At 64.4% G+C, this 55,695-nt stretch carries 41 protein-coding genes, 2 tRNA genes and 3 pseudogenes (1 of these 46 cut by a window edge); 33 read left to right on the forward strand and 13 right to left on the reverse strand.

The features are described 5' to 3' along the window. From ntrC to EIP75_RS17395, 17 genes and pseudogenes are all read left to right on the forward strand, one after another. Nucleotides 1-1,463, forward strand: partial view of a nitrogen regulation protein NR(I) gene (ntrC, locus tag EIP75_RS17320; RefSeq protein WP_125244544.1) — the 3' portion only. Its footprint begins 136 nt before the window's first position; 1,463 of the gene's 1,599 nt are visible here — the last part of the coding sequence; the start codon falls outside the window, past its left edge; its stop codon occupies nucleotides 1,461-1,463. 486 nt (nucleotides 1,464-1,949) lie between these two features. Beyond that, on the forward strand, nucleotides 1,950-3,188 hold the full coding sequence (locus EIP75_RS17325) for a PilN domain-containing protein (RefSeq protein ID WP_125244545.1): 1,239 nt from the start codon (nucleotides 1,950-1,952) through the stop codon (nucleotides 3,186-3,188). Further along, on the forward strand, nucleotides 3,185-3,895 hold the full coding sequence (locus tag EIP75_RS17330) for a type 4a pilus biogenesis protein PilO (RefSeq protein WP_125244546.1): 711 nt from the start codon (nucleotides 3,185-3,187) through the stop codon (nucleotides 3,893-3,895). Before EIP75_RS17325 ends, EIP75_RS17330 begins: the two co-directional genes overlap by 4 nt. After that, on the forward strand, nucleotides 3,892-4,362 hold the full coding sequence (locus EIP75_RS17335; protein WP_125244547.1) for a hypothetical protein: 471 nt from the start codon (nucleotides 3,892-3,894) through the stop codon (nucleotides 4,360-4,362). The genes EIP75_RS17330 and EIP75_RS17335 overlap by 4 nt, the downstream gene beginning before the upstream one ends. Continuing rightward, nucleotides 4,359-6,137, forward strand: coding sequence for a pilus (MSHA type) biogenesis protein MshL (gene mshL, locus EIP75_RS17340; protein WP_199758631.1), 1,779 nt, complete (start codon nucleotides 4,359-4,361; stop codon nucleotides 6,135-6,137). The genes EIP75_RS17335 and mshL overlap by 4 nt, the downstream gene beginning before the upstream one ends. A gap of 1 nt (nucleotide 6,138) precedes the next feature. Further along, nucleotides 6,139-7,848 carry a GspE/PulE family protein gene (locus tag EIP75_RS17345; RefSeq protein ID WP_125244548.1) on the forward strand — a complete coding sequence of 570 codons (1,710 nt, stop codon included), beginning with the start codon at nucleotides 6,139-6,141 and terminating at the stop codon, nucleotides 7,846-7,848. Between the two features lie 10 nt (nucleotides 7,849-7,858). Continuing rightward, a complete protein-coding gene (locus tag EIP75_RS17350) occupies nucleotides 7,859-9,121 on the forward strand; it encodes a type II secretion system F family protein (RefSeq protein WP_125244549.1) in 1,263 nt (420 codons plus the stop codon). 55 nt (nucleotides 9,122-9,176) lie between these two features. Next, entirely contained in the window at nucleotides 9,177-9,584 is a 408-nt protein-coding gene (locus EIP75_RS17355; RefSeq protein WP_125244550.1) for a type II secretion system protein, read from the forward strand. A gap of 146 nt (nucleotides 9,585-9,730) precedes the next feature. After that, complete coding sequence (locus EIP75_RS17360; RefSeq protein WP_125244551.1) at nucleotides 9,731-10,150, forward strand: type II secretion system protein; 420 nt, start codon at nucleotides 9,731-9,733, stop codon at nucleotides 10,148-10,150. 135 nt (nucleotides 10,151-10,285) lie between these two features. Further along, a complete protein-coding gene (locus EIP75_RS17365; RefSeq protein WP_125244552.1) occupies nucleotides 10,286-13,084 on the forward strand; it encodes a DUF6701 domain-containing protein in 2,799 nt (932 codons plus the stop codon). Further along, entirely contained in the window at nucleotides 13,065-13,568 is a 504-nt protein-coding gene (locus EIP75_RS17370; RefSeq protein WP_125244553.1) for a pilus assembly FimT family protein, read from the forward strand. Before EIP75_RS17365 ends, EIP75_RS17370 begins: the two co-directional genes overlap by 20 nt. Further along, complete coding sequence (locus tag EIP75_RS17375) at nucleotides 13,558-14,034, forward strand: type IV pilus modification PilV family protein (RefSeq protein WP_125244554.1); 477 nt, start codon at nucleotides 13,558-13,560, stop codon at nucleotides 14,032-14,034. Before EIP75_RS17370 ends, EIP75_RS17375 begins: the two co-directional genes overlap by 11 nt. Beyond that, the gene (locus EIP75_RS17380) at nucleotides 14,031-14,936 is read left to right on the forward strand and encodes a prepilin-type N-terminal cleavage/methylation domain-containing protein (RefSeq protein WP_125244555.1); all 906 of its coding nucleotides are present in this window, start codon (nucleotides 14,031-14,033) and stop codon (nucleotides 14,934-14,936) included. The genes EIP75_RS17375 and EIP75_RS17380 overlap by 4 nt, the downstream gene beginning before the upstream one ends. Then, a complete protein-coding gene (locus EIP75_RS17385) occupies nucleotides 14,933-15,421 on the forward strand; it encodes an MSHA biogenesis protein MshP (protein WP_125244556.1) in 489 nt (162 codons plus the stop codon). Before EIP75_RS17380 ends, EIP75_RS17385 begins: the two co-directional genes overlap by 4 nt. 152 nt (nucleotides 15,422-15,573) lie before the next feature. Further along, nucleotides 15,574-16,725: pseudogene (locus EIP75_RS25060) on the forward strand (MCP four helix bundle domain-containing protein); the annotation flags it as partial. A gap of 187 nt (nucleotides 16,726-16,912) precedes the next feature. Continuing rightward, entirely contained in the window at nucleotides 16,913-17,407 is a 495-nt protein-coding gene (locus tag EIP75_RS25065; RefSeq protein ID WP_274379819.1) for a methyl-accepting chemotaxis protein, read from the forward strand. Nucleotides 17,408-17,540: 133 nt separating this feature from the next. Continuing rightward, nucleotides 17,541-20,336, forward strand: a complete 2,796-nt coding sequence (locus EIP75_RS17395) for a M16 family metallopeptidase (RefSeq protein ID WP_233584925.1) — start codon at nucleotides 17,541-17,543, stop codon at nucleotides 20,334-20,336. A gap of 101 nt (nucleotides 20,337-20,437) precedes the next feature. Here EIP75_RS17395 and EIP75_RS17400 read toward each other — a convergent pair whose 3' ends face one another. The 5 genes from EIP75_RS17400 to EIP75_RS17420 form a co-directional block, all read right to left on the reverse strand. Then, nucleotides 20,438-20,767 (reverse strand): H-NS histone family protein, encoded by a 330-nt coding sequence (locus tag EIP75_RS17400; RefSeq protein WP_125244557.1) that lies wholly within the window; start codon nucleotides 20,765-20,767, stop codon nucleotides 20,438-20,440. Nucleotides 20,768-21,081: 314 nt separating this feature from the next. Further along, on the reverse strand, nucleotides 21,082-22,098 hold the full coding sequence (mltB, locus tag EIP75_RS17405; RefSeq protein WP_233584926.1) for a lytic murein transglycosylase B: 1,017 nt from the start codon (nucleotides 22,096-22,098) through the stop codon (nucleotides 21,082-21,084). A gap of 197 nt (nucleotides 22,099-22,295) precedes the next feature. Then, entirely contained in the window at nucleotides 22,296-24,413 is a 2,118-nt protein-coding gene (locus tag EIP75_RS17410; RefSeq protein WP_158622890.1) for a transglutaminase TgpA family protein, read from the reverse strand. Continuing rightward, a complete protein-coding gene (locus tag EIP75_RS17415; protein WP_158622891.1) occupies nucleotides 24,410-25,420 on the reverse strand; it encodes a DUF58 domain-containing protein in 1,011 nt (336 codons plus the stop codon). Before EIP75_RS17415 ends, EIP75_RS17410 begins: the two co-directional genes overlap by 4 nt. Nucleotides 25,421-25,439: 19 nt before the next feature. Beyond that, complete coding sequence (locus tag EIP75_RS17420) at nucleotides 25,440-26,345, reverse strand: AAA family ATPase (RefSeq protein WP_125244561.1); 906 nt, start codon at nucleotides 26,343-26,345, stop codon at nucleotides 25,440-25,442. 49 nt (nucleotides 26,346-26,394) lie between these two features. On the opposite strand from EIP75_RS17420, the gene EIP75_RS17425 reads away from it, so the two are divergent. Then, on the forward strand, nucleotides 26,395-27,336 hold the full coding sequence (locus EIP75_RS17425; protein ID WP_125244562.1) for a histone deacetylase family protein: 942 nt from the start codon (nucleotides 26,395-26,397) through the stop codon (nucleotides 27,334-27,336). Between the two features lie 21 nt (nucleotides 27,337-27,357). Here EIP75_RS17425 and EIP75_RS17430 read toward each other — a convergent pair whose 3' ends face one another. The 3 genes from EIP75_RS17430 to EIP75_RS24640 form a co-directional block, all read right to left on the reverse strand. Next, nucleotides 27,358-29,433 (reverse strand): TonB-dependent receptor domain-containing protein, encoded by a 2,076-nt coding sequence (locus EIP75_RS17430; protein WP_158622892.1) that lies wholly within the window; start codon nucleotides 29,431-29,433, stop codon nucleotides 27,358-27,360. Nucleotides 29,434-29,754: 321 nt separating this feature from the next. Continuing rightward, nucleotides 29,755-30,501, reverse strand: a complete 747-nt coding sequence (locus tag EIP75_RS17435) for a PEP-CTERM sorting domain-containing protein (RefSeq protein WP_125244564.1) — start codon at nucleotides 30,499-30,501, stop codon at nucleotides 29,755-29,757. A gap of 13 nt (nucleotides 30,502-30,514) precedes the next feature. Then, a complete protein-coding gene (locus EIP75_RS24640) occupies nucleotides 30,515-31,534 on the reverse strand; it encodes a PEPxxWA-CTERM sorting domain-containing protein (RefSeq protein ID WP_125244565.1) in 1,020 nt (339 codons plus the stop codon). A gap of 250 nt (nucleotides 31,535-31,784) precedes the next feature. Here EIP75_RS24640 and EIP75_RS17445 point away from each other — a divergent pair, with 250 nt between their 5' ends. The 4 genes from EIP75_RS17445 to pbpG all read left to right on the forward strand — a co-directional run bounded on the left by EIP75_RS17445 (nucleotide 31,785) and on the right by pbpG (nucleotide 37,290). Beyond that, a complete protein-coding gene (locus EIP75_RS17445; RefSeq protein WP_125244566.1) occupies nucleotides 31,785-33,161 on the forward strand; it encodes a mechanosensitive ion channel family protein in 1,377 nt (458 codons plus the stop codon). A 120-nt stretch (nucleotides 33,162-33,281) separates the two neighbouring features. After that, nucleotides 33,282-34,133, forward strand: a complete 852-nt coding sequence (pssA, locus tag EIP75_RS17450) for a CDP-diacylglycerol--serine O-phosphatidyltransferase (protein ID WP_125244567.1) — start codon at nucleotides 33,282-33,284, stop codon at nucleotides 34,131-34,133. A 275-nt stretch (nucleotides 34,134-34,408) separates the two neighbouring features. Further along, nucleotides 34,409-35,950, forward strand: coding sequence for a 2-isopropylmalate synthase (locus EIP75_RS17455; protein WP_125244568.1), 1,542 nt, complete (start codon nucleotides 34,409-34,411; stop codon nucleotides 35,948-35,950). 179 nt (nucleotides 35,951-36,129) lie between these two features. Then, nucleotides 36,130-37,290, forward strand: a complete 1,161-nt coding sequence (gene pbpG / locus EIP75_RS17460) for a D-alanyl-D-alanine endopeptidase (protein WP_125244569.1) — start codon at nucleotides 36,130-36,132, stop codon at nucleotides 37,288-37,290. Between the two features lie 204 nt (nucleotides 37,291-37,494). On the opposite strand, the gene EIP75_RS17465 is transcribed toward pbpG, so the two are convergent. Continuing rightward, nucleotides 37,495-38,247, reverse strand: coding sequence for an IclR family transcriptional regulator (locus EIP75_RS17465; protein WP_158622893.1), 753 nt, complete (start codon nucleotides 38,245-38,247; stop codon nucleotides 37,495-37,497). A 437-nt stretch (nucleotides 38,248-38,684) separates the two neighbouring features. Here EIP75_RS17465 and EIP75_RS17470 point away from each other — a divergent pair, with 437 nt between their 5' ends. Beyond that, complete coding sequence (locus tag EIP75_RS17470; RefSeq protein WP_233584927.1) at nucleotides 38,685-39,719, forward strand: TIGR03790 family protein; 1,035 nt, start codon at nucleotides 38,685-38,687, stop codon at nucleotides 39,717-39,719. Between the two features lie 40 nt (nucleotides 39,720-39,759). Here the strand turns inward: EIP75_RS17470 and EIP75_RS17475 are convergent, their stop codons facing one another. Further along, nucleotides 39,760-40,608, reverse strand: a complete 849-nt coding sequence (locus tag EIP75_RS17475; RefSeq protein WP_125244572.1) for a phytoene/squalene synthase family protein — start codon at nucleotides 40,606-40,608, stop codon at nucleotides 39,760-39,762. 150 nt (nucleotides 40,609-40,758) lie between these two features. On the opposite strand from EIP75_RS17475, the gene EIP75_RS17480 reads away from it, so the two are divergent. From EIP75_RS17480 to EIP75_RS17520, 9 genes are all read left to right on the forward strand, one after another. Next, the gene (locus EIP75_RS17480) at nucleotides 40,759-41,892 is read left to right on the forward strand and encodes an efflux RND transporter periplasmic adaptor subunit (RefSeq protein ID WP_233584928.1); all 1,134 of its coding nucleotides are present in this window, start codon (nucleotides 40,759-40,761) and stop codon (nucleotides 41,890-41,892) included. A gap of 59 nt (nucleotides 41,893-41,951) precedes the next feature. Next, the gene (locus tag EIP75_RS17485; RefSeq protein ID WP_125244573.1) at nucleotides 41,952-45,125 is read left to right on the forward strand and encodes an efflux RND transporter permease subunit; all 3,174 of its coding nucleotides are present in this window, start codon (nucleotides 41,952-41,954) and stop codon (nucleotides 45,123-45,125) included. Nucleotides 45,126-45,227: 102 nt separating this feature from the next. Further along, nucleotides 45,228-45,314, forward strand: a tRNA-Leu gene (locus EIP75_RS17490). 42 nt (nucleotides 45,315-45,356) lie between these two features. Next, the gene (tig, locus tag EIP75_RS17495) at nucleotides 45,357-46,679 is read left to right on the forward strand and encodes a trigger factor (protein ID WP_125244574.1); all 1,323 of its coding nucleotides are present in this window, start codon (nucleotides 45,357-45,359) and stop codon (nucleotides 46,677-46,679) included. A gap of 228 nt (nucleotides 46,680-46,907) precedes the next feature. Next, complete coding sequence (clpP, locus tag EIP75_RS17500) at nucleotides 46,908-47,516, forward strand: ATP-dependent Clp endopeptidase proteolytic subunit ClpP (RefSeq protein ID WP_125244575.1); 609 nt, start codon at nucleotides 46,908-46,910, stop codon at nucleotides 47,514-47,516. Between the two features lie 123 nt (nucleotides 47,517-47,639). Next, the gene (gene clpX / locus EIP75_RS17505) at nucleotides 47,640-48,929 is read left to right on the forward strand and encodes an ATP-dependent Clp protease ATP-binding subunit ClpX (RefSeq protein ID WP_125244576.1); all 1,290 of its coding nucleotides are present in this window, start codon (nucleotides 47,640-47,642) and stop codon (nucleotides 48,927-48,929) included. A gap of 68 nt (nucleotides 48,930-48,997) precedes the next feature. Then, nucleotides 48,998-51,433: an endopeptidase La gene (gene lon, locus EIP75_RS17510; RefSeq protein WP_125244577.1), complete on the forward strand. Its 2,436-nt coding sequence runs from the start codon at nucleotides 48,998-49,000 to the stop codon at nucleotides 51,431-51,433. 132 nt (nucleotides 51,434-51,565) lie between these two features. Continuing rightward, nucleotides 51,566-51,641: transfer RNA gene (locus EIP75_RS17515), tRNA-Gly, on the forward strand. 228 nt (nucleotides 51,642-51,869) lie between these two features. After that, nucleotides 51,870-53,792, forward strand: coding sequence for a tyrosine-type recombinase/integrase (locus EIP75_RS17520; protein ID WP_199758634.1), 1,923 nt, complete (start codon nucleotides 51,870-51,872; stop codon nucleotides 53,790-53,792). A gap of 63 nt (nucleotides 53,793-53,855) precedes the next feature. Here EIP75_RS17520 and EIP75_RS24645 read toward each other — a convergent pair whose 3' ends face one another. Both EIP75_RS24645 and EIP75_RS24650 read right to left on the reverse strand, forming a co-directional pair. Next, the gene (locus EIP75_RS24645; protein ID WP_233584931.1) at nucleotides 53,856-54,029 is read right to left on the reverse strand and encodes a cysteine hydrolase family protein; all 174 of its coding nucleotides are present in this window, start codon (nucleotides 54,027-54,029) and stop codon (nucleotides 53,856-53,858) included. Between the two features lie 49 nt (nucleotides 54,030-54,078). Further along, a pseudogene (locus EIP75_RS24650) lies at nucleotides 54,079-54,330 on the reverse strand (isochorismatase family protein); the annotation flags it as partial. Between EIP75_RS24650 and EIP75_RS17530 the strand changes: the two are divergent. Further along, a pseudogene (locus EIP75_RS17530) lies at nucleotides 54,289-54,615 on the forward strand (integrase core domain-containing protein); the annotation flags it as partial. The pseudogenes EIP75_RS24650 and EIP75_RS17530 sit on opposite strands and share 42 nt — an antisense overlap. Before the next feature lie 355 nt (nucleotides 54,616-54,970). Here the strand turns inward: EIP75_RS17530 and EIP75_RS17535 are convergent. Further along, on the reverse strand, nucleotides 54,971-55,695 hold a 725-nt coding region (locus EIP75_RS17535), incomplete at its 5' end, for an efflux RND transporter permease subunit (RefSeq protein ID WP_148100975.1).

The following is a 55,695-nucleotide window of genomic DNA, read 5'->3' on the forward strand; positions in this document are numbered from 1 at the left end:
CCCAGGTGCTGGTGTCCGACATCCGAATGCCAGGTGGATCGGGCATCGACCTGCTGAGCAAGGTCAAAGCGCGCCTGCCGGGTCTGCCCGTCATCATCATGACGGCCTACTCCGATCTGGACAGCGCGGTGTCGGCTTTCCAGGGCGGGGCGTTCGAATACCTGCCCAAGCCTTTCGACCTGACCAAGGCGATCGAGCTCATCCGCCGTGCCGTGGATGAAAGCGTGCGGGAGGATGTGGCCGACGAGCGCCTGCAGCAGATGCCCGAGATGCTGGGCCAGGCCCCGGCCATGCAGGATGTCTTCCGCGCCATCGGCCGGCTGAGCCAGAGCAATGTCACGGTGCTGATCACCGGTGAGTCAGGTTCCGGCAAGGAGCTGGTGGCCCACGCCCTGCACAAGCACAGCCCCCGCGCCAATGGACCCTTCGTGGCCATCAACACGGCGGCCATCCCGAAGGATCTGCTCGAATCCGAGCTGTTCGGCCATGAGCGTGGCGCCTTCACGGGTGCGCAGACCATGCGGCGTGGCCGCTTCGAGCAGGCCGATGGCGGCACCTTGTTCCTCGACGAAATCGGCGACATGCCCTTCGATCTGCAGACGCGCCTGCTTCGCGTGCTGTCGGACGGGCAGTTCTACCGCGTAGGTGGCCACCACCCGCTCAAGTCGAACGTGCGCGTGATCGCGGCCACCCACCAGAACCTGGAGGACCGTGTGCGCCAGGGCGTGTTCCGCGAAGACTTGTTCCACCGCCTGAACGTGATCCGCCTGCGCCTGCCGCCGCTGCGTGAGCGGCGTGAGGATGTGCCCACGCTGGCGCGCTTCTTCATGCAGAAGAGCGCCAAGGACCTGGGGGTCGAGGCCAAGCGCATCTCCGAGAACGCGCTGGCCCGGCTGATGGCCTTTGATTTTCCGGGCAACGTGCGCCAGCTGGAGAACATCTGCCACTGGCTGACCGTGATGGCGCCGGCCCAGGTGATCGAGCCGAAGGACCTGCCACCGGAGTTGATGGGTGTGGCGCCCCTGGCGCCGATCCAGCCCGTGGCCGAACTTGCGCCAGCCGTGGCGGTGGTGGCTCCGTCCACTGCTTCCGTTGCGGTGCCGCTGGTGTCATCGCCGTCGGCCGGCCCTTATGCGCCGCCTGTGGTGCTGCCTGTCGTGTCGCCCGCTGCGGTGGACTTGCCCGCAGTGCGCGTGGACGGCTTTGGCGCGCCGCCGGTTGCGGTACTGCCGGTGGCTGCAGCGCAGAACGGCTGGATCAGCGATCTGGAGCGCGAAGCGCGCGGGCTGCTTGATGCTGGACAGACCGATGTGTGGGACCAACTGACCCGCCGTTTCGAAGCCTGCCTGATCCACACAGCGCTGGACCTGACGCGCGGTCGCCGGATCGAGGCGGCGCAGAAGCTGGGCATTGGCCGAAACACGATCACCCGCAAGATCCAGGAACTCGGCATCGACGACTGAGTTTTTGGCGGGGGAGGCCTCAGGGTCTCTCCCAGCCCCCGGCACAAAGCCGAGGAGCTTTAACGGCAATATGCCGCTAAAGACCCCTGATTCCCCGGTTTTTCTTCCGCGAGATGGAAAAGTCTTCTGTCACGATGAGAAACGAGTGGACTCGGGGGTTTTTCAATGTGGGCTCGACGCCGGCAAGCTGACAACGGATCGCACTGGGTGGCTGTCACCCAGGATGGCGCCGTGCTGCGTGCCTTGCAGGTCAGCCATGGCGCCAGCGGGCGGCCTCGGCTGGACTGGGTCCACACCCAGGACACGAACGATTTTGCCCGTGGCTTGAGGGCGCTGGGCCGGGCGCATTCCCTGCGTGGCGTGTCGCTGACCAGTGTTCTGGGCCGCACACAGTACCGACTGATTTCCACGGAGCTCGATGAGCTGCCTCGCGAGGAATGGAGCGGTGCAGTGCGCTGGCGCCTCAAGGAGCAGGTCGATTTCTCGGTGGATGACGCCATCGTGGAGGTGCTGGGTGTCCCCCAGGACACGCAGAATCGCACCACCCAGCCGGCCATTGCCTTGCTGGAATCGCAGGCTGAGGCGCAGAAGCTGAGCCTGGCTGCGGATGACGCCGGCGCCACATGGACGGCGATCGAAGTACCGGAAACCGGCTTGCGCAACATCTGCGCCCTCACCGAAACCGAGTCCCAGGCCCACGCGCTGATTGCGTTTGGCAGCGAACACGCCTTGCTGGTCATCACGTTGGGTGGCGAGCTGGTCATGACGCGCACGATTGAAGTTGCCTCGGCAGCACTCATGGGCAGCGAAGAAGCCCGCGGTGGGGCATTGGGCCGGGCGGGGCTCGAGGTGCTGCGCACGCTGGATACGTTCGAGCGCACCCACAGCAAAGTCACCTTGTCAGGCCTGACCGTGGCACTGCCCGGCGGGGCAGCGAGCATGGCCGAGGTGTTGGCCGATCTGGTCTATGTGCCAGTCAAGGCACTTGAGATGGGGCAGTTGCTCGACTGCTCTGCGCTGGGCGAAACCTCCGAGCAGATCGAAGCCCTGGCATCACTGGAAAACCTGTGCTTGCTGGGCGCGGCATTGCGGCCAGCCAGTCAGGCCAGGGGCATTCAGCAGATCAACATGCAGGATGCGGAGCGCCCGCAGGGCGGCGCCTTGACCTGGGGGGCAGTGTGGGGTGTGAGGGCGGTTGTGGCTGTGCTTGGCGTTGCCGTGGTGGCGGTGATCGGCATGTCCGTGGCCACTAAAAGCTTCGAAAGCCAGGCGGCCGGGCTGGAAGCTCAACTGGGGCCTCTCACCGCCGCCACGGTCTCCATGCCGCCGCCACCCGACATGGACAAGCTCAACGAGCTGCGAAAGGGGGAGGCCTTGCAGCGGCGTCTGAGCGAGGCGCTGTCCAGCGCCACTGCCAATGCTTCGCAAGGCTATTCCGAATATTTGATGGCCCTGGGTCGGCAGGCACAGCCGAATGTCTGGATCACGGGCTTGACGGTGCACGGTAGCGGGGGGCAACTGGAGTTGTCCGGGCGCATGACAGATCCGGGATTTCTGCCGGGGTATCTCAGCCGCTTGGAGAGAGAAACGCAGTTCAAAGGCCGTCGCTTTGCTCAGGTTGAGATCGGGGTGGTCAGCTCCGAGATGACCGGAGACCAACGCTTGACCACCTTTTCTCTGAGCACGCAGGACACTCCGCGGAGCTCCAAGGAGATCAAGCCATGAATACTGCCGTCCAAAAGAACGCCAACTGGACGGCCATGTGGCATCAGAGCCTCCTGCGTTGGCGCAGGGCTCGTCGCGCTTTTGATACCAGAGCCCTCAACGAGCGCCGGTTGGTGATCATCGCCGTGTTGGCAGGGCTGTGGTTCGTGATGGACAGTGTCTGGATTACATCGGGCTTCAAGCAGTTGTCAGCGGTCATAGCGCGCAAGAATCAGGCGCAACAGGCCCTGCAAGCATTGCAGGACAAGCAGCGCTTGCAACTCGATGAGATGGCCCGTGCCCAGGCCTCCGTGGCCAGTGAACTGCTGCAGACGCGAGAGCGCATCCGTCTTCAGAATGCCGATTTCGAAAAGGCCCGCCAAGTACTTGTGCCCGCCTTGGAAATGAGAGCCTTGCTTGAAGGTTTGTTGGCTGAACAGCGCTCACTGCGTCTCATGTCGATGAAGACATTGCCGCGTGAAGAGATCCAGTTACCGCATGTGGATGGTGCTGGGCAATCGACTTTGCTGTATCGGCATGGATTGGAAATCAAGATCGTGGGGAGCTTTCATGAACTGCTGAACTGGCTTCGCAGTGTCGAGAGCCTGCCAAGCAAGGTGCTGTGGGACGAGATGACGCTCCAGGCCGATGACCAGGGTGTGCTCACGCTGTCGCTGAAGGTGCACACATTGAGCAGGGACAGGGAACCTTTGGAGATGGCCCCATGACGGCATGCCGGTGGCTGACTTCGATCCTGGCTGCGGCGGGTGTGCTGACGGGGGCGCTTTCATGGGCTGCGGACGTGATCGTGCTGCCCGATCCGACGCGGCCACCTAACGCCGTGCTCAGGTCGATGAGTGCCAAGAGCGCGGGTGGGGTGGCGCCGGTGCCTGTGCCGGCCCAGGCCGCTTCCGATGCGGCCAGTGGGGCTTCGGCGCCCCGCGCGTCCAGGCGCGAAGGGCGGTTGACTTCCGTGAGGGTGAGCCCGGGCTATGCCAGCGTGGCCTTGCTCGATGGTCGCCTTGTGCAACTGGGCGACCGGGTGGGCGACAGCACCGTGGCTTCCATCGATGAAGACGGCGTGGTGTTGCGCGGGCCCCGAGGCCAAGAGCGCCTGTCGCTGATCCCCACGGCCGGCAAGCGCAGGCCTGGCATGGACTATCCCGCCAAGAGCGGCGGAAAGGAAACACGATGATATCCCTCCATCGCGTGGCGGCATGGACGCTGGTGGCGTCCGCGGCCTGGATGGCCTGCGAGGCTCAGGCCTTCGGTTGGCGCTATACCAAGCCCGGCTCTTTGAACCAGGCTTCCACAGAGGTCAGTGAAGAGCAGGCCCCGAGAGACACCATCATGCTGGCTTCGGCGGAAGGCCGGGCCGTCAGTGGAATGTCCGTCTCGCTGTCGATGCCTGCCCGCCACCTGACCGCGGCCGAGCCGGTTCAGTCCAGCCGGACGGCGGCCGCCCCCGTGAGTGCGGCATCACCCGATGCCGGCGGGCGCTTCGACCTGGTCGTCAACAACGCTCCCGCGTCGCAGGTGTTCCTGCAGCTGGGCGCAGGAACCTCATACAACATGCTTGTGTCGCCCGAGGTCAGCGGCACCATCTCCCTGTCGCTCAAGAGCACCACGGTGCCCGAGGCCCTCGAGGCCTTGCGGGAACTCTTTGGGTACGACTTCCGCATCGCCTCTGGCAACCGCGTCTTCGTCTATCCCAACGCCGTCCAGACCCGCCTGTTCCGCATCAACTACCTGCCCGGACGGCGCCAGGGTACATCCGACCTGCGGGTGAGCTCAAGCTCGATCACCACCGGCACCTCCGGCAGCAGCACGGCGAACTCCACCACCTCGCCATCGACCTCGACCACGGCGGTCGATACCTCGCAGGTGCGCATGACATCCGATGCCGACTTCTGGCGAGAGGTGCAGGTGTCGCTCACGACCATGGTCGGCACCCAGGGCGGGCGCAGCGTGGTGCTCAACCCGGCCGCGGGCGTGGTCGTGGTGCGGGCCACGCCGGCCGAGCAGCGGCAGGTGGAGAGCTACCTCAAGGCCATCCAGCTGAACGTGAGCCGGCAAGTCATGCTCGAGGCCAAGATCATCGAGGTGCAGTTGCAGCGTGATTCATCCGCAGGCGTGAACTGGTCTCTGTTCCGCAACGTCGGCAGCGGGAAGACCGCGACCATCGGCAACGTGGGCCCTGGGGTGACGCTCAACAACAGCGGCGCCATCAGCAACAGCAGTGCAACCATCAACCCGGGCGCAAGCATCGTGACGGGGGCCTTGGGACAAGGTTTCTATGGTCTTGCGTTTCAGTCGGGGACCTTTGCTGCACTGCTCTCCTTCCTGCAGACGCAGGGTGATGTGCAGGTACTGTCGAGCCCCCGCATCGCCACGCTCAACAACCAGAAGGCGGTGCTCAAGGTGGGCAACGACGAGCTCTTCGTCACCGGTGTATCGACCAGCACCACCTCGTCGGGCAACAGTTCCGTCACCACGCCGACGCTGACCTTGCAGCCCTTCTTCAGCGGCATCTCGCTTGACGTCACCCCACAGATCGACGAAGAGGGCAATGTGACCTTGCACGTGCATCCCGCCATCAGCGTGGTCAGTGAGAAAGACAAGAGCATTGATCTGGGCGAGATGGGCTCCTACCAACTGCCGCTGGCCTCCAGCTCGATCAATGAGACGGACAGCATTGTCAGGGTGAAGAACGGGCACATCGTGGCCATTGGCGGCTTGATGCGGCATGAGTCGTCGGCCGACCGCAGCGGCCTGCCAGGGTTCAGCGAACTGCCCGGTGTCGGGGGGCTGTTCAGGCAGAAGTCGACGTCGACGAGCAAGCGTGAACTGGTCATCTTGATCAAGCCCACGGTGATCGGGGAAGATGGCAGCGGCTGGTCCAGCGACGAGCCGGTGACCTCCATGCTGCCCGGCTCACAGCAGCCCGCACAAGTCTCCCCGGAGAACTGACATGCCCCGTCCACAGCGATTCCGCCTGGGAGACCTGCTGGTCCAGGACCAGCTGATCACCGCCGAGCAGCTCGAATTCGCGCTGGGCGAGCAAAAGCGCAGCGGCCGCAAGCTAGGACGTGTGCTGATCGAGCATGGCTGGATCACGGAGGCGCAGATCGGCAAGGCGGTGGCCCGCCAGCTGCATGCGCCCTACATCGATCTGGCGCACTACCCGCTCAGGCCGGAGCTCGCGCAACTGCTGCCCGAGGCGCATGCCCGCCGGATGCGGGCCATCGTGCTGGACGATCCGCCGTCGGGCCTCATGGTCGGCATGGCCGATCCCACCGACATCTATGCGTTCGACGAGATCGGCCGCCTGCTCAAGCGAAGCATCGACCTGGCCGTCGTGGCCGAGAGCCACTTGCTGGCCGCGCTGGACCGGGTCTACCACAGCACCCAAGAGATCGAAGGGCTGGCCCGTGAGCTGACCAGCGAGCTGGCCGGCGTTGAAAGCGACCTGGGCGACTTGCTGGGGCTGGACACCTCCAGCAACGAGGATGCGCCCGTCGTCCGGCTGCTGTACTCGGTGTTCGAGCAGGCGCTGCGCCAGCGCGCCTCGGACATCCACATCGAACCCCAGGAGAAGCAACTGCGCATCCGCTACCGCATCGACGGTGTCCTGCATGTGCAGACCGAGGCCGATGCCAAGATTGCCAGCGCAGTGGCCCTGCGCCTGAAGCTCATGTCGGGCCTGGACATCTCCGAGAAGCGCCTGCCGCAGGACGGGCGCTTCGCCGTGCGCTTGAAGGACGGCACGGTGGACGTCCGGATCTCGACCATGCCGGCGCAGTACGGTGAATCGGTGGTGATGCGCCTGCTGAGCCAGAGCGCGGGCATCCTCGACCTGGACCGCCTGCGGATGCCGCCACCCATGCTGGACTCCCTGCGCGATGCGCTGGCCAAGCCCAGCGGCATGATCCTGGTGACCGGCCCTACCGGTAGCGGCAAGACCACGACCCTGTATGCCTCCCTGAACGCGCTCAACAGCCCGGAGCGCAAGATCATCACGGTGGAAGATCCGGTGGAATATCGGCTGCCCGGCCTCAACCAGGTGCAGGTGATGGAGAAGATCGAGCTCGACTTCGAGCGTGTGCTGCGGTCGGCCCTTCGGCAGGATCCCGACGTGATCCTGGTCGGCGAGATGCGCGACAAGAACACCGCCGAGATCGGCCTGCGCGCCGCGATGACGGGCCACCTTGTGCTCTCGACCCTGCACACCAACGACGCGGCGTCCACCCCAGCGCGTCTGATCGACATGGGCGTCCCGCGCTGGATGGTGGCCCTGTCGCTCCAACTGGTGGTGGCCCAACGCCTCATCCGCACGCTGTGCAACAACTGCGCCGAACCGACGGCGCCATCGCCCCAGGAGGAGGCCTGGCTGAGGGGGGTGATGGGCACCGAGGTGGACCTGTCGGCCTTGCGCCGTGGTCGTGGCTGCCCCGAGTGCAACCAGACGGGCTATCGCGGGCGCAGCGGTGTCTACGAGTTCTTGCAGATGACGCTACCGCTGATCGAGGCCCTGGGTACCGATGATCACGGAACGTTTGCTCAAGCTGCCCGCAATCAGATGAATGGCAATACCCTTCGCCGTGATGCTGCGCGAATGGTCCTGCAGGGTCGCACCACGGTTGACGAGGCCATGGGCGTGAGCGTGCAGATCGACGAATGAGCGCTATGCCATGAGCCGTTTCGTCTACACCGCACGATCGCCCCTGGGCGTTGTCAACGGGGTGCAGGATGCCGCATCGGCTTCGGCTGTGGCGGACATCCTCTCCTCCAAGGGCCTGACGCCATTGAGCATAAAGCAGGAGGGTGGGGCGGCTGCCTCGCCATCGGGTGCGGCCGGTGCGGCGGCCGCAGGGAGCGGGCAGCTCAGCCTGCCGGCTTTCCTGGCGCCCAAGGTCACGAGCATGGACCTCATGATCTTCACGCGCCAGATACACACCCTGCTCAAGGCAGGCGTGCCGATCCTTCGCGCCCTGGCCGGCCTGCACGACACAGCCAGCAACCCGGCGATGAAGCAGATGGTCTCCGACTTGCGGCGTAGCCTGGAATCCGGCGTCGAGCTGTCATCCTCCATGGCGCTCAACCCCAAGGTGTTCGACAACTTCTACGTGTCGATGATCAAGGTGGGTGAATCGTCCGGCCGACTGGACGAGGTATTCCTGCGGCTGTTCCAGCATCTGGAGTTCGAACTCTTCATGCGGCAGCAGGTCAAATCGGCCCTGCGTTACCCTACTTTCGTGGTCATCGCGATGGTGGCGGCCATCGGCGTGATCAACGTGATGGTGATCCCTGCTTTCGCCGGTGTGTTCAAGAGCTTGGGTGCGGCCCTGCCGCTGCCGACCAAAATCCTGATGGCGACTTCGAGCTTCACCATCAACCATGGCTGGTTGCTGCTGATCGGTGCCGTGGCGGCCTTCTGGGGCTTCAGGATGTGGATCAAGACCCCGCAAGGGCGCATGACCTGGCACCGCTGGCTTCTGAAGATGCCGCTCGTGGGCAACATCGTCAGCAAGGCCGCGCTAGCCCGGTTCGCGCGGGCCTTCGCCCTGTCACTGCGCAGCGGGGTGCCGCTCGAAAGGGCCCTGACCGGGGTGGCCTACACGGCGGACAACGTCTACATGAGCTCCCGCATCGAGGCGCTGCGCGATTTCGTCACCCGGGGCGAATCGCTTGCCCATGCGGCGGCGGTTTCGGGAATCTTCACGCCGATCGTGCTCCAGATGATCGCCATCGGTGAAGAAACCGGCATGGTGGACGATCTGCTGGAGGAAGTGGGCGAGCTGTATGGCAATGAAGTCGAGTACGCGCTCAAGACGCTGTCCCAGCAGGTGGAGCCCATCCTGATCATCTTCCTGGGGGCGGTGGTGCTGGTGCTGGCGCTGGGCGTGTTCCTTCCGATGTGGGATCTGGGCAGTGCGACCATGCACAAGTCGTGAGTTAGGTGTCGAGATGCAGAGAACTTTTGGCGAATTGCGAGGGGCAGAGGCAGGGATGCTGCGCCAGCATGGCTTCACGATGATCGAGCTGATCGTCGTGATCGTGATACTGGGCATCCTGGCCGCCACGGCCCTGCCCAAGTTCGTCGAGATGAGCGACAACGCCAAGGACAGTGCCCTCAAGGGCATGGTGGGCACCGCCACCAATGCCATGATGATCAATTACGGCGGATGCGCAGCCACCTCGCATTCCACCGCCGGGGCCAATGCCGACAAGTGCCGCACCGTGCGCTACTGCGATGACCTGGGTAACCTGCTGCAGGTGCCCATGGACAGTTCGGAGTACACCGTGGCTCACACCGACCTGGGCACCGTCAACAACACCACTGGAACCTGTGTGCTCACTCAGGTGAGCAGCGGCAACACGATGAACTTCGTGGGTATTTCGGCCGGCAATCCGTGATGGGTTCACGGAGTTCCCGCCGATGCTCCGCTAAAGATTTCCGCAATCCGGACGAAAAAACCGCAAAGACCGTGCGTTATCTGAAAAAACAGATCTTCCGCCCTGGCCCATCATTGACTGATCCACCCACCGCGAGGTACCTCGACATGAAACGCAAACAGACAGGCTTCACCATGATCGAACTGATCGTGGTCATCGTCATCCTGGGCATCCTCGCCGCGACGGCGCTGCCAAAGTTCGTCGACATGAGTGGCAACGCCCGGGAGTCGGCCGTGAAGGGCCTGGCAGGCTCGGCCAACAGCGCGATGTCGATCAACTACGCCGGCTGCACGGCCAACAAGAACCAGGCCGCCACAGGCAAGTGCGTCGCGATCACACAGTGCTCCGACGTGTCGGGCATCATGCAGGGCTCAACGGCGGCCGGCAAGATTGCCGAAGGCTACACCGTGACGGGCACGATCGGCACGGGTCTGGGCACCACCGGTACTTGCACCGTCACCTCCGACGACGATTCGACCAAGAAGGCTGATTTCATCGGTATCCGTACCGTCACTGCCTCGCCGTGATCGGCGCCAGCCAGCGCTAGCGAGTGGCTGATGTGGACAGTTTTTCAAAGGCATGCAGGACCAGGGTGTGCCGGATGATGGATGGCCCGGCGCGGTTCGCATAGAACCGTGCCGCAGCCCGCACAAGGGGAAGCCATGCTGAGATCGACAGCCCGTTGTTTTTACAGCCTGGCGCTGGCCGTGTGCATGGGTCTGCTCTGCCAGCAGGCTGCATGGGGGCAGGCATTGGGCCAGTTCCAGGTCTTCACCCTGGGGCAGGGCGGCTACCTCAGTCCCGAAAGCCTTACGGGCCTGCAGACCCTGACGTTCAACACCGGATCGCCGCCGGTGACGGGCACGGGCATCACGGCATCCTCGTCGCTCGGGGCAGGCGGGTTTCTCGCGACGGCCGGGGCGATCAGCTATTCGAGCGTCACGTCGAACGAAGCCAACTTCGACAGCAAGTATTTGCAGATGACGTCGGGCACGGGCGGCTCCACCGGCTCCACGTTCACAGTGAACTTCTCGGGGAGCGGCACCACGTACGTGAGCTTCCTGTGGAACCTGGCGTTCTCCGACGATGTGGAGTATTTGAACGTCAAGTACACCATCAGCAACGGCACGACCACCAGCACGGTGGATGTCGGGAACTGCCCGCAGAAGACGGTGGACTGCATCCCCTACTACGCGACGGATTCCGGCAGCTGGCTGCTGGGGCTGATAGGCAACATCCTGTCCGGCCTCCTGGATTGCGGCGGCCCGGACACGAGCGGAACGGTGCGGCTGAGCTACAAGCCTCCGGCAGGCTACAAGATCACCAAGATGGAAGCCGTGGCCAAGCGCAATGCGGCTGGCCTGCTGTGCCTGGGGCAGCGCAACAACGCGTTCAAGATCGACAACTTCAGCTACGTCGACCCGGGATCGGTGCCCAGCCTGCACAGCCTGCGCCTGTCGACCACCTCCTCCCCCGGCCTGACCTGTACGCCCACGAGCTTCACGATCAAGGCCTGTGCCAACAGCGACTGTTCGACGCCGTACACCTCCGGCGTGACCGGGACCTTCACCTTGACGGGCACCGGCACGGCCAATCCCTCCAGTATCAGCTTCACGACCTCGTCCGACAACGATGCGAGTGCGACGGTGTCGTCGCAGATCACCACCGTCGGGACCATGACGGCCGGGGTCACGGTCACGGGCACCCCGGGTGTCAGCTGCGGCACGGGCCTGACACAGGGCACGGGCGCCACCTGCAATGTCTCGACGGTCAACTCGGCCCTGTTGCTGTCCGTGCCCAACCACGCCTCGGAAGTGCAGCAAGTGCTCACCGTGTCGGCGATCAAGGCCGACGACAGCAACACCAAGTGCGTGCCGGCCTTCGCCAATGGCACGGCCAAGAGCATCAATTTCAAGTGCGCCTACTCGAACCCGACCACGGGGTTCGTGCCCGTGCGGGTAGCCGACAAGGCCTTGAACAACGGCAACAACGCCGGGGCAGCCTGCGATGCCACCGGGCAGAGCGCTAGCCTGACGTTCAATTCGGGTGTGGCCACTGCCAAGTTCCAGTACGCCGATGTCGGCCGTATGGACCTGAGTGCCTCCTACACCGGACCGACCAGCGGCACCAGCTCCGACAAGAACCTGATCATGACGGGAAGCACGAGTGTCACGGTCGTCCCCGCATCCTTCCGTGTCGACAATGTCACTACGGGCGCCATCAAGGCTGGAGAACCCTTCTCGGCCACCGTGACTGCCGTGAACAGCGCCGGCGCGACGACGCGTAACTTCGGCAGCGAGACCTCGCCCGCCACCGTAACGATGAGCTTGTCCAAGACCAAACCCACGGGGCCTGGCACCAGCGCAGGCACCCTGACCGGCGGACCGACCACCTTCAAGAACGTGAGCAACGTGGGGGTGGGCGTTGGTGTGGCCTCGAACCTGGCCTGGAGCGAGGTGGGCTATGGCCTCGTCAACGCGGATCTGACGGGCGGCACCTACCTGGGCGTGGCGTCGTCGGCAACCGGTTCATCGGCCAGTGCGGCCGGGCCCTTCGTTCCCCACCGTTTCAAGGTGTCCTCGGTGTCGGCCTGTGTTTCGCCCGCGCCTTCGACGGCTGCCTTCACCTACAGCGGCCAGCCCTTCGAGACCACGGTGACGGCCGTGAACTCGGCCGGCGACATCACCATCAACTACGACAAGTCGGCCACCACGGTAGACCCGCAAGCCAAGGCGGTGGCGCTCGTCGCCACCGGCGCCGCGGGCACCCTGGCCAATGCCAGCGTCAGCGATACGGCCTTCGTTCTGGGACGCGCCAGCCTCGCAGGCACCGCCGCGCCATCGTTCACCTTCGGCACCAAGGCCACGGCGCCCACGACGATCACCTTGAACGCGACCGAGGCCTCCGGCAGCAGCCCAGTCACCTCTGTCGGCATGGCTGCCTCACAGGGCTCGGTGGCCCTGCGCAGCGGCCGGCTGAAGATATCGAATGTTTTCGGCTCCGGGAAGCAGTCGCTCGACATGCCGGTCCAGTTGCAGTACTGGACGGGCAACGTCTGGGCAGTCAATGCCATCGACGTCTGCTCCGGTGCAAAGTTCACCAATGCGGCCACGGTGGTCAGGGCGGCCTACAAGGACAGCAAGGGCAATGCCAGCAGCGACTGGAGCACGACACCCGCCTGGGGCAGCTTCACCAATGGCAACGGAAAGATCACTTTCTCTCCGCCGCCGGCATCCACACCGGCCAAGACTGGGAGCGTCGACATCGCCATCAACCTCGGTAGCGCCACGACCGACCTGTCCTGCCTCAGCGCGCACCCTGCGAGCACAGGGGCCGGCATGCCGTGGCTGCGGTCGGCCTATGGCAGCTGCGGCAGCCTGAACGATCCCTCCGCCCGCGTGACCTTCGGTGTCTACAGCCCCGAATCCAGCAAGACCGTCCATGCGAGAGAACTCTATTGAGCGACGCGCGCCCGCTGCACTGATCCCGGCCCGGGGCTTCACGCTGCCTGAACTGGTGATCGTGATGATCCTGGCTGGGCTGATGGCGGCGTTTGCTCTGCCCAAGTTTGATGCAGCCCTGTCGCTGCGCAACGATGCCTGGAAGGACCAAGTGCAGGCCGCGATGCGCTATGCGCAAAAGACGGCGGTCTCCCACAGGCGCCTGGTGTGCGCCACCGTCACCACGACGTCGATCACGCTGACCATTTCGACGACGAGGGGCGCAGCCTGTACCGCCGGTCTGGCGGGCCCGGGTGGCGGGCTGGTCGAGTCCAGCGACTCGTCCGATGTGACGGTCACCTTGTCGCCATCGGGCGTGATCTATTTCCAGCCTGACGGGCGGGTCACTTCGGACGAGGCAGGGAGCACCGCGACCACCCGCACGTTCAGTTTCACCGGCGCTTCCAGCCTGGTGCTGTACGGGGAGACCGGCTATGTGGAGTGATCTCCGCCCGGCCGGCCGCGGTGGCAGCAGGGGCTTCACGCTCATCGAGATGCTGCTGGCCATCGTCATCATCGGTGTTGGGCTCGCCGGCGTACTGATGGCCTTCAGCGTCACCGCGCGCTACAGCGCCGACCCGCTCGTTGCCAAGCAGTTGCTGGCCATCGCCGAAGGGATGATGGAGGAGATCGAGCTCAAGCCTTATGCGGTGGCCAACGGGGCCGCGTCCACCTCCACGTGCTCGCGCGCGGATTTCGACGACGTGTCCGACTACAACGGCTACACCGACAAGCCGATCTGCAACATCGACGGCTCCAGCATCGCGTCGCTGGCGGGTTACACCGTCAGTGTCTCGGTGAGCGACGTTACGCTGGATGGCGTCGGTGCCAAGAAGATCGTCGTCTCCGCTCGATTCGGCAGCGGCAGCCCCCTGGTGCTCGTGGGCTGGCGCACGGGGTATGCGCAATGAGCCGGGCCTGGCGCACTCCCACCCGTGCGGCCCGTGGCTTCACCCTGGTCGAGCTGGTCATCGTGATCGTCATCACGGCGATCGTGGCGGTGTCGGTGGCACTGGTGGTCAGGCCCGCCCTCGACGCCTACATCGATGCCAAGGGGCGCGCCGATGTGAGCGACCAGTCCGATCTGGCACTGCGGCGAATGCTGCGCGACGTTCGCCAAGCCGTGCCCAATTCCATCCGCATTCCTGAGACAAGGTGCTTCGAGCTGGTGCCCACCAGCGGTGGCGGACGCTACCGGATGGACAAGGACATCGTGAAGGACGCCGGCTGCACGGGCACCGGCTGCTCCGCGCCTGTGGATTCCTCCGCCGTCACGTCGGCGTTCGACAGCCTGACGCCGCTGTCCGCCACACCGTCCGCGGGGGACTGGGTGGTCATCAACAACCAGAACACGGGGGATGTGTATTCGGGAGTCAACAGGTCGGATCTCATGGCAGTGCCCACGGCACCCGCAGCGGCAGAAGCCTGGCAGGGGCGCATGCGTCTGGCCATCAACCCGAAGCAGTTTCCGACGGGCTATGACGGCGGGCGCTTCCTGATCGTTCCGAACAACCAAAAGGCCGTGTTCTACGTGTGCAGCGGCGCGGATGGCTCGGTGGATGCCAACGGAGACGGCAAGGGCACGCTGTTCCGCGTCAGGAACTACGGCTTCAACGCGGCCTACCCCAGCAGTTGCCCGTCGACCACCGGTGCCGACGTGCTTGCCCGGCGCCTCAAGAGCTGCACCTTCGTGTACGACGCGAACGCCGGCGCGACCCAGCAAAGTGGCTATATCTGGCTCACGCTCGAAGTGTCCCGCAACCATGAGACGGCGAGCCTGGCGGTGGGTGCGCACGTGATGAACACGCCATGAGCTCACACCATCGTCCTGGATACGGAAAAAAGAGCGGGGCTTTTCAGCACGGGTTCGGTGCCCTCGCGGCCATTCTGGTCACGGTGCTGTTGGCCCTGCTGGCCGCTGCGGTGGTGCGGCTGAGCGGCGGTTCGCAGATGAGCTTTGCTCAAGACATTGCGAGCGCACGTGCTCTGCGGGCGGCGAACGCCGGGGCGGAGTGGGGTCTGGACCGGGCCTTCCGCGGCGTGTGGAAAACAGGCTGCTCGAATGCTACCCAGACGCTGGACCTGCGTGCCGACACGGATTTCATCGTGACGGTGACCTGCAATGCCACCACGTTCAACGAAGGGGACGATGGCACGGGCTCGGCGCAGGCGCTCATGGTCTACACGATCAGCGCGGTGGCCTGCAACGGCAGTGGGGCGACCTGCCCGGACAATGCGAGCGCGGCGCGCGCCACCTACATCGAGCGCGAGCGCCTGGTCCAGGCCACGAACCGATGAAAATTGACGGTTCAGGGGTGCTTCTTCAGTTTCCGACGCCCTGGCCGATAACAGGGCATGTACGTCCGTCCTGACGTCCACATTGCCGCAAGTCTCCGCAGTCCTGGGTCTCGTGTGGCAAACGCCATCTACATGAGTCACAGGAGCAACGCATGAATTTCCTGCAGCAGTTCAAGGTGGGCACCAAGCTCGCCTTGGGGTTCGGTGCTGTCCTGGCCGCCATCCTGGTGGTCGCCAGCTTCTCGATCTATCAGCTCTCGCTGATCAGCGACCGATCGCAAGAGATCGCCACCGTGCACCTGTCCGGCGTCCGTGATGCCTTGCTGATCAGCGAATCGGCCACCCGCTACCGCGTGCGCGAATACCGCCTGGCGATGACCAAGCCGGAGGACATCGAAAAGGTTGCTCAACGCATGGAAGCCGCCGTCGAAGCAGTGAACAAGCACCGCAAGAGCTACGAAGCCTCTATCGCCGGTGCCGATGAGCGCGCGCTGTACGACGAGTTCGTCAAGCGCTGGGAGGCCTACCGTACCACCAGTCAGTCCATGAAAGCCAAGCTGCAGGCTGACGACCGGGAAGGCGCCATGGCCGTGATGACCTCGGAGAGCCTCAAGACCTTCGATGCGGTGGTGGAGTCGCTCAAGGCCATGAGCGAGTTCAACGACAAGTCGGCCCAGGCGGCCAGCGAAGAGGCTGCCACCATGGCTGCACGCGCACGCAACCTGATCGTCGGTGTCGTGGCGGTGGCCTTGCTGCTGGGCGTGTGCCTCAGCGTGGGCATCTCCCGTGCCGTGACGCGCCCTTTGCGCGGCGCCCTGGCCCTGGCCCAGGCTGTGTCCGACGGTGATCTCACGCACAGCCTGAAGGCTTCCGGCGACGACGAGTTGGCCAAGCTCTCGCGGGCCCTGGTCAAGATGGTGGACCAGTTGCGCTCAGTGGTGGGCGAGGTGCGCGGCGGTGTGCATGCCGTGTCCATGGCCTCTGGCGAGATTGCCGCGGGCAGCCACAACCTGTCGGCCCGCACGGAAGAAGCGGCCGCCAGCCTGCAGGAAACAGCATCGGCCATGGAAGAGCTGACCGGCACGATGAGCCATGCCGCCGACACGGCGCAGCAGGCCAATCAACTGGCATCCCACGCGACCGGATCGGCGCAGCGCGGCGGCGAAGTGGTTTCCCGCGTGGTGAGCAACATGGGCCAGATCACGGATTCGTCGCGCAAGATCTCCGACATCATCGGGGTGATCGATGGCATCGCCTTCCAGACCAACATCCTGGCGCTGAACGCCGCAGTGGAGGCCGCACGTGCCGGTGAGCAGGGGCGCGGCTTTGCGGTGGTGGCCGGCGAGGTTCGCACGCTGGCCCAGCGCAGCGCGCAGGCGGCCAAGGAAATCAAGCAACTGATCACCGAGTCTGTCGAGACGGTGGAGTCCGGCTCGCGCCTNGCAGGCGGCCAAGGAAATCAAGCAACTGATCACCGAGTCTGTCGAGACGGTGGAGTCCGGCTCGCGCCTGGTGAAGGATGCGGGCCAGGTGATGGAAGAGATCGTCTCCAGCGTGCAGCGTGTCACCGACCTGATGGGCGAGCTCGCCGCCGCCTCTTCGGAGCAGAAGAACGGCATTGGGCAGATCAACATCGCGGTGACCCAACTGGACCAGGTCACGCAGCAGAACTCGGCACTGGTCGAGGAAACTGCCGCAGCGGCCTCTTCGCTCAGCGAGCAGGCCAAGCGGCTGAACACGGTGGTGTCTGTGTTCAAGGTGGGCACCGAAGGAGGCCAGGCGGATCCGTCATCGGCCGATGCCGTGACGCGCCAGGTGATCCACCGGGCCAAAAGCCCGAGCCCGGCCGCACGCCCTGTGGCGCCGCCGAGCCGGCCTGCGGTGCCCGCCATGAGCAAGTCGCCTGCAGCCAGAGCAACGGCCTTGCCCCCGGCCCGGCCCGCTGCCACGGCAGCGGCCAGTTCGGACGACTGGGAAACCTTCTGATTCAGCCCTGAATGGGGGTGCGCAGTGGGGCGCGGGAACCTTTCAAGGCAGGCCCTACACTGACACGAAGCTTCGTGTCATACGGGCCTTCGGGCCCTTTCTTGTGCCCATGCCCCTTCACCATGCTCGCGCCATGCGCCCTCAGGCCGTCCGGCCTGCCTTCGTTGTTCTGTCCTCCATCGGACTGGCCTGTGCCCTGGCCTTGATGCCGCGCCTGGCCGACGCCGCCACGCGACCGTCGACCGCTGCGGCGAAACCATCCGCCAAAGCGGCACAGGCCCCGGTGGCCATCACCAGCGTGGAAGGCGTCGCCGAGTACCGCCTGCCCAATGGCCTGCAGGTGCTGCTGGTTCCGGATGATGCCAAGCCCACCACCCTGGTCAACATGACCTACCGCGTGGGCTCGCGCTACGAGAGTTATGGTGAGACCGGCATGGCCCACCTGCTGGAGCACCTGCTGTTCAAGGGGTCGCCCCGCCATCCACAGGTCTGGGCCGAGTTCAGCAAGCGCGGGCTGAGTGCCAACGGCAGCACCACCTTCGACCGCACCAACTACTTCGCCAGCTTCGCCGCCAACGATGACAACCTGCGCTGGTACCTGCAGTGGCAGGCCGACGCCATGGTCAACAGCTTCATCGCGCGCAAGGACCTCGATTCCGAGATGACCGTGGTGCGCAACGAGATGGAGATGGGCGAGAACAGCCCCGGCCGCATCCTGTTCGAGAAGACCCTGGCCGGCATGTACCAGTGGCACAACTACGGCAAATCCACCATCGGCGCGCGCACCGATGTGGAAGGCGTTGACATCACCCGCCTGCAGGCCTTCTACAAGAAGTACTATCAGCCGGACAACGCCACGCTCATCATCACGGGCAAGTTCGACCAGGCCAAGGTGCTGGCCTGGGTCCAGGAATTCTTTGGTCCGTTGCCACGTCCCAAGACCAAGCCTGCGCCCATGTACACGCTCGATCCTGTGCAGGATGGCGAGCGCAGCGTCACCTTGCGCCGTGTGGGGGGCGTGCCGCTGATCTATGCGGGCTACCACGTCGCCCCAGCGGCATCGCCGGATTACGCCGCGGTCGAGCTGATCAACCTGGTACTGGGCGACACGCCATCGGGGCGTCTGCACAAGCAATTGACCGAGCAGCAACTGGCCGCGTCGGTGTTCTCCTTCTCCGAAGGACTGGCCGACCCGGGCTTCATGATCCTGGGGGCCCAACTGGGCCCTGAGCAAAGCGTGGACAAGGCGCGTGACGCCTTGACGAGGGCGGCTGAATCGCTCGAACGCGAGCCGATCACAGCCGATGAACTGGAACGGGCCCGTGCCAAGTGGCTCAAGGCTTGGGACATGGGTTTTGCCGATCCTCAGCAAGTGGGGGCAGGGCTTTCCGAATCCGTGTCCCAGGGCGATTGGCGCCTGTTCTTCCTGATCCGTGACCGCGTCAAGGCGCTCACGCTGGCCGATGTGCAGCGCGTGGCCAGGCAGGTGCTGGTGTCTTCCAACCGAACCCTGGGCGAGTACATCCCCACGGCGGCGCCTGAGCGGGCGCTTGCGCCGGCTCGCGTGGATGTTTCGGCCCAGTTCAAGGATTTCAAACCTGCGGCCCAGGCGGCTCAGGCCGAAGCCTTCGACGCCAGCCCAGCCAACATCGATGCCCGCACCCAGCGCTTCTCACTGGAGCCAGGCCTCAAGGTGGCATTCCTGCCCAAGGCTTCCCGGGGCGAGGCGGTCAAGGCCGTGCTGACATTGCGCTATGGCGATGAGCAATCGCTCAAAGGATGGGGCGAAACGCCTTCAGCGCTGGCCGAACTGCTGGACAAGGGCACGGCTGGTCTGAGCCGGCAACAGGTGCAGGACAAGCTCGATGCCCTGCAATCGGAGGTGAGTGTCAGTGCGGGTGATGGGTCCCTGAGTGTGAGCATCGAATCACGCCGGGAGCACCTGCCTGCCGTGATCGCCCTGGTAGGTCAGTTGCTCAGGAAGCCGGCGCTGCCTGCCGATGTGCTCGAAGAAGTGCGTCGTCAGGCGCTTTCAGCGGTGGCCAGCCAGCGCAAGGAGCCCGGTGCCGTGGTGTCCAACGCCGTGGCCAGGCATGGCAACCCTTATCCACTGGGTGATGTGCGCTATGCCCGCACCTTTGACGAGATCGAGACAGACTGGAAGACGGTGTCCATCGAGCGCGTGCGTGCGTTCCATGACCAGTTCCTGAGCGCATCCCACGGCGAGTTTGCGGCCGTGGGCGACTTCGACCCCGCCGCGGTGCGCATGGCCCTGGCCGATGCATTCAAGGGCTGGAGCTCCGCCGCGCCCTATGCCCGTGTGCCCAATCCTCTGGTGAATGTGCCTGCCACACGGCTGGTTCTACCGACCCCCGACAAGCAGAACGCCACGCTGACCGTGGCACAGACGGTGCCCTTGAGCGACCGTGACGACGATTATCCGGCGCTGACCCTGGCCAATTACCTGCTCGGTTCGGGCGGGGATTCCCGCCTGTGGAACCGAATTCGCGAGAAAGATGGTTTGTCCTACAGCGTCTACAGCTACGTGGACTGGAATACCGTCGAATCCAATTCGGCCTGGGTGGCCTCTGCGATCTTCGCGCCGCAGAACCTGGACAAGGTGGAAAAGGCATTGAATGAAGAGGTGAACAGGGCCCTTGCCCAGGGCTTCACACAGACTGAGCTGGACGCCGGCAGAAAAGGCCTGCTCAATTATCGCCGCTTGTCTCGGGCTCAGGATGGGCGACTGGCCGCTGCGTGGGCCAGCAACCTCTACCTTGGGCGCACCTTCGCAGAGTCTGCCCGCGTGGATGCGGCGCTGGAATCGCTCACCTTGGAGCAGGTCAATGCGGCATTGCGCAAGTATGTCAAGCCTAGTCAGTTCGTGATCGGGATCGGCGGGGATTTCAAAACCTCACCGAAACCTTGATGGGTATGGATGCATGAAACAAAAAAGCCGCAGCACATGCTGCGGCTTTTTTGCCTGGCCTTGGTCGGCTGGAGGGCGCAGCCGAAAAGGCACTCAGGCGATCAGATGGCGAAATCTTCGAGCTTCTTGCCGGAAGCCAGGGCGCCAGCCACCCACTTGGGTTGCAGTCCACGGCCGGTCCAGGTTTCACCCGTGGCAGCGTTGCGGTACTTGGGGGCCACCTTGCGGCCAGCGCTGGCCGAGGGTGCCTTGGCAGGCTTGCCGCCACCCAGGTCAGCAGCAGTCAGGCCGTGCTCGGCCATCAGCGTTTTGATCTGGTTGATGACACCAGCGCGCTCCGTGCGGCGTGCGTCGGTCAAAGCCTTTTCCAGTTCAGCGGCTTGTTTTTCCAGGGCGGCCTTTTGAGCCAGAAGATCTTGATAGGAAGACATTGTGATGGTCCTTGTAGGTAACACCTGCACCCGCGGGTGTGCAGTGGCGATCAATCAGCCGGTGTGGTTTGGAATTGAGAAACCTCGCATCAAACCTGAGAGCAGATTCTATACATAAAGTATTCGGCAGGGCAATTATAACTTGCAAATTGAAACCATAAGAAATGGCTCCGAACTCGGCCTGGAATTGATGTGCCAGCGCAGACGTTATGGAGCTCAGGGACATTCGAAATGCCTTCCATGACGCATCTGGTTGAATGGGGCTTATTGGTGCCGTCCCTGGTGAGCTGGGTGCGCTGAACTGGGGGGAATATTCATTTGTTTACACGGGCAGTCGCCCGAACGGCCTGTCCGAGTTCTATCACTGCCAGTGCGTAATAGCTGGACTGGTTGTACCGGGTGATGGCGTAGAAATTGTCGGTACCAGCCACATAAGTAGGTTCTGCTCCTGCGTTGTGAAGCATCACCAAGGCAAGCAGCCCGCGGTGGTTTTGCCCCACCTGGCTGAGTTGGGCGCCAGCCTGTTGCATTTCAGCAGCGGTGAAACTGGGCACGATGTCCGGCTGCAGCAAGGCTGTACGGGCTTTTTCATCCCCAGGAGGCACAACCGCGTAATGGGTGGGCAGATCGCGTTGCCATCCATGCTGCGCAAGGAAATTGGCGACGCTGCCGATGGCATCTGCAGTGCTGCCGCGAAGATCAATGTGCCCATCACCATCGAAATCCACCGCATAGCGGCGGATAGAGCCAGGCATGAACTGGGGCAGGCCGATGGCGCCGGCAAATGAGCCGAGCACCTGGGTCGGGTCTTCACCTTGTTCCGCGCACAGCTTGAGGAACTGCCCGAGTTCGTCCTGGAAATAGGGGCTGCGGTCGCTGCGCCCCGTTGGAAAGTCCAGGCTCAAGGTGGCAAGCGCATCCAGCACGCGTGTGTTGCCGGTGTAGCGGCCATAAATGGTCTCGACGCCGATCACACCCGCGATGATGTCCATCGGCACCCCATAGGTGGATTGAGCTCGTTGCAAGGTGGTCTCGTTGGCCTTCCAGAAGGCAACCCCTGCACGGATTCGGATGGGCTCGATGAAACGGGCGCGGTAGGCCCCCCAGTTCTTGGCGCCTGGATTGGCGGCCGGCATGACCAAGCGCCGGACCGAGTCCAGTACCCGGGCTTGAGCCAGTACCGAGGCTGTCCATTGCGGATCGAGCTGATGGCGATCGGAGATGAGCGTAGCCAGGGTTGCCGCATCGCTGCGGTGGGCATAACTGTCGGGCGTGGGGTTGAGGGCCAGCGGCGTGGATTGGAGCGTCGCCGCTGGTGTCACTGCCTGCACTTCCGTGGAGTCGATCGCGCTGTGCGGCGCTGATGCGGCGGCGGCGGCCGGTGCGGGCGTCGGATTGGCGGGGGCATGCGGTGTGCCGCATGCCATGAGGCCGATGCTCAGTGCGGCAATTCCCGGCCAGAGGGCCCAGCGTGCGCCTTGTAGGCTGGAGGGGCGGGCGAAGCATCGAGGGTCGGATGGGGCGTGAATCATGTTCTGGAGTGTGCCGCAGAGGCGAGCGCCGCTGTCGGGCGGGACAGCGCTTCGATCTGCTTGACGAGCGACAACCATTGAGATGGTTGTGAGGTTTGAGCGGCAGTGCCGGTCGGGCCGTAGCGCAGCGCATCAAGCTCGTGGAGCAGGCGAAGCAGTGCTTCTTGCTCACCCGTGCGGGGCTCGGGCCAGGAGGCGAGCAGGGCCACCCGCCATGCGGAGGCGGCAGCGGGTTCGGGGCCCGTAGGCGGAGCGACCGGCCACTGCGTCAAGGCTTTGTGCATGCGGCGCAGCGCTTTGTCCCAGGGCTGATGTGGTGTGCGCTCTCGCGTCCACCAGGCCAATACAGCAGCCCCAAGACCCGTGAGTCCCAATCCCCAAGCCAGTGCCTGGCCCAGGCTCTGGAAGTCGGGCTGCTGCCATCCCAGAGATTTCAGCAGGTTCATCTGCTGACCTCGGGAATACTGCAGCACCCACACGTTCCAGCGGTTGTCCACGGCATCCCACATGTCCCTGAGCCTTTGCAAAGCACTTGAATCGAGTTGGCTCAAGGGGCCAGGCAGTCCGGCAAAGGGGCGTGGGCGGGGGGCGCGTTGAACGCGCTCCGGCGCCACAGCGGCTGTTGGATCGGCGCGAACCCAGCCCCGGCCGGGTTGCCAGAACTCTGCCCACGCATGGGCACTGCTGTTGCGTACGATGTACTGGCCATCGACAGGATTGAGTTCAGCGCCCTGGTAGCCCGTTACCACGCGAGCCGGTACGCCCATCGCCCGCATGACGACCACGAAGCCGGTGGCGAAATGCTCGCAGAAACCTTCTTTGCGGTCCATCCAGAAGTCGTCAATCAGGTGGGGAGTCTGCTGTGCGGGCAGGCCCGGGCTCAAGGTGTAGCTGTACCTTGCAGTCCGGATGTGGTTCATCACGGCGCTTACCAGCAACTGAGGGGCAGAGGCTGCTGCATCGGGGTGTCGGGCTTGCACCTCAGCAAGCAATTGGGTGGCCCAGGCTTGTGTGCGGGGATTCACGCCCTGAGGAAGCCGCGTCCAATGGCGTCGCAGCTGCGGGCGCAATTCTTCCGTCCATTGCCAGCGAGGCCAGGCTTGGGCCTGCAGGATCAGGCGTTCGCCACGGCCCCCGCGGCGTATCCATTCGATTCCATGCTGCTGAACGGTCAATCGGTCGCTGCCACCGGCGGACACCATGGCCTTGCCCGTGCCTTCCAGCAATGGCAACACGGGCAAGGAGGATGGCTCAATGGTGATCTCGTAACTTTGAGGCGCTCCACTCAGTTGCGGTTTGGCCAATGCAGGAGCTCCTGGTTCCCACACCAAGCCGTTGAAATTGTCGAGCGTGGGCCCGCGGAAGTACATCTGCTCGGGAGGCGGCGGTGTGCTGGAGAAACGCACGCGCAGGGCAATGGAGTCATCCAGGGCCAGTTCGGCCACTTGCCCGAGCGTGAGCGTGTCTGACAGCCCTGTGCGGCCGTTGGCGTCGGTGGGTAAGGCCCACAGCGGACCGAAACGCGGAAACAACGCGAACAGAACCACCATCAAGGGCAGGCCCCAAAGCATTGCCCTAAGGGCATCTCGCCCCACTTCGGCGATCGGGGGGCGGCCCAGTGGCCTCTGACCCATCACCAGCGCTGTCAACAGGCCCCAGACGGCCCCGAGCATCAGCACGGCCGTGCCGATGCCCTGGTTGTAAAAGAACTGGGTGAGGATCAGGAAGAAGCCAAGATAAAGGCAGACCAGGCTGTCACGGCGCGCCTTCAGCTCCAGGCACTTGAGCGTGGCCAGTACCACCACCAGTGTGATGCCGGCCTCCCGCCCGATCAACGTTCGATAAGTCAGCCAGGTCATGATCAGCAAGGCGACGAGCATGAGTGCCAGCAGCCAGCGCGAGGGCAGTTTGCCGTCGGTCCAGGCCAGCCTTGCGCGCCATGCCAGGGCGATGCCCGCACCCAGGTTGGCCCACCAAGGCAGGCGGGTGGCATGAGGCAGCAGCACCAGGGCCAGCATGCCGAGCAGCCAGAAGGTGTCGCGTCCTTCTCTCGTGAGGGCGTGCCAGCGCTGGTGCAGTTCGATCCACCAGGTTTTGGGGCGCCAGTGGATCATGCTGTTCCCCATGTGGCCAGGGTGTCCAGGCAGTGCTGCAGATGCTGTGGGCCGTGGGCAGGGCCGAGTGTGCAGTCCGGTAGCCGCAGGCCGTAGGGTTGCCCCAGGTCGAGCGCGCGCTGTTCAGCCATCACGAGCCAGGACGCCAGACGACTGAGGCGAGCTTCCAGCGGCAGGCCCTGGGCCTGCTCCCATTCGACCCAGCACTCCTGGTGGGGGCGAAGCGAGGCTTCCCGGCTCACAGGGGCCAACCCGCTGGCCAGCCGCGTGGCTGACTTCTTCCAGGCGATCGAGCGCAAGGTGTCGCCGCGGCGCCAGGGCCGCAGTCCATCGGGCATGTCGACTGGCCGGGATGCGGCCGCCGAGCGCGACCCGCCGTCGGTATCGCTGTCCGGCAGGGGCGGGGCATGAGGGTCCAGGGCAGGCCACACCAGCACCTGCTGACGCGCCCGCCAATAGGCCCAGGCACGGAACAGGCCCAGCGGATACGTGGTCTGTATGCGCAGCCTTGGCAACTCCAGCCAGCCGCGCCGTTGAGCGGCCAGCGGCACGAGCACGGTGCTTTGATGGCCACGGGCTACTTCACCTGGCACGTCGGATGGCAGGGTACCGTCGTCCTCGCCAACCGCATGCAGTGTCAAACCGAAGCGTCCGCGGTGCAGGGTGGTGGCGTCCAGTCGCACTGGCATGGACAGGCTCTGGCCAGCGTGCACGCTGGCCATGCTGCCCAGCGAGAGCGTCAGCCCACGCAGATTGGCATGAGTCAGCCACATGGCCGACAGGCCCACACCGCCGAGCAGGAAGGCCAGGGCGTAGGCCAGGTTGAGCTGTTCATTGATGGCGGCCAGCAGCAGAACCGTCACGACGACGGCGTATCCCAGGCCGCCTTTGCTGGGCAGGATGTAGACAGTGCGCTGCGTGAGGGTCAGTTGGTCCTGGCGGGGAGAGCGTGCATTGCTCCAGTCCCGCCAGCGGCGCCGCCAGCCCGAAAAAACGCGCCTGGCCATGAGCAATGCCCTTTCGCTGTCAAGGCACCGGCGTGGCATCCAGCAGCGCTTGCGCCTGCTGGCCGGCGTCGCCCGTGCCTGCGCTGGCCACCACGAGCCGGTGTGCTGCAGCCGGCACCCACAGGGCCTGGAGATCCTCTGGTGAGACGTGCGCACGGCCTTGTAACAGGGCTCTCGCCCTGGCCAGCCGCAGCAGGGAAAGGGCGGCGCGGGGGCTCAGGCCTTGCAGGCACCAGCGGGGGCTTCGGGTGGCGGTGATCAGCGCCTGCAGATAATCCAGCAGGGCCTCGGCCACGTGAATGGCATCCACCCGCGCCTGCCAGCCTCGCCATTCCTCCAGCGTCATCAGAGGCTTGATCGATTGCAGCTCTTGCCGCTTGTCCTGGCCCTTGAGCAGGGCCCGTTCGGCCTGGGCATCGGGGTAGCCCAGCGAGATGCGCAGGGCAAAGCGATCCAGCTGCGATTCCGGCAGTGGGTGGGTGCCCAGTTGCTCGATGGGGTTCTGGGTGGCTATCACGAAGAACGGGTCGGGCAGGGCGCGGGTCTGGCCATCGATGGTGACCTGGCGCTCTTCCATGGCTTCCAGCAAGGCACTTTGAGTGCGGGGGCCGGCCCGGTTGATCTCGTCGGCCAGCAGCACTTGTGCGAACACGGGGCCCGGGTGGAACACGAAGCCTTGCTGCTCACGCTCATAGACGCTCACGCCAAGCAGATCGGAGGGCAGGAGGTCGGCCGTGAACTGCACCCGCGAGAAGCTCAGGCCGAGCGAGCGAGCCAGGGCCTGCGACAGCGTGGTCTTGCCCACACCGGGGATGTCCTCGATCAACAGATGGCCATTGGCCAGCAGGCAGATGACGCTGAGCTCGACCTGGGGGCGCTTGCCGATGACGATCGTGCTAATCTGATCCACAAGTTTCTGAAGCATGCCGCCACATTAACCTAAAGAGCCGCCCCTGGTGGCTTGGAGACATCCCATGGCGACCGGTTACTTCACCCATTCCGCCTGTCGTCGCCACGACATGGGTGTGGGGCACCCCGAGTGTCCCGAGCGGCTGTCTGCCATCGATGACCACCTGCTGGCCCAGGGCCTGGATGCCTTGCTGGTGCATGGCGAGCCGCCTGAGGCCACCGTGGACCAACTGGACAGGGCACACGACCGCGGTCATGTGCTGGGGCTGATCGACCGGTTGCAGCAATTGCAGGCCACCGGTGAGCAACGGTACATGGATCCCGACACGCTGGCCATGCCCGGCACCTTGCAGGCGGCACTGAGGGCGGCTGGCGCCGCCGTCGCGGCCACCGATGCGGTGATCCAGGGCAAGCTGGACAACGCTTTCTGCGCCGTGCGGCCACCCGGACACCACGCCACGCGGCACGAGGCGATGGGCTTTTGCTTCTTCAACAATGTGGCCGTCGGTGTGCGTCACGCCCTGGATGTGCACCGGCTGGAGCGTGTGGCCGTCGTCGATTTCGATGTGCACCACGGCAATGGCACCGAAGACATCCTGTGCGATGACGAGCGGGTGCTGATGGTGAGCTTTTTCCAGCACCCGCTGTTCCCGTACACGGGCACGCATCCTCTGGGCAGCAACATGGTCAACGTCCCGCTGATGCCTCGTTCGGACGGTGCCCTGGCCCGCGCTGCGGTCACCGACAAGTGGCTGCCGGCGCTGGAGGCCTTCCGCCCTGAAATGATCTTCATATCGGCTGGCTTTGATGCTCACCGGGATGATGAGCTCGGCGGCCTGCGCCTGCTGGAGGCTGACTATGAGTGGATCACCCGCCAGGTGGTGGCCGTGGCAGACCGGTGGTCGAAAGGACGGATCGTGTCCTGCCTGGAGGGCGGCTACAACCTGCAAGCCCTGGCGCGATCGGTGGCGGCGCACCTGCGCGTGTTGACGGGCGCGGCCGGCTGACGACTCCCTGCGTCGCCCAGCTCACATCTGAACCGAGAGAGTCATCTTGGCAGCCCGGCCGGCAGCGGGCAGTCCGATGCCCCCCAGGAAGCCGCTGAGCGTGCAATAGGATTCATTGGTGGCGTTGTCCACGCTCACGCGCAGCACGGTGCGCTCTTCAATGCGCCAGGAGGCGAACAGATCCAGCACCTCTGGGCCGTACTGGGTCGCCACGCGGCGCTGGTTGGGCAGCACCTGGCCCGTGAGCCGTCCACATTCCGGCCTCACCTGGGCGCCGGAAAGCGTGGTGCGATCGCCATGCCTGCGCCAACGCAATCCGGTCTCGACCTTGTTGTCCAGCCAACGTGTGCCCAGCGTGGCGGACGTGAGAGAGCCGGGCAGGTCGAATACCGCCGGGGCATTGGCGCCGCCATTTTCCTGCCGTGCGTCAACACGGGAGACGGCCAGGTTCATGAACCAGAAGGGATGGTCGTAGCTGGCTTCGAGCTCGCTACCATGGCGGTACTCCACGCCGGGTTGCTCGGACCGGCCATTGACGGCCGTGATGGATTCCAGCACGTGGCTGGTCGTGATCCGAAAGAATGTGGCACGGGTCTGCAGCCGTCCTCCCCAGAGCTTGTCTTTGGGGACCCAGGCCAGGGTGAACTCGGTCTGGTAGGCCACTTCAGGTTGGTAGAGATGGCCGCAGATGCCCGTTTCTCCACTGAGCTCGTACAGAGCCTGATCGCTGTTGCAGTACCCGTTGTTGGTGAAGTACTCGTCGATCAGTGGCGGACGGAAGGCGCGGCTGCGCCGAATGGTGGCGGACAGATCGTCCAAGGCGCGCAGGGTCAGCGCCACACTGGGAGATGACTGGCGGAACTCGATGCTGGAAGGCACGCCCGCACGGTTCATCACGTAAGCCGTGCCACCCTTTGCCTCGGCCAGCTGCTTGTCCCATCGAGAGCCCACGCTCACCGTGGCAGGGCCCCAGGTCAGGTTGTGATCCAGGATCAGCGCGGTGGACTGGCTCAGGCCAGGCGGCTGTGCGCCGGAGTAGCCCGGGAACTCCGCCATGTCGGGATCGGCATACAGCGGGTTGCTGTAGTGCACCTGGGCATCGCGGTCATTGCGCACGCGCTGCAATCCGGCCGTGACCTGGGCCTGCATCGGCCCTGCCTTGAATCGGGCCTCGCCGAACAGCTCCGCGGTGTCGATGCGGTAGCGCCAGTCGTAGGCGTCGTCGCTGTCACGGGTCGGGTTGTCGCGCATCGTGCGCAGATCCAGCAGATGCATGTCGCCCCGGGCCAGTGTGCCGCGCAGCTTCAGCCACGGCACACTGGAGGGCGCGTAGACAAAACGCAGGCTGTGGGTCACGTCGTCTACCGTGCGTTCGACCACACCGAAGCTGTCCGTGGGCGAGCCGCCCAGCACGTCGTAGAGTTCGAGGGCGGGGCCGGAGTGCTGTTCCACGCGGCTGATGTCGAGCGTCAGATCGTCCGTCGGCATCAGGCCCAGCTTGAACAGGCGGCTGTGAGCGTCGGTGGCCGAAACGGGGAGGCGTGTCTTGTCTGCCAGTTCAAGGTCACTGCTTTCCCGGTCGGTCAATGACACGAGCAGGTCGATGCGCTCGTGTGGCCTGCCGAACAGACTCAGCATGCGCAGGCGTTCGTGGTTGTTGTCGTTGTAGCCGAACTTGGCCAGGGCCCCCCATCGCTCGCCTCGGCCCAGCAGGTCCGCCGCCGATTTGGTCGTGGCCGAGATGGTGCCGCCCAAGGCGCCCGAGCCAGCGAAGAGGGATGTGCCGCGCTCGACCTCGATGGTCTTGATCAGTTCCGGATCCAGAGAGATGCCACTGCCATAGCGGTATTTCTCGAACCCCTTGACAGCCCCATCGATCTTGACCCGTACGTCTTCGCTGTCGCTGTAGCCCCGGATGCTGAGTTTCGTGGCTCCGTCACGTGGGCCCCCCTGGACGGCCACGCCCGGTATGTCGCGCAAAGCATCGTTCAGTGTGCCCGTATTGCGCATCTCCAGCTCGCGGCTGTCTACGCGGGTGACAGGGGCCGTGGAGGGCAGGGTACGCGCAGGGCCATCCCTCAGGACGGTGTCTTGCACCTTGATGTCGGGCAGTCGGTTGGACTCGGGGGCGTCGTCTTGGGGGGGCTTGGGTGATGAGGAGGCTGCGCTAGCAGGCGCCGCACTGGCCGGCGCCTGCTGCGCCAAAATGGGCGGGCTGCCTGTCAGGCACAGGATCAACAGGAATAACCTGCAGTGATGGGCTAACGAAGGGCGAGGGTGGTGCTGCATGGAACAGGGATGCCGCTGCCTTGCCTCTTGGCTTGGCCATGCATCGCTTGACAACAGAAGATCAGGGCAAAACAACAGGCCCGGCCGCCTTGCGGCGATACCGGGCCTGTCCTGTTTGCCCGCTTGGGCTCAGTGGCGCATCTGCCGACGTCGGATCAGGCCCAGTGCCGTCAGCCCCATGGCCATCAGGGCCCAGGTCTGCGGTTCTGGCACCGGCACAGCCACGCTGGCCAAGCTGCCGTACACGGCCAGTTGATCCAGGCTCATGTGCGCGTTGGACGCCAGGAAGCGGAAGTCGTACACCGCGCTGACCGGAACATCCTTCCAGATCCACACCCACTCCGCGTCCGCAGCGGTGAAGCCGCCCATGTCGTCGTGCACGGTGGTCGAGCTGAGGTAGGTGTTCACGGCCGCGACAGTGACGCCATTGAGTGTGGCCAGCGTGTTCGGCAGCACGCCTTTGGTGGAGATGCGCAGCACGAAATCGCGCGTGGCACCTTCCACCGGCGTGTTATCGGTCAACTGGAGGCCGAAGCTCAACGGGGAGCCGTCCACCGTGTAGACCAGCCCGTACAGGTTGCCGCCAGTCCAGTAGGCGGTGCGGCTGTATTCATAGAACGCCACGTTGGTGTTGCTGCCGATGTTCGGGGTGGTCTGCGGAGTCTTGCTCAGCGTGTGCGAGCCGAAACGTGTCCACGAATCCCATTCCGCATACAGGGAGCCGACCGTGCCGGTGCTCCAGGCTTCGTCGAGCAGTCCCTGGAAGCTGTTCTCCGGCGCATAGTCGGATCGCCAGACGTTGTCGACCGCCAAAGCGGCCGACATGGACGTCCACGCGATCACGCCCGCCGCGATGAATTGGTGAAGGCGTCGCATGGCTTTGCCTTCCTCAGGCAGTGGCTTGTGCCTTGCGGCGGCGCAGCATCACACCCATCATGCCCAGGCCGGCCAGCATCATGGCGTAGGTCTGGGGTTCTGGCACGGGCGCGGCCACCACCTGGGTGAACACATCGCTTTGCGTCAGGCGAGCGGCATAGGTCTGTGTGTGCTCCACCACGTTGAAGGTGATGTTGTACGACGTGACGTTGCTGAAGCTGGTCAGGTCCCACTGGAAAGCGTAAAGATTGATCCAGATGGGTTCATCCACGTTAGATCCATCCGGACCTGTGGGCATGGGGATGGTGCCGTTGAAGCCCTTGGCGGCCAGTTCGGCAAAGTCGGCACTCAGCGACAGCGTGCTGTTGTCGGCGAAGGTCAGGTTCAAGGTCGGGAAGTAGTTCGTCACGGACAGTGAGCCGACCTGGCGCGAGCCTGCCGTGCCCAGGGTGGTGGTGGCGCCCACCGTCGGTTCGTAGAAGTCATAACCGTTGGCGTTGCCCAGTTCCAGCTGGAACACCACGGTGCCCAGGTTGGCCACGGGATTGGCCTCGAACACGCCCAGCGTGCCGCCCTTGGTGTTGTACTCGTTGCTGAACGAGATGGCGTAGAGCGAATCGCCAGCGGGGTAGGGGCCGAAGCCGGTGCCGCCCCAAGCCGTGCTGTTGCGCGTGCCGTCGGCATTGAACTTGTTCAGGCCTCCTGTGCCGTTGCCGTTGGCCACCTTGTTCAAGGCCGCGGCCGTGCCGCCGGTGTTCACCTGCGAAGCGATGGGCTTGGACCAGGCATTGGCAGCGGTGAAGACCGTGGGATAGCCTGTGTTGGCCGCGAAGGTCTGGGACACGCCATCCACGGTCTTTGTCTGTGCGGAAGCTGTGAGGTTGTACCAGCCGTTGTCCTTCACGGTGCCGGTAAGGCCGACAGCCGTGGGGATGGCATCCTGGATGCCGGTGTACGTCTGCGCTTGAGCGGTGCTGGCGGCGACCACGGCGAGTGTGGCGAAAGCGAACTGGAACCTGGACGAGGTCGTCATGTCGGTAACTCCGAAAGGGTAGGAATGGACAGAAGTGGGCCCGGGAGGCCCTTGAACTGATCCCGAAACCCTCCCCCACGGAGGCGCTGTCGGCAACACTTGAATGCGAATGGTTCGTATTAATTCACAGTGTCGCCGGATGATTACCCTGTGTCAAGCCTTATCCTGAGCTTGAGGGGGAACGCCTGGAGCGCTGCCAAACCGATCGCCGGGGAATCCGGCCATGGTGGTCCATGGTCCAATCTGGCCCATGGCGACGACATCCCAGATCCATCACACCCAGCCCCTGACGGCCGATGAACTCATTGAGTTGTGGTACCAGCTGCAGCAACCCGCCGCCTTGCTGGAGGCCGGGGTGTTGCTGGGATGCCTGGCGATGGCGTGGGGGCTGGTGCGCATTTGGCGAGGGCACCAGGTGCCCCATGGTTCCGTGTGGTTCGGCCACAAGATCTTCGACGGTGTGCTGTTCCCTTTGCTGGCCTTGCTGCTGGCGCTGATCGCGCGGCGTGTCCTGCTCGGCGACGTGCCGCTGGCTGTGTTCAGGCTGGTGCTGCCCATCCTGGTCTCGCTGGCCATCATCCGGCTGACGGTGAAGGTGCTGCGGGCCGCATTCCCCACCTCCAGCACTGTGCAGGTGATCGAGCGCACGGTGTCGTGGCTCGCCTGGATCGGCTCCGTGCTGTGGATCACGGGCATCCTGCCGCTGGTGCAGGATGAGCTGGGTGCCATCACTTTGAACATCGGCGCGTCCAAGCTCAGCCTGCTCAGTCTGGTGGAGGGCACGCTCTCGGCAGTGCTGGTCCTGATCCTGTCGCTGTCCGTGTCCTCGGCCATCGAGGCGCGCCTGCTGCGTGGTGCCACCGAAAACCTGTCGCTGCGCAAGATCGCGGCCAACATCATCCGTGTGCTGCTGATCAGCCTGGGTCTGATCATGGCGCTGTCCGCGGCAGGGGTGGACCTGACGGCGCTGTCCGTGCTGGGCGGCGCGATCGGCGTGGGCCTGGGCTTCGGCTTGCAGAAGCTGGCATCCAACTATGTCAGCGGCTTCGTGATCCTTGCCGAGCGCAGCCTGCACATCGGAGACCTGGTCAAGGTGGACAACTTCGAGGGCCGCATCGCCGACATCAACACGCGCTACACCGTGCTGCGGGCGGGCAATGGCCGCGAGGCGATCGTGCCCAACGAGATGCTGATCACCCAGCGTGTGGAAAACGCTTCCATGGCCGCGCACAAGCTTCAGTTGACCACGGTGGTGCAGGTGGCCTATGGCACCGACATCGACTGGTTGCGTCCACTGCTGCTCAAGGTCGTGGCGGCCGTGCCACGGCTGGTGGGAGAGCCGGCCGTCTACCTGACGGCTTTTGCGGCCGATGGATTGGAGCTCACCATCAGTTTCTGGCTAGGCGACCCGGAGAACGGGCAGACCAGTGCTTTGTCCGATGTGAATCTGGCCATCCTGCGCTGCCTCAATGGGCTGAAGGTGGATATCCCATTTCCACAGCGCGTCGTCCACCTGCCCGAAGGGTTTTGCGCATCGCAGGCAGAAGCCGTGGTGGGGCGGGGCGGCGGCCCCGGCTTGAGGTATCCTCCGCCGCACGATGATGATCCATCCCCGTCTTGTGCATGACACCCCGGGCACATCATTTGCCACGGCATCAGCAAAATGCCTGACCGTCGAGCCTAGGGTTGCCCGGGCGGAACGTGTCGCGGCGACCACCATCACTCGGGCGATCCTGCCCACCATGGCATGACCATTCCTCCCACCCAAGGCCCCACCCCTCCACCGCTCGACGTCGATGAGCATGACGAGCATGAGCATCACCCGCGGCCGCGGCGCAAGGGCATCTACATCCTGCCGAACCTGTTCACCCTGGCGGCGCTGTTCGGGGGCTTCTATGCCATCGTGATGGCCATGAACGGCCAGTTCGAGCAGGCTGCCTACGGCATCTTCTGCGCGGCCGTGCTGGACAGCCTGGATGGCCGGGTGGCCCGCCTGACCAACACCCAGAGCGCCTTTGGCGAGCAGATGGACAGCCTGTCGGACATGGTGTCCTTCGGTGCGGCACCAGCGCTGATCGTGTATGAATGGGCGCTCAAGGGGCTGGGCAAGCTGGGCTGGATTGCGGCCTTCGTTTACTGCTCGGGCGCTGCCTTGCGCCTGGCCCGTTTCAACACCAACATCGGCGTGGTCGACAAGCGCTTCTTCCAGGGCTTGCCCAGCCCGGCTGCGGCCGCCTTGGTGGTGGGGCTGATCTGGGTGGTGACCGACCTGGGTGAAAGCGCCCGCACGCTGCCCTGGATGGTGTGGGTGGCCTTTACCTTCACCTTGTATGCCGGCCTGACCATGGTCACCAACGTGCCGTTCTACAGTTTCAAGGACGTCAGCTTCAAGCGCACGGTGCCCTTCATCGTGATCGTGGCCATCGCTTTGGGCATCGCCGTGATCAACCTGCACCCGGCAGGCGTGCTGTTCGGCATCTTCGTGGTCTACGGCCTCTCGGGCTACGGGGTATTCGCCTGGCGCAAACTCAAGGGCAAGCCCGTGAGCGTGATCTCTACATCCACCGACGAACCCGACGAGGCCGGCCTGCACCGGTGATCACTGTTTTCAGGGCATATGCCCACCCCTCGCGCGGGGTGGGCGTGGTATATTGGACCTCATGTCGCTGAACCAACGTCCTTTCTCGCTACTACCCTTGGGAGTGCCCCGGGCGCGTTGATCGCTGACGTCTGTACATCAGTACCCCTTGCATCACGGCCCGCCAAGCGCTTCTTGCGGGCCGTTTTGTTTGGCGAGGTGATTCCACAAGCCAGGTTCTGACAGCCCCAAGGCGCCGACCAGTCGCTTGAACCCTTGCCCCCGCGGAGACCACCATGACCGACAAGCTCATCATTTTCGACACCACCTTGCGCGATGGCGAACAGTCGCCCGGCGCGTCCATGACCCGTGAAGAGAAGCTGCGCATCGCCCGACAGCTCGAGCGGCTGAAGGTGGATGTGATCGAAGCCGGTTTTGCGGCCTCGTCCAATGGTGATTTCGAGGCCGTCAAGGCCATCGCCGACACCATCAAGGATTCGACGATCTGCTCGCTGGCCCGCGCCAACGACCGCGACATCGGCCGCGCGGCAGAAGCCCTCAAGGGCGCGAACGCCTGGCGCATCCACACCTTCATCGCCACCAGTGCGCTGCACATGGAGAAGAAGCTGCGCATGACGCCCGAGCAGGTGCTCGAGCAGGCCAAACAGTCGGTGCGCTTTGCCCGCAACCTGACCAGCGATGTCGAGTTTTCGCCCGAAGACGGCTACCGCTCGGACGTGGATTACCTCTGCCGCGTGCTTGAAGCGGTGATCGCCGAGGGGGCCACCACGATCAACGTGCCCGACACCGTGGGCTATGCCATCCCCGAGCTGTACGGCAATTTCATCCGTACCCTGCGTGAGCGCATCCCCAACTCCGACAAGGCGGTCTGGTCGGTGCATTGCCACAACGACCTGGGCATGGCCGTGGCCAACTCGCTGGCTGGTGTCAAGATCGGCGGCGCCCGCCAGGTGGAGTGCACCATCAACGGCCTGGGCGAGCGTGCCGGCAACACCTCGCTCGAAGAGGTCGTGATGGCCGTGCGCACGCGCCGTGATCATTTCAACCTGGAAACGCGCATCGATGCCAGCCAGATCGTGCCGGCCTCGCGCCTGGTCTCGCAGACCACCGGTTTCGTGGTGCAGCCCAACAAGGCCGTGGTGGGCGCCAACGCCTTTGCGCACGCCTCGGGCATCCACCAGGATGGCGTGCTCAAGGCCCGTGACACCTACGAGATCATGCGCGCCGAAGACGTGGGCTGGGCGGCCAACAAGATCGTGCTGGGCAAGCTGTCGGGCCGCAATGCCTTCAAGCAGCGCCTCCAGGAACTCGGCATTGACCTGGATTCCGAGGCGATCGTGAACACGGCGTTTGCGCGCTTCAAGGAGCTGGCCGACCGCAAGAGCGAGATCTTCGACGAGGACATCATCGCCCTGGTGGGCGACGAGAGCGTCACGCCGGAGCAGGAGCACTACCGCCTCGTCTCTTTGTCGCAGCGTTCCGAGACCGGTGAGCGGCCGCACGCCCACGTGGTGTTCGCCGCCGGCGCTGAAGAGCACCGTGCGGACAGCGACGGCAATGGTCCGGTAGACGCCTCCTTGAAGGCCATTGAGACTGTTGTGAAAAGTGGCGCGGAAATGCTGCTCTACTCGGTCAATGCGATCACGTCCGGAAGTACAGAATCGCAGGGTGAAGTGACCGTGCGTCTCCAACATGGCGGACGTGTGGTCAATGGCGTTGGAGCGGATCCGGATATTGTCGTGGCGTCAGCCAAAGCCTATCTTGCAGCGTTGAACAAGCTGCACAGCAAGGCGGAACGGGTGGCGGCACAGGGATAACCCTTCGACGGGTGGGCTTTGTAACAGAGGCCACTTGATGAACGTGGCGTAAGTCTTTGATCTTGCGCGCGTTTTTCATTACACTTTGTACTACGTCGAAAGGGCAAGTCGTGGTGGATCAGAAGTTCAGACTGCGCATATTCATTTCCGCCTTGTTGTCGGTGGCTGCTTTGACTTGGATGCCCCAGGTTCAGGCCGCTTCCGGCAAGTCCAAGGAGCGCACTTCGCAATCGGCCTCGGCCAAGAAAGCGAAGACCAAGAAGGCTGCCACGCGCCAGGCCAAGGCCCCTCGCAAGAACGCCGAGCGTCTCAGCAAGAAGAAGTCTGACCGGGCCCGCGTGGCCAAGGTGGTGGCGCCATCGTCCCGCGAGGCGAGGGCCAGCGTGGTCCGCGCCATGGACCGCGACGACAACCGTCTGCCTGCACGTGTGGTGCCGGTGTCCGTGGAGGCGCCCGCCAAGGCGCAGCGGCTGGGCCGCACCGTGATCGCCTCGACGGCGGCGTCTGCGTCCTCAGGTGCTTCCTTTGGCCAGATCTATGGTCTGCACCAGACGGTTGATCCGCTGGACCTGAAATCCAGCGTCGCCCTGGTGCTCGACCAGGAGACCAACGAGGTGCTGCTGTCCAAGAATTCAGAAGCCGTGTTGCCCATCGCATCGCTGACCAAGCTGATGACCGCGCTGGTCGTGGTCGAGGCCCGTCAGCCGATGGACGACACCATCACGATCACCTCGGAAGACGTCGACACCGAGAAGTTCAGCAGCTCGCGCCTGGCTGTGGGCACCACGCTGTCGCGTGGGGATGCCCTGCATCTGGCGCTGATGTCGTCCGAGAACCGCGCGGCCCATGCCCTGGGGCGCCATTATCCGGGCGGTCTGCCTGCCTTTGTGCAGGCCATGAATGCCAAGGCCCGGTTGCTGGGCATGCACGACACGCACTATGTCGAGCCCACGGGCCTGAGCAGCCAGAACCAGTCCAGTGCCAGGGATCTGGCCAGTCTGGTGAAGTCGGCTTATCAGCAGCCCACCATCCGTGAACTGTCGACATCGACCGACTATGCCGTGCAGGTGGGGGCGCGCCATCTGCAGTTCCGCACCACCAACAGCCTGGTGCGCAACCCTTCTTGGGACATCGGTCTGCAGAAGACTGGCTACATCGTCGAAGCCGGGCGCTGTCTGGTCATGCAGGCGCGCATGGCAGGTCGCAAGCTGATCATGGTGTTCCTGGATTCCACAGGCAAGTATTCCCGCCAAGGCGATGCCGAACGTGTGCGCAAGTGGCTCGAAGCCGCGCCGCGTCATGTGGATTCGGTGAACCTCAAGCTGGACCCGACTTCTTGATGCCTGGGCGCTTGGCGCCCGTCCTTCATGAAAACGCCCCTTGACCGGGGCGTTTTGCATTTCCGTGTGCCTGGCTTGATGGGCGTGCGGGACGCGGTGGTGCTGCGGCCTTCCATTCATCTGCAGCGCTGTCGGCTCAACACCCTGCAAACGCTGAAAAGGCGCCCTGGGGCGCCTTCGCATCATGGAGATGGCCTGCTGACTTCAGGCCGTGGCGCTGGCGTCACCGACGGTCCATCCCAGCTGCGTCGAAATGCGCTCGCTGGCTTCTCGAACGGCCTGGGACAGTTCCGGATTGGGCGGCGCACTGATCGCCAGCGCTCCGACCACCAAACCGGCGTCGTTGTACAGCGGTGCCGCCGTGCATGATTGCCCAACGAGACTTTCATCAGGGCCAACCAGCACGCCGTTCTGCCGCAACTGTTGGACATCCAGCGACACCGCTTCGGGGCGCTGCCCGCTTTGCTGGCACAGGTGGTGGATCTGCGCGGCGGAGTCCTTGCTCAGCATGCTGCGCCCGACCACGCTCTCGGTCAGTCCGCTGCGCTGGGTGCTGACGCGTTGCAGCTGGATGCCGTGGCGCTCCTGCGCCGTGCGGGTCAGCAACACGGCCTCGTGGTCCTGCCGTGCGTAAAGGCTGATTGGCAGGCCCAACTGCCGGTGCAGGTCCTGCATCGGCTTGGCGGCTTCTTCGCGCAAATCCAGGCGCGTGCGCACCAGGTTGCCCAGTTCAAGCAAACGCAGCCCCAGGCGGTAGCTGCCGGGCCCGGCGCGTTCCACGTAACGACCGACCGCCAGATCGTTGAGGATGCGGTGGGCGGTTGACGGGTGCAGCCCGGTCTGGGCGCTGATGTACTTGAGCGAGACGGCCTCCTGGCCTTGCGCCAGCGTGTCCAGCAGCGCGAACATCCGGCTCATGACCTGGATAGACGTAGGTGGCGACTTGGGATCGTTCATCGGGTTTCCCTCCATGACATCCCATTTTGAGAGGTGGGATCCCGATTCAATCAGCGGAATAATCCTCGACTGGGGGTGGATTTGTGATTCCTGCACGGAACTGGGGCCTACATCATGGCCATATCCGGTCAGTAGGAACCCCTTGGCCAAGAATGACTCCCTCTTGCACCATGCCTCAACGCGTCATTGAACATCTGCCTCATTCATCCGCTTTTGTTTCCGCCCGTCAGGCCCTGAGACGATGCCTGCCAGGATGCGTTGCTGCTGTACTGGCCGTCGTCCTGTTCGCGCCTGGATCTATGGCGTGGGCTGGCAAGGAAGACTTGCCGCTCTTGCCGACGGAGCCGACTTCAGCGGGACGGGCCTCGGTCCCGTCGGGTGTTCCCTCGGCCGCCTCCAAGGCGGCACCGGCCTCGGCTGCTGTCCCGGCTGCCTCAGTGCCCAGCATCGTGGTTCAGCGCTGGTTCAGCGTTCCTCGGGTGGTCGGGCATCTGGAGCCTCGCGATCTTGGCTTGGTGATCAACATCGACGACCCCTATTCCGTGCAAGTGGGTGAGTACTACGCGAAGGCGCGGGGCTTGACAGAACCCCAGATTCTGCGGGTCAGGCTGCCCATCAAGTCGGCGCTCACGCGAGACGAGTTCACCGAGCTGTCCAAGCAGGTCAACGACTTTTATGGTGACCGGGTGCAGGCATTGGCCCTGGCATGGCGGCTGCCGTATGCCGTGGATTGCAACTCCATCACCGGAGCACTCACCATGGGTTTTGATGCGCAGTTGTGCGCCAAGACCTGTGCTGCGTCAAAGCCGTCGCGCTACTTCGGCTCTGCTTCCACGCGGCCCTACAAAGATTACGGCATGCGGCTGAGCATGCTGCTGGCGGCCCCCAGCTTCAATTCGGCCAAGGCCATGATCGACCGCGGCGTCAAGTCCGACGGGACGCTGGGCCTGCGGGGCGCGTTGCCGGCCAATGTGCACATGGTGAGCACCTCCGACAGTGTGCGCAGCGTGCGCCAGTACCTGTTCCCTCCTCCCGGGCCGGTGCCCCAGTTCGGACTCAACATCCACCTGGACAAGACCGATGCGCTGAAGAACTCGCCCCGCGTGCTGATGTACCTCACCGGGCGTGCGCAAGTTGAATATGTCGACACGGTCGATTTCCTGCCAGGAGCCCTGGCTGATCACTTGACCTCTTTCGGGGGGATTCTGGACAAGCCGCACGGGCAGATGACCGTGCTCTCCTGGATCGACGCGGGTGCCACAGCGTCTTACGGCACGACCAGCGAGCCCTGCGCCCACCTGCAGAAGTTTCCCCATCCGCAGGCCCTGCTGCTGTTCTACGCGCAAGGCGGCACCGCGCTGGAGAGCTACTGGAAGAGCGTGGCTTGGCCTCAGCAAGGACTCTTCGTCGGCGAGCCGCTGGCCGCGCCGTTCGATCGTTCCTCGTCGGAGCAGACCTCAGCTTCGCGCTGATCCCGCTCGCCGCACTCCTCAACGGTCCGGCATCGCTCGATCAGGCGGCCCAACGCTCGCGCTGGGCTGTCCACAGCTTGCGCCAGGTGCCGACCACCAGTCGCTGCTGCAATACCGGATAACCGGCCCGAGCCAGATCGTCCAGCAACAGCAGGGCCAGGCGCAGCAGCACGGCCAGCGGCCGCCAGGCGCGACGCTCGGCGTGGGGCAGGGCGCGGGCCTCCATGCGGATGGCGGTGATTTCTTCGCGGGCCTGCTGAGCCCATGCGTCGAGCAGGCCACGGATCAGTTCGTCAGGCACGGCGCTCACTGGATTGAGCAGCTCATGCGCCCGCACACCGTGGCGCTGCAGCACATCGATCGGGATGTGCAGCCAGCCTTGCCGGGCATCCTGACCCAGCCGCGCCAGGATGTGGACGCGGCGCAAGGCGGTGCCGGCGCGTCGGGCCAGCGCATGGGTCGCCAGTTGCGCGGCGCCAGTCATCAGCACCGCCCCTTCGCATGCCGAGCCAGTGGTGGCCTTGATGTGCCTGAGCAACGTGGTTTCATCCATCCAGCGGGTTTGCTGGGTCAACACCTGCAGGCCCTCGATTTGTTGCAGCCACAGATCCAGCGGCGGCACCTTTGACGTGTCCAGGCGGTCATCCGTCAGCAGCAGTTCGCGCAGCAAGGGGTGCTGGGGAGGCTGGCGGAAAGCATCCTGCACGGCCTGGGCCCACCAGGCCAGCTTGCGGTCCGCGATGGCGGGGTCGCTTACCTCGTAAGGGATGCGGCTGACCTCGTGCCACCACCGCACCCAGGCCTGCAGCCGCGGGCGGGCAGGTCCTGCGCTCAGCAGGGCCAGGTGCAGGCTGCTGCCAGGGCGGGGCACGGGAACTTCGGCGATCATGAGCGGGCTTGCGGACAATGTGGGCGGCGAGGGCGCGTATTGTCGCCTTTCTCCAATTGACAGCCGGCAACCCGGCTTCTACATTACTGACCGCTCGGTCAGTAATTGACGATGCGTTACGTTCCGCTCTCCCATCATTCGGCACCATCCATGATTCAGCGTTTCATGTTTTCCAGGCGGGCCCTGGCGTTCGGAGGCGTGGCCTCCCTGTTGGCCGTGCTGGCGGGTTGCCAGCCCGCCAAGACACCTGAATCGCCGGTGAGGGCCGTCCGCACGCTGGTGATCTCGGAGACGGGTGGGGCGCTGGACCGTGAGTTCTCAGGCGACATCCGTGCCCGAACGGAAACGAAGCTGTCCTTCCGCGTGCCCGGTAAGATCACTGCGCGTCAGGTGGAGTTGGGCCAGGCAGTGCGCCCGGGCCAGACCCTGGCGCAACTGGACGCCACCGACCTGCGCCTGAACCAGCAGTCGGCCCAGGCCGGCCTGGCCGCCGCCGAGGCCACCGCCGTGCAATCGGCCACCGACCTCAAGCGCTTCCAGGAGCTGCGCGCCCAGGGCTTCATCAGCGCCGCTGAACTCGATCGCCACCAGACCAACCACAAGAATGCCCAGGCGCAGCTGACGCAGGCCCGGGCGCAGGCCAATGTGCAGGGCAACCAGGCTGGTTACGGCACGCTCACCGCCTCGGCGGCTGGCGTGATCACCTCGGTCGACGCAGAGCCGGGTCAGGTGGTTGCCGCAGGGCAGCCCGTGGTCACGCTGGCCCACGATGGCGCACGCGACGTGGTCTTCTCCGTTCCCGAGGACATGGGGCCGGCGGTGCGCCCCCTTGTCGGCAAGACCGGTGCGCTGAAGGTGCGCCGCTGGGGCAGCGAACAGTGGGTCCCGGCCACCATCCGCGAGATGGCCGCCGCCACCGACCCGACCACGCGCACCTTCCTGGTCAAGGCCGATGTGAACCGCCTGGAGGCCGCCCTGGGACAGACGGCCACCGTGGCACTGTCCGTGCCCTCGCGCCTGCAAGGCGGCGGCGTCCACCTGCCGCTCAATGCCCTGGTGGAGCAGGGCGGCCGTTCGGCCGTGTGGATCCTCGATCCCAAGGCGATGACGGTGTCGCGCCAGCCGGTGACCACGGCCGAGGTGAACGGCAACATCGTGCTGGTGGCCGCCGGCCTGCGTCCAGGCCAGGAGGTGGTGACGGCGGGCGTGCATGTGCTCACGCAAGGCCAGAAGGTGCGCCGCCTGCATGTGAGCGCGGCCGCTTCGGCCGCCAACTCCCAGTGACCGCCGTGATCAAGCCGGCCTGAGGCCCCTTCACACCCTGCCGACCCGACCGGACCCCGATGAGCTCCACCCCCGACCACGCGCCCCAGCCTGCGGCGCCCAAGGCCCGCTTCAACCTCTCACGCTGGGCACTCCAGCATGCGCCGCTCACCCGCTACCTGATGGTGGCGCTGATGCTGCTGGGTCTGGCCGCCTTCTTCCAGTTGGGCCAGGACGAAGACCCGCCGTTCACCTTCCGCATCATGGTCGTGCGGGCATACTGGCCCGGTGCCTCTGCCGAAGTGATGGCCGAGCAGGTCACCGACAAGGTCGAGAAGACCCTGCAGGAGGTGCCGCACGTCGACAAGATCCGCTCCTACAGCAAGCCGGGCGAGACGTACACGCTGCTGCTGATCAAGGACTCCACGCCCCCGAAGGAAGTGGCGGACATCTGGTATCAGACCCGCAAGAAGATCGGCGACATGAGGGGCACGCTGCCCCAGGGCGTGCTGGGCCCCTTCTTCAACGACGAGTTCGGGGATGTCTACGGGTCCATCTATGCATTGTCGGCAGACGGGTTCACCGACGAAGAGCTGCGCCAGTACGCCGAGAAGGCCCGCAGCGCCTTCCTGCACGTGCCTGATGTGGCCAAGGTCGAGATGTTCGGCGTGCAGCCTGAGAAGGTCTTCGTCGAGGTGCCCCAGTTCAAGCTGGCGCAGATGGGCATCGACCTGTCCTACGTGATCAATCAGCTCAACGCGCAGAACGGCATCGAGGGGGCGGGCGTCTACACCGGGCAGAGCAGCACCGTGCAGATGCGGGTCAGCGGTGCTTTCGGCACCATCGAGCAGATCCGCAACATGCCGTTGCGCGTGGCCAACCCGGCCACCGGCCAATCCCGCACTGTGCGCCTGGGCGACATCGCCACCATCCGCCGGGCCTACGAGAACCCTCCGATCACCAAGGTGCGCCACAACGGCAAGGACGTGGTCGCGCTGGGCATCTCCATGGCCAAGGGTGGCGACATCATCGCGCTGGGCAAGCGCCTGACCAAGACCGCGCAGGACATCCAGCTCGAACTGCCCGTGGGCATCGAGATGGAGCAGGTGCAGAACCAGCCCGAAGCGGTGTCGCATTCCGTGGGCGATTTCCTGCACGTGCTGATCGAGGCCGTGGTGGTGGTGCTGGGCGTGAGCTTCGTCAGCCTGGGCCTGCACACGCGGCCGCTGAGGCTGGACATCTGGCCCGGCATGGTGGTGGCCATCACCATCCCGCTGGTGCTGGCGCTGACCTTCCTGGTCATGTACTTCTGGGGCGTGGGCCTGCACAAGATCTCGCTGGGCGCGCTGATCATCGCCCTTGGCCTGCTGGTGGACGACGCCATCATCGCCGTCGAGATGATGGTGCACAAGCTGGAGGAAGGCTACGACAAGATGGCCGCCGCCACCGCCGCCTACGAGATCACCGCCATGCCCATGCTCACGGGCACCTTGATCACGGCGGCCGGTTTCCTGCCCATCGGCATGGCCAAGTCGGCCGTGGGTGAATACACCTTCGCCATCTTCGCCGTCACCGCGGCCGCGCTGCTGATTTCGTGGGTGGTGTCCGTCTACTTCGTGCCTTACCTGGGCCAGTGGCTGCTCAAGACCAAGCGCAAGGTGGGCGAGGGCGGCTCTGCCATCGACCTGTACGACACGCCGTTCTACCGCCGCTTCAAGGGCCTGGTGAGCTGGTGCGTGGCGCACCGCTGGATCACCATCGGGCTGACCATCGGCGCGCTGGTGATCGGCGTGCTGGGCATGGGCAAGGTGCAGCAGCAGTTCTTCCCGGATTCCAGCCGCCCCGAGATCCTGGTGGACCTGTGGCTGCCCGAAGGCAGCAGCTTCGAGGCCACCGAGGTGCTGGCCAAGCGCTTCGAGGCCCGCCTGCTCAAGGAAGACGACGTGAAGATGGTCAGCGCCTGGGTGGGCGCCGGCGTGCCGCGCTTCTATCTGCCGCTCGACCAGATCTTCCCGCAGAGCAACGTCACGCAGATGATCGTGATGCCCAAGGACAGTGCCGCGCGCGAACGCCTGCGCCGCCGTGTGCCCGATCTGGTAGCCGAGGAGTTCCCGGAGGCCCGCGCCCGCGTCAAGCTGTTGCCCAACGGCCCGCCCGTGGCCTACCCGGTGCAGTTCCGCATCGTGGGCGACGACATCGCCGAGCTGCGCAAGTGGTCGGAAGAGGCCAAGGCCCTGATGGCCGCCCGCCCCGACATGCGCGGTGTCAACGACAACTGGAACGAGTACGTCAAGGCCGTTCGCCTGGAGGTCGACCAGGCCAAGGCCCGCGCTCTGGGCGTGACCACCCAGTCCATCGCCCAGGCCAGCCGCGTGCTGACCTCGGGCGTCACCGTGGGCCAATACCGCGAAAGCGACCGGCTGGTCGACATCGTGCTGCGCTCGCCCCAATCCGAGCGCGTCACCCTGGGCGCGCTGGACAACGCCTACGTGCCCACGGCGTCCGGGCGCATGGTGCCCGTGCTGCAGGTGGCCAAGCCCAAGCTGGTGTGGGAGCCGGGCGTGATCTGGCGTGAAGGCCGCCGCTACGCCATCACCGTGCAGGGTGACGTGATCGACGGGGTGCAAGGCCCCACCGTGAGCACCGCTTTGTGGCCCAAGATGCAGGAACTGCAGACCCGCATGCCGGTCGGCTACCGCGTGGAACTCTCCGGTACCGCCGAGGAAAGCTCCAAGGGCCAGGGCTCCATCTTCGCCAACATGCCAGTGATGCTGTTCATCACCTTCACCCTGCTGATGCTGCAACTGCACAGCTTCTCGCGCTCGGTGCTGGTGTTCCTGACCGGTCCGATGGGCATTGCCGGGGTGGCTGGCGCCTTGCTGCTGTTCAACCGCCCCTTCGGCTTCGTGGCCCTGCTCGGCGTGGTGGCATTGATGGGCATGATCATGCGCAACTCCGTGATCCTGATCGACCAGATCGAATCCGACCGGGCGGTCGGCGTGCCAGCGTGGGACGCGATCGTCGGCGCGGCCGCGCGGCGTTTCCGTCCCATCGTGCTGACGGCCGCCGCCGCCGTGCTGGCCATGATCCCGCTCAGCCGCAGCGAGTTCTGGGGCCCGATGGCCGTGGCCATCATGGGCGGGCTGATCGTGGCCACGGCGCTCACGCTGCTGGCGCTGCCGGCCATGTATGCCGCCTGGTTCCGCGTCCGCCGGCCCGAGGACGAGCCCACCATGCCCGCCCTGACGCGCTGACGTACCTCCCCTGCCGCGGCGGGCTGAAAACAGCCTCCGTGGCGCGGTAGAATCACAGGTTCACACCCGAATCCGACCCGCGAGGGTTACGTCGGTCGTCCCGCGCGGGTGGCGAAATTGGTAGACGCACCAGGTTTAGGTCCTGACGCCAGCAATGGTGTGGGGGTTCGAGTCCCCCCCCGCGCACCAGACGACCGTTCAATTGCCAACATTTCTTAAGTGAGTTTCAACATGGCTGTCACCGTGGAGACCCTGGACAAGCTCGAGCGCCGCATCACGCTGTCGCTGCCCGCCGAAGTCCTCAAGAACGAAGTCGACGCCCGCCTCAAGAAGCTGGCGCGCACCGTCAAGGCTGACGGCTTCCGCCCCGGCAAGGTGCCGATGAATGTGGTGGCTCAGCGTTATGGCTACTCCGTCCAGTACGAGGTCATGAACGACAAGCTGGGCGAAGCCTTCTCCCAGGCCGCCGCCGAAGCCAACCTGCGTGTGGCCGGCCAGCCCCGCATCTCCGAGAAGGAGGGCGACGCTCCTGAAGGCCAGGTCCAGTTCGACGCCACCTTCGAGGTTTATCCCGAAGTCAAGGTCGGCGATCTGGCCACCGTCGAGGTCGAGCGTGTCAACGCCGACGTGAACGATGCTGCCATCGACCGCACCGTCGAGATCCTGCGCAAGCAACGCCGCACCTTCAACCAGCGCCCCGCCGCTGAAGGCGCTGCCGAGGGTGACCGCGTCACCATCGACTTCGAAGGCAAGATCGACGGCGTGCCCTTCGAGGGCGGCAAGGCCGAAGGCTTCCAGTTCCTGGTCGGCGAAGGCCAGATGCTCGAAGCCTTCGAGAAGGCCGTGCGCGGCATGAAGGCTGGCGAATCCAAGACCTTCCCGCTGCAGTTCCCCGAGGATTACCACGGCAAGGACGTGGCCGGCAAGGAAGCCGACTTCCTGGTGACCCTGAACAAGGTCGAATCCCAGAACCTGCCTGAAGTGAACGAAGAGTTCATCAAGACCCTGGGCCTGGCCGACGGCTCCGTCGACGCCCTGCGCGCCGACATCCAGAAGAACCTGGCCCGTGAGGTCAAGTTCCGCGTGGCCGCCCGCAACAAGGCCGCCGCCCTGGACGGCATCCTCAAGGTTGCCGAGTTCGACGTGCCCAAGTCCCTGGTCGAGGCCGAAAGCGCCCGCCTGGTCGAGAACGCACGCAACGACCTGAAGGCCCGTGGCATCAAGGACGCCGACAAGGCGCCGATCCCCGCCGAAATGTTCGCGCCCCAGGCCGAGCGCCGCGTGCGCCTGGGCCTGATCGTGGGTGAGCTGGTCAAGGCCAACAACCTGCAGGCCAAGCCCGAGCAACTCCAGGCCCACATCCAGGAACTGGCCCAGAGCTACGAGCAGCCCGCCCAGGTGGTGGCCTGGTACATGAGCGACCGCCAGCGCATGGCCGAAGTCGAAGCCGTGGTCATCGAAGCCAACGTGACGGATTTCATCCTGAGCCAGGCCAAGGTCACCGACAAGTCGGTCAGCTTCGAAGAACTGATGGGCCAGAACGAGCAGGCCTGATCCCGGCGCGTCCGGATTCCCTCCGGCGAATGAAAGCACCCGCCTGGCGGGTGCTTTTTTGTTTGCTGCGCGCAACGCAGCGGAAAGGCCACAGCCCGGCACGGCATGCTTTTTCCGTTGATGGCGGGTGCGCATCCCGGCGTGATAATGAATTCACCATATTGAAAAAGCTGGCAGATGCCCCAAGGTCTGCCAGTCACGTCACCTTCCATCCCTCCGAGGAACCTCATGAGCGCACTGGAAACGCAAAATCTGGGCTTGGTGCCCATGGTCATCGAGCAGTCTGGCCGCGGCGAGCGCGCCTATGACATCTACAGCCGCCTGCTGCGCGAACGCGTCGTCTTCCTGGTGGGCCCGGTCAATGACCAATCCGCCAACCTGGTCGTGGCGCAGCTGCTGTTTTTGGAAAGTGAAAATCCTGACAAGGACATTTCGCTCTACATCAACTCCCCGGGCGGCAGCGTGAGCGCGGGCATGTCGATCTTCGACACCATGCAGTTCATCAAGCCGGACGTGTCCACCCTGTGCATGGGCATGGCCGCCTCCATGGGAGCCTTCCTGCTGGCCGCAGGGGCCAAGGGCAAGCGGTTTGCGCTGCCCAACTCCAAGATCATGATCCACCAGCCGCTGGGCGGCACCCAGGGCCAGGCCACGGACATCGAGATCCACGCCCGCGAGATCCTGAAAACCCGCGAGCAACTCAACCGCATCCTGGCCGATCGCACCGGCCAGCCCCTGGAGAAGATCCAGGCCGACACCGAGCGTGATTACTACATGTCGGCCGAGGAATCGGCCGCGTACGGTCTGATCGACAAGGTGATCGAGAAGCGGGGCTGACGCGTTACAGGGGCGGTGGGGTGGAAAAGCCACACCAAGCCCCTGCACTTTGCCCGGGGAACGCTCCCCGGGTTTGACTTATCATCACTTTCACGTTGCCAGCAACCGTCAAGGCTGACCACCATGCCCGAGAAAAAAGGCTCTTCCAGCGAAAAAATCCTGTACTGCTCCTTCTGCGGTAAGAGCCAGCACGAGGTCAAGAAGCTCATCGCAGGGCCGTCGGTCTTCATCTGCGACGAGTGCATCGAGCTGTGCAACGACATCATCCGCGACGAGGTGGCTGCAGAGGCCGAAGCGGTGGGCAAGCCCGCCCGCAGCGATCTGCCGACCCCCGCCGAGATCAAGGACAGTCTGGACCAGTACGTGATCGGCCAGGACCCCGCCAAGCGCACGCTGTCGGTGGCCGTGTACAACCATTACAAGCGCCTCAAGCACATGGGTGTGGGCGCAGCCGGTGAGGGCAAGAAGCCCGACATCGAACTGGCCAAGAGCAACATCCTGCTGATCGGGCCCACAGGCTCGGGCAAGACCCTGCTCGCCCAGACGCTCGCCCGCCTGCTGAACGTGCCTTTCGTGATCGCCGACGCCACCACGCTGACCGAAGCCGGCTACGTGGGTGAAGACGTCGAGAACATCATCCAGAAGCTGCTGCAGAACTGCAACTACGAGGTCGAGAAGGCCCAGCGCGGCATCGTCTACATCGACGAAATCGACAAGATCTCGCGCAAATCCGACAACCCGTCCATCACGCGTGATGTCTCGGGCGAAGGCGTGCAGCAGGCCCTGCTCAAGCTGGTCGAAGGCACCATGGCCTCCGTGCCTCCCCAGGGCGGCCGCAAGCACCCGAACCAGGATTTCCTGCAGATCGACACGACCAACATCCTGTTCATCTGCGGCGGCGCGTTCGACGGCCTCGAGAAGGTCATCCAGAACCGCTCGGTCAAGTCCGGCATCGGGTTCTCTGCCTCCGTGCAGAGCAAGGACGAGCGCAAGGTCAGCGAGGTCTTCCGCGAGGTCGAGCCCGAGGACATCATCAAGTTCGGCCTGATCCCCGAACTCGTCGGCCGCCTGCCCGTGGTCGCCACCCTGGGCGAGCTGAGCGAGGATGCCCTGGTGCAAATCCTGACCGAACCCAAGAACGCGCTGGTCAAGCAATACCAGCAACTCTTTGCGATGGACAACGTCGAGCTGGAGATCCGTCCCGCTGCGCTCAACGCCATCGCCCGCAAGGCCCTGGCCCGCAAGACGGGGGCACGCGGCTTGCGTTCCATCGTCGAGCAGTCGCTGCTCGACACCATGTTCGAACTGCCCACCATGGAAGGGGTGCAAAAAGTCGTGCTCGACGAGCCGACCATCGACGAACAGGCCAAACCCCTGCTCGTCTACCGCGACAAGGCCAAGGCTAGCGCCTGAAACCTGTTTCGGGGCCCTTGTGTTCCGGCACCTGGGGCCCCACGTAGCTGCTAGAAAGTGAGGCCATCATGTCAGGACATCCGATCCTTCCCCCTGAGCCGCTGACGCTCCCGCTGCTTCCTCTGCGGGATGTCGTGGTCTTTCCCCACATGGTCATCCCCCTCTTCGTGGGGCGCCCCAAGTCCATCAAGGCCTTGGAGCTGGCCATGGAAGCCGGCCGTCAGATCATGCTCGTGGCCCAGAAGGCCGCCGGCAAGGACGAGCCCAAGGCTGACGACATGTTCGAAGTGGGGTGCGTTTCCAGCATCCTGCAGATGCTCAAGCTGCCCGACGGCACGATGAAGGTGCTGGTCGAAGGCGTGCAGCGCGCCCGCACCACGGGCATCACCGATCTGGGCGACCACTTCACGGCCGACATCGTGCCCGTGGAGCCCGAGACCACGTACTCCGCCGAAGTCGAAGCCCTGCGCCGCGCCGTGACGCAGCAGTTCGACCAGTACGTCAAGCTCAACAAGAAGATCCCGCCGGAGATCCTCACCTCCATCTCGGGCATCGACGATGCTGGCCGCCTGGCCGACACCATCGCCGCGCACCTGCCGCTCAAGCTCGAAAGCAAGCAGTCGGTGCTGGACCTGTTCGCCGCCTCGCAGCGCCTCGAGAAGCTGCTGGAGCAGCTCGAGCACGAGGTCGACATCCTGCAGGTCGAGAAGCGCATCCGTGGCCGCGTCAAGCGCCAGATGGAGAAGTCGCAGCGCGAGTACTACCTCAACGAGCAGGTCAAGGCCATCCAGAAGGAACTCGGCGAGGGTGAAGAGGGCGCTGATCTCGAAGAGATCGCCAAGAAGATCGAAACCGCGCGCATGCCCAAGGAAGCGCGCAAGAAGGCCGATGCCGAGCTCAAGAAGCTGCGCCTGATGTCGCCCATGTCGGCCGAAGCCACCGTGGTGCGCAACTACATCGATACCCTGGTCGGCCTGCCCTGGAGCAAGAAGACCAAGATCAAGCACGACCTGTCGCATGCCGAAGGCGTGCTGAACGAGGACCACTACGGCCTGGACAAGGTCAAGGAACGCATCCTTGAATACCTTGCCGTGCAGCAGCGCGTCGACAAGGTCAAGGCCCCCATCCTGTGCCTGGTCGGTCCTCCCGGCGTCGGCAAGACCTCGCTGGGCCAGTCCATCGCCCGTGCCACCGGACGCAAGTTCGTGCGCATGGCCCTGGGCGGCGTGCGTGACGAGGCCGAGATCCGTGGCCACCGCCGCACCTACATCGGCTCGATGCCGGGCAAGGTGCTGCAGAGCCTGTCCAAGGTCGGTACGCGCAATCCGCTGTTCCTGCTCGACGAGATCGACAAGCTGGGCATGGATTTCCGTGGCGACCCGTCGTCGGCCCTGCTGGAAGTGCTCGACCCCGAGCAGAACCACACCTTCGGCGACCACTACATCGAGGTCGATTTCGACCTGTCCGATGTGATGTTCGTGGCCACCTCGAACTCGCTGAACATCCCGCCTGCCCTGCTGGACCGGATGGAGGTGATCCGCTTGGCCGGTTACACCGAAGACGAGAAGGTCAACATCGTCCAGACCTACCTGCTGCCCAAGCAGCTGAAGAACAACGGCGTCAAGGATGAAGAGCTGGAAGTCACGGAAGCGGCCATCCGCGGCGTGATCCGCTACTACACCCGCGAAGCCGGCGTGCGCTCGCTGGAACGCGAGGTCTCCAAGATCTGCCGCAAGGTGGTCAAGGGCATCGCGCTCAAGCAGTACACCGACAAGGTGGTCGTGACGGAAGAGAACCTCAACGACTTCCTGGGCGTGCGCAAGTACAGCTACGGCGAGGCGACCAAGGAAAACCAGGTCGGCCAGGTCGTGGGCTTGGCGTGGACAGAGGTGGGCGGCGATCTGCTGACCATCGAAGCCGCGGTCATGCCTGGCAAGGGCAACATCATCCGCACCGGCCAGCTGGGCGACGTGATGAAGGAATCGGTCGAAGCGGCCCGCTCGGTGGTGCGTTCACGCGCCCGCCGCCTGGGGATCACGGACGACCTGTTCGAGAAGCGCGACATCCACATCCACGTGCCGGATGGCGCCACGCCCAAGGACGGCCCCAGCGCGGGTGCCGCGATGACGACGGCCTTCGTGTCGGCGCTCACCGGCATCCCCGTGCGTGCTGATGTCGCCATGACCGGCGAGATCACGCTGCGCGGCGAGGTCACGGCGATCGGTGGTCTGAAGGAAAAGTTGCTGGCGGCTCACCGTGGCGGCATCAAGACGGTGCTGATCCCGGAAGAGAACGTCAAGGACCTGGCCGAGATCCCCGAGAACGTGAAGAGCCAGATCGAGATCGTGCCGGTCAAGTGGATCGACAAGGTGCTCGAAGTGGCGCTGGAGCGCGAGCCCCAGCCCCTGCCGGAAGAAGAGGTGAAGGCAGCCGATGCCAAGGTGGTGGAAGCCGCCAAGCCAGAGGCCGCCCCCGCCGGTTCGACCGACGTGATGAAGCACTGAGTTTTTCTTGCAACAAGTGAAGGCCTGGGCCAGAAATCGCCTTAAAACCGATGTATAGTTCAGGTCTTCGCTGATCGCGACACCAAATGCGGTCAACGGCAACAGGCCTCAAAGCCTGAACCCGGCGAATATGCGGGATTAGCTCAGTTGGTAGAGCGATACCTTGCCAAGGTATAGGTCGAGAGTTCGAGTCTCTTATCCCGCTCCAATTTATGATCTGCAGACTTCCACTGACGTCTGTAAGTCGTTGAAAAGAGGAGCTTCGGCTCCTTTTTTCATTCCAGCAAAAGCCACGGAAATCCACCGACAGCCAGCGTTTTTGAGGCCAAAAACAAGGCCAAAGAATGCGGGTGGTGCCGGTTCCGGGTTGTTGCTGGGGTTGGACCGGGATGACCAGCAGCATCGAGCCTAAGTCTCACGACTTAGGAGCTTGATGATGGCACTCTCTGATCTGACCGTGCGGCAAGCCAAGGCTGCCGAAAAAACCCACAGCATCCCCGATACCGATGGCCTCGGCCTGGTGGTCGCCCGCACCGGCGGCAAGTCGTGGCATTTGCGCTATTACTGGCTCGGCAAGCAAAAGCGCATCTCCCTGGGGAACTACCCCGAGATCGGACTGCGCGAAGCGCGCGCCTTGCGCGATGAAGCCCGCGCGCTCCTGGCCAAGGGCATCAACCCCCATACAGATCGCAAACAGAAGCGACACGCGGTCAAGCTGGCGGCCGACTACACCTTCAAGGCCGTCTTCGATGCGTGGGTCGAGCATCGCCGCAAGGAAATCAAGGAAGGCAGGAACAGCACGCTGTCGCAGATCCTGCGGATCTTCAACAAGGACGTGCTGCCCAGCCTCAAGCAGATGTCGATCTACGACATTCGCCGGCCCCAGCTCCTGGGCGTCCTGGCGAGGATCGAGGAGCGCAAGGCGTTCACCACTGCTGAAAAGGTCCGCACCTGGCTGGGGCAGTTGTTCCGCTATGCCCTTGTCATCGTGGAGGGGCTGGAAGCCAATCCGGCCTCCGACCTGGACGTGGTGGCCGAGCCCAAGCCCCCTGTGAACCACAACCCCTACCTGCATCTCCCGGCGCTTCCCGAATTCCTGCAGAAGCTCAGGCTCTACAACCCTCGTGGTTGGCAGACTCAGCTCGGCATCCGGCTACTGTTCCTGACCGGCGTGCGCACCGGCGAACTGCGGCTGGCGACCCCGGACCAGTTCGACCTCGACCGTGGCCTGTGGATCATCCCGCCGCAGATCGTCAAGCAACTCCAGGACGAGATGCGCAAGGCCGGTAAGCGCCCGCAGGACGTGCCGCCCTACATCGTGCCGCTCTCCGTCCAGGCCATCGAGATCGTGCGCTACCTGTTGGGTGTGATGAGGCCGGCCCAGATCCATCTGCTCACGCACCGCAGCGAACTCAAGAAGCGCATCAGCGAGAACACCCTCAACGCAGCCTTGAAGCGGATGGGCTACGAGGATCAACTGACCGGGCACGGCATCCGCGGAACCATCTCGACGGCGCTAAACGAGATCGGCTATCCCAAGATTTGGGTGGACGCGCAGCTTTCGCACTCGGACCCGAACAAGGTGAGTTCGGCCTACAACCACGCCAAGTACGTCGAGCCGCGCCGCCGGATGATGCAGGACTGGGCAGATCGCCTCGACTTGCTCGAACAGGGCCAGGTCGAAGCGGCCAGTGCCCACCTCACCATCCATATCGAGGGCGTGCCGGCCATCGCAGGGGAGGACAACCCCGACGACATCGCTGCAGCCTCTTCTGCGACTCCCGTTCCGCCCGTGGTGGCCTCCCCCATTGTCGTGACGCCAAACGACGCGGGAATCACCTTCCAGCGGCTGTCGCAGGTGCCACCGCCTCCGACGCATGCGCCGGAACCCGAGGTGTCCGCCATCCAGCGCGAGCGTGAGGAAATGCTGGCCATCTACGAATCGCCGAGCAGTCTGCCGGTGCCCTTGTTCGGCAAGCTGGCCGGAAAGTCCAAGGACCAGGTCAACCGCGAGTTGAAGGCCGGCAAGCTGCTCTCCATCAGCCTGGGCAACCGGGGGCAGCGAGTTCCCGATTGGCAACTGGTGCCGCTCAAGCACAAGCTGGCCCAGGTGCTCATGAACCAATGCCCGCAGGCGGATTCCTGGGACCTGTATCGCATGCTGACGCAGCCGCACCCTGACTTGGGGGGGCGCCCTGCCGTCGACATCGTGACGCCGGGGAATCTGGGCCTGGTCGTCCGCATCATCGCGGGTACCCGCCAACAGACGGCTGGCCTGCCGCCGAAGCCTATCCCCGAGGACGTGCAGCAGAGCGTTCGGCGACTGGTAGACAGCGCCGCGGTGCTTGAGACGGCGTAATACGAAGTGCGGCAGCACAATGGCCAGCGGCAGGTGCCTGTCTATGGCCTGCTGCATTTCGCCTTATTTCAACGACGCGCCCAAGCGCACCACGACCGCGTAGAGGTCGGCAATCGTCGCCAGTGCGACCTCGTGCAGCATCTCGGCTGGCACATACACAGCGTCGGTGCGGATCGGCCGCGTCGCGCAAGCGTCCGCCACGACGGTCGGCTGATTGCCACGCAGGAAAAGCGCCATCGGCGGTGAAGGTCACGCACATGTGGGTCATGAACCAGATGACGATGACCTGCTTGTTGCCAACCACGTCCAGGCGCTTGCCCAGGTCGGTGTTGAAGATGGCATTGGGCGCCGTCTTGACTACGACGGGTTTGTCGGCTAGCGATGCAACGGCGGGATGGATCTGCCCGGTCTCGGCGGCGAGGTCGTAAGGCGAGCCCCGGCCCCCATCATGGACGACATGGATGACCTTTGCGCCCGCAGCGCGAGCCCGCGCCAGGAGCTCCTGACGGACAACGGCAGTGCGTACATCGCCGGTCACACGCGCGCGATTGCTCGGCCCCTTGGCCTCAAGCCAGTGACCACGCCGTCGTGCAGCGCGCAAAGCAACGGCATGGCCGAGAGCTTCATCAACACCTTCAAGTGCGACTACGTCAGCCGCATAAACTTAGCGGACGCCACAACGGTCATGGCGCAGTTGCACTTGGCCTTCGAGCACTTCAACAATGTGCATTCGCCTTCGAGCCTGAGAATGCGGTCACCCAGAGAATTCAGGCAACATCAACAGCGAATCGCCCAGACCGGGAGCGCGTCAGCCAGCGTATAGACCGTGTCCGGTTATGCGGGGGCAAGGCCACATCCTACGAGGTGACGGATCGGTAATGCGAAGCCGAAGAGACTGGACTTGGGACCGTGGTCCCTACCTTAGCCGGAATTGGCGAAAGAGCATTGACGCACCGTTCCTGTACGACATTCCAACAAGCTTCGACCTTCCTGCATTTGGAAGGTTCGCTGAAGAGAACTCCCAGTAACGCCCGCTTTTGGAGTCGGTATGGCTGCACGTCGTATAGACGCATGAATTTACGTCCGGCGGCTCAGGGCCAGCGGCGTGCCCCTGCCGCCGGCCACATGGGCCACGTCATCAAATCGCTCGGTGCAGCGAGGCGTCAATGCTCACGCAATCAGACACGCTCCCTGGGCGGCCTGCGCATCAGCACGTACGCAGCAGGAATCACGAACAACGACAGCAGTGGTGCGGTCACCATCCCACCAAGCATCGGGGCTGCGATGCGACTCATGACCTCCGAGCCCGTACCGCTGCTCCAGACAATGGGTACTAGGCCCGCCAGGATGACCGCGACGGTCATTGCTTTTGGGCGCACGCGCAGCACCGCCCCTTCCCGGATCGCATCGAGCAGTTCTTCTCGCGTTGGGTTGCGGCCATCCGGGCAACGCTCCGCCAAGGCCTGCTTCAGATAGATGAGCATCACCACGCCGAACTCCGCCGCCACACCTGCCAGCGCGATGAATCCCACGCCGGTGGCGATGGACAGGTTGTAATTCAGCAGGTACAGGAACCAGATGCCCCCCGTGAGCGCGAAGGGCAAGGTCGCCATGATCAACCCCGCTTCCTCTACACGCGCGAAGGTCAGGTACAACAGAACGAAGATGATCAACAGGGTGGCAGGCACTACAACCTTCAGGCGTGCATTGGCCCGCTCCATGTATTCGAACTGCCCGGAGTAGGTGATGCTCACACCCGGCTCCAGCTTGACCTGCTGCCCGATGGCATCGCGCAGTTCGTTGGCCACCGAGGCTAGATCACGGCCGCGCACATCGACATAGACCCAACCGGAGGGCCGTGCGTTCTCGCTCTTGAGCATGGGTGTTGGCGCCGATTCAAAAT

This window comes from Aquabacterium soli, from assembly GCF_003933735.1.
GTDB lineage: Bacteria > Pseudomonadota > Gammaproteobacteria > Burkholderiales > Burkholderiaceae_C > Aquabacterium > Aquabacterium soli.

What these genes read in the sequence shown, in the direction of transcription:
- EIP75_RS17465 (WP_158622893.1), bottom strand. Translation starts at nt 38,247, where the DNA reads ATGAACGATCCCAAGTCGCCACCTACGTCTATCCAGGTCATGAGCCGG.
- EIP75_RS17355 (WP_125244550.1), top strand. Translation starts at nt 9,177, where the DNA reads ATGCTGCGCCAGCATGGCTTCACGATGATCGAGCTGATCGTCGTGATC.
- EIP75_RS17435 (WP_125244564.1), bottom strand. Translation starts at nt 30,501, where the DNA reads ATGCGACGCCTTCACCAATTCATCGCGGCGGGCGTGATCGCGTGGACG.
- EIP75_RS17420 (WP_125244561.1), bottom strand. Translation starts at nt 26,345, where the DNA reads ATGCTTCAGAAACTTGTGGATCAGATTAGCACGATCGTCATCGGCAAG.
- EIP75_RS17365 (WP_125244552.1), top strand. Translation starts at nt 10,286, where the DNA reads ATGCTGAGATCGACAGCCCGTTGTTTTTACAGCCTGGCGCTGGCCGTG.
- EIP75_RS17380 (WP_125244555.1), top strand. Translation starts at nt 14,031, where the DNA reads ATGAGCCGGGCCTGGCGCACTCCCACCCGTGCGGCCCGTGGCTTCACC.
- EIP75_RS17330 (WP_125244546.1), top strand. Translation starts at nt 3,185, where the DNA reads ATGAATACTGCCGTCCAAAAGAACGCCAACTGGACGGCCATGTGGCAT.
- tig (WP_125244574.1), top strand. Translation starts at nt 45,357, where the DNA reads ATGGCTGTCACCGTGGAGACCCTGGACAAGCTCGAGCGCCGCATCACG.
- mshL (WP_199758631.1), top strand. Translation starts at nt 4,359, where the DNA reads ATGATATCCCTCCATCGCGTGGCGGCATGGACGCTGGTGGCGTCCGCG.
- clpP (WP_125244575.1), top strand. Translation starts at nt 46,908, where the DNA reads ATGAGCGCACTGGAAACGCAAAATCTGGGCTTGGTGCCCATGGTCATC.
- EIP75_RS17475 (WP_125244572.1), bottom strand. Translation starts at nt 40,608, where the DNA reads ATGATCGCCGAAGTTCCCGTGCCCCGCCCTGGCAGCAGCCTGCACCTG.
- EIP75_RS17350 (WP_125244549.1), top strand. Translation starts at nt 7,859, where the DNA reads ATGAGCCGTTTCGTCTACACCGCACGATCGCCCCTGGGCGTTGTCAAC.
- EIP75_RS17445 (WP_125244566.1), top strand. Translation starts at nt 31,785, where the DNA reads ATGGCGACGACATCCCAGATCCATCACACCCAGCCCCTGACGGCCGAT.
- EIP75_RS17395 (WP_233584925.1), top strand. Translation starts at nt 17,541, where the DNA reads ATGCGCCCTCAGGCCGTCCGGCCTGCCTTCGTTGTTCTGTCCTCCATC.
- EIP75_RS17520 (WP_199758634.1), top strand. Translation starts at nt 51,870, where the DNA reads ATGGCACTCTCTGATCTGACCGTGCGGCAAGCCAAGGCTGCCGAAAAA.
- EIP75_RS17400 (WP_125244557.1), bottom strand. Translation starts at nt 20,767, where the DNA reads ATGTCTTCCTATCAAGATCTTCTGGCTCAAAAGGCCGCCCTGGAAAAA.
- EIP75_RS17485 (WP_125244573.1), top strand. Translation starts at nt 41,952, where the DNA reads ATGAGCTCCACCCCCGACCACGCGCCCCAGCCTGCGGCGCCCAAGGCC.
- EIP75_RS24645 (WP_233584931.1), bottom strand. Translation starts at nt 54,029, where the DNA reads ATGGCGCTTTTCCTGCGTGGCAATCAGCCGACCGTCGTGGCGGACGCT.
- pbpG (WP_125244569.1), top strand. Translation starts at nt 36,130, where the DNA reads ATGCCCCAGGTTCAGGCCGCTTCCGGCAAGTCCAAGGAGCGCACTTCG.
- clpX (WP_125244576.1), top strand. Translation starts at nt 47,640, where the DNA reads ATGCCCGAGAAAAAAGGCTCTTCCAGCGAAAAAATCCTGTACTGCTCC.
- lon (WP_125244577.1), top strand. Translation starts at nt 48,998, where the DNA reads ATGTCAGGACATCCGATCCTTCCCCCTGAGCCGCTGACGCTCCCGCTG.
- EIP75_RS17455 (WP_125244568.1), top strand. Translation starts at nt 34,409, where the DNA reads ATGACCGACAAGCTCATCATTTTCGACACCACCTTGCGCGATGGCGAA.
- EIP75_RS17375 (WP_125244554.1), top strand. Translation starts at nt 13,558, where the DNA reads ATGTGGAGTGATCTCCGCCCGGCCGGCCGCGGTGGCAGCAGGGGCTTC.
- EIP75_RS17370 (WP_125244553.1), top strand. Translation starts at nt 13,065, where the DNA reads ATGCGAGAGAACTCTATTGAGCGACGCGCGCCCGCTGCACTGATCCCG.
- EIP75_RS17360 (WP_125244551.1), top strand. Translation starts at nt 9,731, where the DNA reads ATGAAACGCAAACAGACAGGCTTCACCATGATCGAACTGATCGTGGTC.
- EIP75_RS17425 (WP_125244562.1), top strand. Translation starts at nt 26,395, where the DNA reads ATGGCGACCGGTTACTTCACCCATTCCGCCTGTCGTCGCCACGACATG.
- pssA (WP_125244567.1), top strand. Translation starts at nt 33,282, where the DNA reads ATGACCATTCCTCCCACCCAAGGCCCCACCCCTCCACCGCTCGACGTC.
- EIP75_RS17480 (WP_233584928.1), top strand. Translation starts at nt 40,759, where the DNA reads ATGATTCAGCGTTTCATGTTTTCCAGGCGGGCCCTGGCGTTCGGAGGC.
- EIP75_RS17415 (WP_158622891.1), bottom strand. Translation starts at nt 25,420, where the DNA reads ATGGCCAGGCGCGTTTTTTCGGGCTGGCGGCGCCGCTGGCGGGACTGG.
- EIP75_RS17385 (WP_125244556.1), top strand. Translation starts at nt 14,933, where the DNA reads ATGAGCTCACACCATCGTCCTGGATACGGAAAAAAGAGCGGGGCTTTT.
- EIP75_RS17345 (WP_125244548.1), top strand. Translation starts at nt 6,139, where the DNA reads ATGCCCCGTCCACAGCGATTCCGCCTGGGAGACCTGCTGGTCCAGGAC.
- EIP75_RS17335 (WP_125244547.1), top strand. Translation starts at nt 3,892, where the DNA reads ATGACGGCATGCCGGTGGCTGACTTCGATCCTGGCTGCGGCGGGTGTG.
- EIP75_RS17410 (WP_158622890.1), bottom strand. Translation starts at nt 24,413, where the DNA reads ATGATCCACTGGCGCCCCAAAACCTGGTGGATCGAACTGCACCAGCGC.
- EIP75_RS24640 (WP_125244565.1), bottom strand. Translation starts at nt 31,534, where the DNA reads ATGACGACCTCGTCCAGGTTCCAGTTCGCTTTCGCCACACTCGCCGTG.